Annotated in this window: 49 protein-coding genes, 1 pseudogene and 1 riboswitch (1 of these 51 only partly in view); of the genes and pseudogenes, 38 read left to right on the top strand and 12 right to left on the bottom strand. The window is 72.1% G+C overall.

The features are described from left to right. On the top strand, window positions 1-477 hold the final stretch of the coding sequence (locus ACIQRW_RS06880; protein WP_403755496.1) for a cytochrome P450. Its footprint begins 696 nt before the window's first position; 477 of the gene's 1,173 nt are visible here — the last part of the coding sequence; the start codon falls outside the window, past its left edge; it ends in the stop codon at window positions 475-477. A gap of 87 nt (window positions 478-564) precedes the next feature. Continuing rightward, window positions 565-1,761, top strand: a complete 1,197-nt coding sequence (locus ACIQRW_RS06875) for a cytochrome P450 (RefSeq protein ID WP_403755493.1) — start codon at window positions 565-567, stop codon at window positions 1,759-1,761. A gap of 20 nt (window positions 1,762-1,781) precedes the next feature. On the opposite strand, the gene ACIQRW_RS06870 is transcribed toward ACIQRW_RS06875, so the two are convergent. Continuing rightward, window positions 1,782-2,801, bottom strand: coding sequence for a Gfo/Idh/MocA family oxidoreductase (locus ACIQRW_RS06870; protein WP_403755490.1), 1,020 nt, complete (start codon window positions 2,799-2,801; stop codon window positions 1,782-1,784). A 131-nt stretch (window positions 2,802-2,932) separates the two neighbouring features. On the opposite strand from ACIQRW_RS06870, the gene ACIQRW_RS06865 reads away from it, so the two are divergent. The 10 genes from ACIQRW_RS06865 (at window position 2,933) to ACIQRW_RS06820 (ending at window position 13,150) form a co-directional block, all read left to right on the top strand. After that, window positions 2,933-3,691: a GntR family transcriptional regulator gene (locus ACIQRW_RS06865; RefSeq protein ID WP_403755487.1), complete on the top strand. Its 759-nt coding sequence runs from the start codon at window positions 2,933-2,935 to the stop codon at window positions 3,689-3,691. Between the two features lie 434 nt (window positions 3,692-4,125). Continuing rightward, on the top strand, window positions 4,126-5,106 hold the full coding sequence (locus tag ACIQRW_RS06860; protein ID WP_403755484.1) for a sugar ABC transporter substrate-binding protein: 981 nt from the start codon (window positions 4,126-4,128) through the stop codon (window positions 5,104-5,106). Next, entirely contained in the window at window positions 5,103-6,158 is a 1,056-nt protein-coding gene (locus ACIQRW_RS06855; protein WP_403755481.1) for an ABC transporter permease, read from the top strand. The genes ACIQRW_RS06860 and ACIQRW_RS06855 overlap by 4 nt, the downstream gene beginning before the upstream one ends. After that, window positions 6,155-7,012, top strand: coding sequence for an ATP-binding cassette domain-containing protein (locus tag ACIQRW_RS06850; RefSeq protein ID WP_403755478.1), 858 nt, complete (start codon window positions 6,155-6,157; stop codon window positions 7,010-7,012). Before ACIQRW_RS06855 ends, ACIQRW_RS06850 begins: the two co-directional genes overlap by 4 nt. A 133-nt stretch (window positions 7,013-7,145) precedes the next feature. Beyond that, window positions 7,146-8,312 carry an ROK family glucokinase gene (locus tag ACIQRW_RS06845; protein ID WP_403755475.1) on the top strand — a complete coding sequence of 389 codons (1,167 nt, stop codon included), beginning with the start codon at window positions 7,146-7,148 and terminating at the stop codon, window positions 8,310-8,312. 71 nt (window positions 8,313-8,383) lie between these two features. After that, a complete protein-coding gene (locus ACIQRW_RS06840; protein WP_403755472.1) occupies window positions 8,384-8,980 on the top strand; it encodes a hypothetical protein in 597 nt (198 codons plus the stop codon). A gap of 633 nt (window positions 8,981-9,613) precedes the next feature. Further along, on the top strand, window positions 9,614-10,843 hold the full coding sequence (locus tag ACIQRW_RS06835; protein ID WP_403756392.1) for an alpha/beta fold hydrolase: 1,230 nt from the start codon (window positions 9,614-9,616) through the stop codon (window positions 10,841-10,843). Between the two features lie 12 nt (window positions 10,844-10,855). Beyond that, a complete protein-coding gene (locus ACIQRW_RS06830) occupies window positions 10,856-11,509 on the top strand; it encodes an MBL fold metallo-hydrolase (protein WP_403755469.1) in 654 nt (217 codons plus the stop codon). A 42-nt stretch (window positions 11,510-11,551) separates the two neighbouring features. Next, entirely contained in the window at window positions 11,552-12,331 is a 780-nt protein-coding gene (locus tag ACIQRW_RS06825) for an exodeoxyribonuclease III (protein WP_403755466.1), read from the top strand. An 81-nt stretch (window positions 12,332-12,412) separates the two neighbouring features. Next, the gene (locus ACIQRW_RS06820) at window positions 12,413-13,150 is read left to right on the top strand and encodes a Clp protease N-terminal domain-containing protein (protein WP_403755463.1); all 738 of its coding nucleotides are present in this window, start codon (window positions 12,413-12,415) and stop codon (window positions 13,148-13,150) included. Window positions 13,151-13,236: 86 nt separating this feature from the next. On the opposite strand, the gene ACIQRW_RS06815 is transcribed toward ACIQRW_RS06820, so the two are convergent. After that, window positions 13,237-14,016, bottom strand: coding sequence for an SDR family NAD(P)-dependent oxidoreductase (locus tag ACIQRW_RS06815; protein ID WP_403755460.1), 780 nt, complete (start codon window positions 14,014-14,016; stop codon window positions 13,237-13,239). Between the two features lie 109 nt (window positions 14,017-14,125). Between ACIQRW_RS06815 and ACIQRW_RS06810 the strand changes: the two genes are divergently transcribed. From ACIQRW_RS06810 to ACIQRW_RS06790, 5 genes are all read left to right on the top strand, one after another. After that, window positions 14,126-14,566, top strand: coding sequence for a DUF6278 family protein (locus tag ACIQRW_RS06810; RefSeq protein WP_047179583.1), 441 nt, complete (start codon window positions 14,126-14,128; stop codon window positions 14,564-14,566). A 147-nt stretch (window positions 14,567-14,713) separates the two neighbouring features. Beyond that, window positions 14,714-15,457: an amino acid ABC transporter ATP-binding protein gene (locus ACIQRW_RS06805; RefSeq protein ID WP_403755456.1), complete on the top strand. Its 744-nt coding sequence runs from the start codon at window positions 14,714-14,716 to the stop codon at window positions 15,455-15,457. A gap of 11 nt (window positions 15,458-15,468) precedes the next feature. After that, complete coding sequence (locus ACIQRW_RS06800) at window positions 15,469-16,398, top strand: glutamate ABC transporter substrate-binding protein (protein WP_403755453.1); 930 nt, start codon at window positions 15,469-15,471, stop codon at window positions 16,396-16,398. 16 nt (window positions 16,399-16,414) lie between these two features. Further along, the gene (locus ACIQRW_RS06795; protein WP_007454866.1) at window positions 16,415-17,059 is read left to right on the top strand and encodes an amino acid ABC transporter permease; all 645 of its coding nucleotides are present in this window, start codon (window positions 16,415-16,417) and stop codon (window positions 17,057-17,059) included. Further along, entirely contained in the window at window positions 17,056-17,943 is an 888-nt protein-coding gene (locus ACIQRW_RS06790) for an amino acid ABC transporter permease (RefSeq protein ID WP_403755450.1), read from the top strand. The genes ACIQRW_RS06795 and ACIQRW_RS06790 overlap by 4 nt, the downstream gene beginning before the upstream one ends. A 32-nt stretch (window positions 17,944-17,975) precedes the next feature. Here ACIQRW_RS06790 and ACIQRW_RS06785 read toward each other — a convergent pair whose 3' ends face one another. Together ACIQRW_RS06785 and ACIQRW_RS06780 are read right to left on the bottom strand one after the other, a co-directional pair. After that, window positions 17,976-19,571, bottom strand: coding sequence for a CocE/NonD family hydrolase (locus ACIQRW_RS06785; protein ID WP_403755447.1), 1,596 nt, complete (start codon window positions 19,569-19,571; stop codon window positions 17,976-17,978). Window positions 19,572-19,719: 148 nt separating this feature from the next. Continuing rightward, window positions 19,720-20,928, bottom strand: a complete 1,209-nt coding sequence (locus tag ACIQRW_RS06780) for an Ig-like domain-containing protein (RefSeq protein ID WP_403755444.1) — start codon at window positions 20,926-20,928, stop codon at window positions 19,720-19,722. A 46-nt stretch (window positions 20,929-20,974) separates the two neighbouring features. Between ACIQRW_RS06780 and ACIQRW_RS06775 the strand changes: the two are divergent. Beyond that, window positions 20,975-21,836, top strand: a pseudogene (locus ACIQRW_RS06775) (lipid II flippase MurJ); the annotation flags it as partial. 12 nt (window positions 21,837-21,848) lie between these two features. Here the strand turns inward: ACIQRW_RS06775 and ACIQRW_RS06770 are convergent. Next, a complete protein-coding gene (locus tag ACIQRW_RS06770; protein ID WP_403755441.1) occupies window positions 21,849-22,592 on the bottom strand; it encodes a hypothetical protein in 744 nt (247 codons plus the stop codon). A gap of 106 nt (window positions 22,593-22,698) precedes the next feature. Here ACIQRW_RS06770 and ggt point away from each other — a divergent pair, with 106 nt between their 5' ends. Both ggt and ACIQRW_RS06760 read left to right on the top strand, forming a co-directional pair. Continuing rightward, window positions 22,699-24,516 carry a gamma-glutamyltransferase gene (ggt, locus tag ACIQRW_RS06765; protein ID WP_403755438.1) on the top strand — a complete coding sequence of 606 codons (1,818 nt, stop codon included), beginning with the start codon at window positions 22,699-22,701 and terminating at the stop codon, window positions 24,514-24,516. Between the two features lie 135 nt (window positions 24,517-24,651). After that, the gene (locus ACIQRW_RS06760; RefSeq protein ID WP_403755436.1) at window positions 24,652-25,389 is read left to right on the top strand and encodes a glycoside hydrolase family 75 protein; all 738 of its coding nucleotides are present in this window, start codon (window positions 24,652-24,654) and stop codon (window positions 25,387-25,389) included. A gap of 21 nt (window positions 25,390-25,410) precedes the next feature. Here ACIQRW_RS06760 and map read toward each other — a convergent pair whose 3' ends face one another. Beyond that, window positions 25,411-26,178 carry a type I methionyl aminopeptidase gene (gene map, locus ACIQRW_RS06755; protein ID WP_403755433.1) on the bottom strand — a complete coding sequence of 256 codons (768 nt, stop codon included), beginning with the start codon at window positions 26,176-26,178 and terminating at the stop codon, window positions 25,411-25,413. Between the two features lie 73 nt (window positions 26,179-26,251). Here map and ACIQRW_RS06750 point away from each other — a divergent pair, with 73 nt between their 5' ends. The 8 genes from ACIQRW_RS06750 (at window position 26,252) to ACIQRW_RS06715 (ending at window position 35,434) form a co-directional block, all read left to right on the top strand. Beyond that, the gene (locus ACIQRW_RS06750; protein WP_018961443.1) at window positions 26,252-26,521 is read left to right on the top strand and encodes a helix-turn-helix domain-containing protein; all 270 of its coding nucleotides are present in this window, start codon (window positions 26,252-26,254) and stop codon (window positions 26,519-26,521) included. 54 nt (window positions 26,522-26,575) lie between these two features. Further along, window positions 26,576-26,956 carry a PPOX class F420-dependent oxidoreductase gene (locus tag ACIQRW_RS06745; RefSeq protein WP_403755430.1) on the top strand — a complete coding sequence of 127 codons (381 nt, stop codon included), beginning with the start codon at window positions 26,576-26,578 and terminating at the stop codon, window positions 26,954-26,956. Between the two features lie 157 nt (window positions 26,957-27,113). Continuing rightward, complete coding sequence (locus ACIQRW_RS06740; RefSeq protein WP_403755427.1) at window positions 27,114-28,916, top strand: hypothetical protein; 1,803 nt, start codon at window positions 27,114-27,116, stop codon at window positions 28,914-28,916. Between the two features lie 251 nt (window positions 28,917-29,167). Further along, window positions 29,168-30,010, top strand: coding sequence for a nitrilase-related carbon-nitrogen hydrolase (locus tag ACIQRW_RS06735; protein WP_403755424.1), 843 nt, complete (start codon window positions 29,168-29,170; stop codon window positions 30,008-30,010). Then, entirely contained in the window at window positions 30,007-31,290 is a 1,284-nt protein-coding gene (locus ACIQRW_RS06730; protein WP_403755421.1) for an aspartate aminotransferase family protein, read from the top strand. The genes ACIQRW_RS06735 and ACIQRW_RS06730 overlap by 4 nt, the downstream gene beginning before the upstream one ends. Before the next feature lie 100 nt (window positions 31,291-31,390). Further along, on the top strand, window positions 31,391-32,791 hold the full coding sequence (gene hydA / locus ACIQRW_RS06725) for a dihydropyrimidinase (protein WP_403755418.1): 1,401 nt from the start codon (window positions 31,391-31,393) through the stop codon (window positions 32,789-32,791). Window positions 32,792-32,802: 11 nt separating this feature from the next. Continuing rightward, the gene (locus ACIQRW_RS06720; RefSeq protein WP_403755416.1) at window positions 32,803-33,804 is read left to right on the top strand and encodes a TIGR03842 family LLM class F420-dependent oxidoreductase; all 1,002 of its coding nucleotides are present in this window, start codon (window positions 32,803-32,805) and stop codon (window positions 33,802-33,804) included. Window positions 33,805-33,892: 88 nt separating this feature from the next. Further along, window positions 33,893-35,434 (top strand): NCS1 family nucleobase:cation symporter-1, encoded by a 1,542-nt coding sequence (locus ACIQRW_RS06715; RefSeq protein WP_403755413.1) that lies wholly within the window; start codon window positions 33,893-33,895, stop codon window positions 35,432-35,434. A 14-nt stretch (window positions 35,435-35,448) separates the two neighbouring features. Here the strand turns inward: ACIQRW_RS06715 and ACIQRW_RS06710 are convergent, their stop codons facing one another. Then, window positions 35,449-36,210: a hypothetical protein gene (locus ACIQRW_RS06710; protein WP_403755410.1), complete on the bottom strand. Its 762-nt coding sequence runs from the start codon at window positions 36,208-36,210 to the stop codon at window positions 35,449-35,451. Window positions 36,211-36,421: 211 nt separating this feature from the next. On the opposite strand from ACIQRW_RS06710, the gene ACIQRW_RS06705 reads away from it, so the two are divergent. Beyond that, a complete protein-coding gene (locus ACIQRW_RS06705; RefSeq protein WP_403755407.1) occupies window positions 36,422-36,799 on the top strand; it encodes a hypothetical protein in 378 nt (125 codons plus the stop codon). A gap of 165 nt (window positions 36,800-36,964) precedes the next feature. Continuing rightward, window positions 36,965-38,449: an amidase gene (locus ACIQRW_RS06700; protein ID WP_403755405.1), complete on the top strand. Its 1,485-nt coding sequence runs from the start codon at window positions 36,965-36,967 to the stop codon at window positions 38,447-38,449. Window positions 38,450-38,537: 88 nt separating this feature from the next. Here the strand turns inward: ACIQRW_RS06700 and ACIQRW_RS06695 are convergent, their stop codons facing one another. Beyond that, window positions 38,538-39,509, bottom strand: coding sequence for a carboxymuconolactone decarboxylase family protein (locus ACIQRW_RS06695; protein WP_403755402.1), 972 nt, complete (start codon window positions 39,507-39,509; stop codon window positions 38,538-38,540). Window positions 39,510-39,677: 168 nt separating this feature from the next. Between ACIQRW_RS06695 and ACIQRW_RS06690 the strand changes: the two genes are divergently transcribed. From ACIQRW_RS06690 to ACIQRW_RS06675, 4 genes are all read left to right on the top strand, one after another. Continuing rightward, the gene (locus ACIQRW_RS06690; RefSeq protein WP_403755399.1) at window positions 39,678-40,841 is read left to right on the top strand and encodes a sensor histidine kinase; all 1,164 of its coding nucleotides are present in this window, start codon (window positions 39,678-39,680) and stop codon (window positions 40,839-40,841) included. After that, entirely contained in the window at window positions 40,838-41,560 is a 723-nt protein-coding gene (locus ACIQRW_RS06685; RefSeq protein WP_403755396.1) for a response regulator, read from the top strand. Before ACIQRW_RS06690 ends, ACIQRW_RS06685 begins: the two co-directional genes overlap by 4 nt. Before the next feature lie 86 nt (window positions 41,561-41,646). Next, window positions 41,647-43,869 carry an NADP-dependent isocitrate dehydrogenase gene (locus ACIQRW_RS06680; RefSeq protein WP_403755393.1) on the top strand — a complete coding sequence of 741 codons (2,223 nt, stop codon included), beginning with the start codon at window positions 41,647-41,649 and terminating at the stop codon, window positions 43,867-43,869. 123 nt (window positions 43,870-43,992) lie between these two features. Further along, window positions 43,993-45,630, top strand: a complete 1,638-nt coding sequence (locus ACIQRW_RS06675; protein ID WP_403755390.1) for a molybdopterin-dependent oxidoreductase — start codon at window positions 43,993-43,995, stop codon at window positions 45,628-45,630. 42 nt (window positions 45,631-45,672) lie between these two features. Here ACIQRW_RS06675 and ACIQRW_RS06670 read toward each other — a convergent pair whose 3' ends face one another. The 3 genes from ACIQRW_RS06670 to ACIQRW_RS06660 form a co-directional block, all read right to left on the bottom strand. Further along, the gene (locus tag ACIQRW_RS06670) at window positions 45,673-47,319 is read right to left on the bottom strand and encodes an FAD-dependent monooxygenase (protein ID WP_403755387.1); all 1,647 of its coding nucleotides are present in this window, start codon (window positions 47,317-47,319) and stop codon (window positions 45,673-45,675) included. Between the two features lie 80 nt (window positions 47,320-47,399). Continuing rightward, a complete protein-coding gene (locus tag ACIQRW_RS06665; protein WP_403755385.1) occupies window positions 47,400-48,275 on the bottom strand; it encodes an oxygenase MpaB family protein in 876 nt (291 codons plus the stop codon). Between the two features lie 44 nt (window positions 48,276-48,319). Next, entirely contained in the window at window positions 48,320-49,384 is a 1,065-nt protein-coding gene (locus ACIQRW_RS06660) for a biotin/lipoate A/B protein ligase family protein (protein ID WP_403756390.1), read from the bottom strand. Between the two features lie 109 nt (window positions 49,385-49,493). Between ACIQRW_RS06660 and cobF the strand changes: the two genes are divergently transcribed. Next, window positions 49,494-50,282, top strand: coding sequence for a precorrin-6A synthase (deacetylating) (cobF, locus tag ACIQRW_RS06655; RefSeq protein ID WP_403755382.1), 789 nt, complete (start codon window positions 49,494-49,496; stop codon window positions 50,280-50,282). Between the two features lie 87 nt (window positions 50,283-50,369). Here the strand turns inward: cobF and ACIQRW_RS06650 are convergent, their stop codons facing one another. Then, complete coding sequence (locus ACIQRW_RS06650) at window positions 50,370-50,567, bottom strand: hypothetical protein (protein WP_398069365.1); 198 nt, start codon at window positions 50,565-50,567, stop codon at window positions 50,370-50,372. A 327-nt stretch (window positions 50,568-50,894) separates the two neighbouring features. After that, a riboswitch (cobalamin riboswitch) is annotated at window positions 50,895-51,110 on the top strand. 164 nt (window positions 51,111-51,274) lie between these two features. On the opposite strand from ACIQRW_RS06650, the gene metE reads away from it, so the two are divergent. From metE to ACIQRW_RS06635, 3 genes are all read left to right on the top strand, one after another. After that, on the top strand, window positions 51,275-53,599 hold the full coding sequence (gene metE, locus ACIQRW_RS06645; RefSeq protein ID WP_403755379.1) for a 5-methyltetrahydropteroyltriglutamate--homocysteine S-methyltransferase: 2,325 nt from the start codon (window positions 51,275-51,277) through the stop codon (window positions 53,597-53,599). A 411-nt stretch (window positions 53,600-54,010) separates the two neighbouring features. Beyond that, window positions 54,011-55,534 (top strand): pyridoxal phosphate-dependent decarboxylase family protein, encoded by a 1,524-nt coding sequence (locus tag ACIQRW_RS06640; RefSeq protein ID WP_403755376.1) that lies wholly within the window; start codon window positions 54,011-54,013, stop codon window positions 55,532-55,534. 70 nt (window positions 55,535-55,604) lie between these two features. Continuing rightward, complete coding sequence (locus ACIQRW_RS06635; protein ID WP_403755373.1) at window positions 55,605-56,996, top strand: lysine N(6)-hydroxylase/L-ornithine N(5)-oxygenase family protein; 1,392 nt, start codon at window positions 55,605-55,607, stop codon at window positions 56,994-56,996. Window positions 56,997-57,099: the final 103 nt, after the last annotated feature.

Below are 57,099 nucleotides of genomic sequence, written 5' to 3'. Positions count from 1 at the left end.
ACCGTCAATCTCATCGCCAACGGCGTCCGTGCCCTGCTCGACCACCCCGACCAGCTCGCCCTGCTGCGCGCCGACCCCGGGCTGCTCGACAACGCCGTCGAGGAGATGCTGCGCTACGACGGGCCGGTGGAGACCGCCACCATGCGCTTCACCCGGGAGCCGGTCACGATCGGCGACACCGTGATACCGCGCGACGAGCCGGTCCTCGTCGCCCTGGCCTCCGCCGACCGTGACCCCGTCCGCTTCTCCGACCCGGACACCTTCGACATCCGCCGCGAGCCCCAGGGCCACCTCGGCTTCGGCCACGGCGCGCACTACTGCCTGGGCGCGCCGCTCGCCCGGATGGAGGCCCGCATCGCGATCGGCGCCCTGCTGGAACGCTTCCCCGACCTCGCCCGCGACCCGTCCGGCGGCGAGCTGGACTGGCTGCCCGGTCTGCTGATGCGCGGAGCGCGGGGGCTGCCGGTGCGCTGGTGAGGCCCGGACCCACCCCACCCCACTCCCCACCTCCACCCCACCCCCACCGCTCCTTCCGCACAGCGACTCAATCCGAAGGGAACCGTGTTGACCACCGAACCCCTGGTCGATCTCGCCGCGCTCGGCGAGCAGTTCACCCGTGACCCCTACCCCGCCTACGCCGCCCTGCGGGCGAAGGGCCCGGTCCACCGGGTGCGGATCCCCGAGGGCGCGGACGCCTGGCTCGTCGTCGGATACGAGGCGGGCCGCGCTCTCCTGGCCGACCAGCGGCTCTCCAAGCACTGGAGCCGCGCCTCGCCGTCGCTCGGCGTCAGCAAGGTGTCCGCGGGCTCCTCGATGCTCGGCTCCGACGCCCCCGACCACACCCGGATGCGCAAACTGGTCGCCCGCGAGTTCACCCCACGGCGGATGGAGCAACTGGCCCCGCGTGTGCAGGAGATGACCGACGCGCTGCTGGACTCGATGCTCGCGGCCCCGGACCGTACGGCGGACCTGGTCGAGGCGCTGTCCTTCCCGCTGCCCATGGCGGTGATCTGCGAGCTGCTCGGCGTCCCGTCCCTGGACCGCGAGGCCTTCCGTACCTGGTCCGGCCAGGCGGTCTCCTCCGTCGATCCGTCCCTGCGCGCCTCCTCCACGCAGGCGATGACCGCGTATATCGCGGGACTGCTCGCCGACAAGCGCGAGAAGCCGGGCGAGGACCTGCTGAGCGCGCTGATCCACACCTCCGACGAGGACGGCGACCGTCTCTCCGGTGACGAACTCATCGGTATGGCCTGGCTGCTGCTGGTCGCCGGACACGAGACCACCGTCAACCTCATCACCAACGGCGTGCACAACCTCCTCGCCCACCCCGATCAACTTGCCGCCCTGCGCGCCGACTTCACGCTGATCGACAACGCGGTCGAGGAGATCCTGCGCTTCGAGGGGCCGGTGGAGACCCCCACCTACCGCTTCACGACCGATCCGATCGAGGTCGGCGGAACGGTGATCCCCGGCGGCGGCGAGCTCGTCCTCGTCGCGATGTCGGACGCCAACCGGGACCCCGTCCGCTATCCCGACGGATCCCGCTTCGACATCACCCGCGACGCCCGGGGTCACATCGCCTTCGGGCACGGCATCCACTACTGCCTGGGCGCGCCGCTGGCCCGCATCGAGGCGAGGATCGCCATCCGGTCGTTGCTGGAGCGCTGCCCGGAGCTGCGGCTGACCGCCGACCCGGCGACGCTCGCCTGGCGCACCGGGATGCTGATGAGGGGGCCGCTGAGCCTCCCGGTCGGCTGGTAGCGGCCGGCCCGGGGGCCGGTTCAGCCGCCGGGGATCTCCGTCATCGCCACCGGCCGGCGTTCGCGGCGGGAGACCTCGCACGCCTCGGCGATCCGCAGGGCGTGCAGGGCCTCCCGGCCGTCGCACGGATTGGCCAGTTCGCCGCGGGCCACCCGCAGGAACGCGTCCAGTTCCGCCTCGTACGCCGGGGCGAACCGTTCCAGGAACCCCGGCCAGGGCTTCGCCGGTGCGCCGGGACCGCCGGGCTCGGCCGAGGTCAGCGGCGTACGGTCGTCCAGGCCGACGGCGATCTGGTCCAGTTCGCCGGCCAGCTCCATCCGTACGTCGTACCCGGCGCCGTTGCACCGGGTCGCGGTGGCGGTGGCGAGCGTCCCGTCGTCGAGGGTGAGGAGGGCGGCGGCCGTGTCCACGTCCCCGGCCTCCCGGAACATCGCGGGTCCGGCGTCCGAGCCGGTGGCGTACACCTCGCTCACCTCACGGCCCGTCACCCAGCGCAGGATGTCGAAGTCGTGGACCAGGCAGTCGCGGTACAGCCCGCCCGAGAGCGGGAGGTAGGCGGCGGGCGGCGGGGCCGGGTCGGAGGTGACCGCGCGCACGGTGTGCAGCCGGCCGAGCCTTCCCTCCCGTACGGCGGCCCTGGCCTCGCCGTACCCGGCGTCGAAACGCCGCATGAAGCCCAGCTGGAGCACGCTGCCCGCCGCCTCGACCTCCGCGAGCGCGGCGAGCGTGCCCGGCAGGTCCAGGGCGATCGGCTTCTCGCAGAAGACGGGCAACCCGGCGCGTGCGGCCCGTGCGATGAGCCCGGCATGGGCCGAGGTCGCCGAACAGATCACCACGGCGTCGGGCGGGCCCCCGGCGGCGTCCTCCCCGGCGAACAGACCGTCCACCGGGACCGCTGTCGCCCCTGTCCGCGCCGCGGCTCCGGCCGCCCGCTCCGGGTCCGCGTCCGCCAGCAACAGGGCGTCCACGGCGGGGTGACGGCTCAGCACCTCCGCATGGAATGTGCCGATCCGTCCCGTTCCGATCAGTCCGATGCGCATGGGCCCCAAGGTGACGTTCGCCCGGTCGTCATGTCAAGCGTTTGTCCTGACAAATGGCGGCCGCACCGATCGGCGGCTCCCCGCCCCGGTACGCCATGGCTTTGTCCGGACAAGCGAACTACGCTCGCCCCGTGACCGCACATGGATCCGACCGGCCGCTGCCGCTGAGCGTGGACCGCACCAGCCCGGTGCCGCTCTACTTCCAGCTGGCACAGCAGCTGGAGGCCGCCGTGGAGCAGGGCCGGCTGGCTCCCGGCGCCCTGCTCGGGAACGAGATCGACCTCGCCGCCCGCCTCGGCCTGTCCCGGCCGACCGTCCGCCAGGCCATCCAGTCGCTCGTCGACAAGGGCCTGATGGTCCGCCGCCGGGGAGTCGGCACCCAGGTCGTCCACAGCAAGGTCCGCCGCCCGCTGGAGCTCAGCTCGCTCTACGACGACCTGGAGGCGGCCGGCCAGCGCCCCGCCACCGGCGTCCTGCGCAACACCACCGAACCGGCCACCGCCGAGGTCGCCGCCGCGCTCGGCGTCGCCGAGGGCAGCGAGGTCCACCTCGTGGAGCGGCTGCGCAGCGCCCACGGCGAACCGATGGCCCTCCTGCGCAACCACCTGCCCCCCGGGCTGCTGCCCCTGATCACCGAGGAACTGGAGGCCACCGGCCTCTACCGGCTGATGCGGGCTTCCGGTGTCACCCTGCACAGTGCCCGCCAGACCGTCGGCGCGCGCGCCGCGGACGACCGGCAGGCGCGGGTGCTGGCGGAGCCCGTGGGCGCGCCGTTGCTGACGATGGAGCGCACGACGTACGACGACACCGGCCGGGTGGTCGAGTTCGGCTCGCACGTCTACCGGGCGGAGCGGTACGCCTTCGAGTTCCAGCTCCTGGTGCGCGCCTGAGCCACCCGACCCGTGGGGCGCGCCGAACCGCCCGTCGACGGCGGCCATCCCAGCCCGTCCGGCGTTTGAGGACGGAACCGCCGACGTGGGCGAGGCCGCACCCGCTGGCTACCGTTACCCAGGGTCCCTCTGTCGGCGGACCCACCCAGGCAGGGTTCCGTCCTCAAACGCCGGACGGGCTGAAATGGTGCGGGCACACGGGTTGCGCTCGACAGCCCCCGTGCCCCAGGCTCCGTGTCCGTCGGGTCCGCCCACGCAAGGGGCCCGTCCTCAAACGCCGGACGGGCTGGGGGTGCGGGCACCGAGCGGCGGGGCTCGGGGATACTTGGGCAGCCGGGCCGGGACCGTACACTCCCCGGCCCCGTCAAGCAGCACAGCGAGCAGCAGTAGAAGGGCACGGCGTCGTGGCAAGGGTTCGGACAGGGGTACGCGCGATGGGCGCCGTGCTGGCAGTGGTGCTGGGCGCCTCCCTCACGGGATGCAGCAGCACCGGCGGCAAGCGCGCCGAGGAGCGCGCGGCCGCCGCGGCCGAGGGACGGGCCGCGGTGAACACACCGCGCTGGACCTTCGCCATGGTCACCCACTCGGGCGACGGCGACACCTTCTGGGACATCGTCCAGAAGGGCGCCGAGCAGGCGGCCCTCAAGGACAACATCAACTTCCTCTACTCGCACAACGACGAGGCCAACCAGCAGGCCCAGCTCGTCCAGACCGCGATCGACAAGAAGGTCGACGGGCTGATCGTCTCGCTGGCCAAGCCGGACGCCATGAAGGCCGTGGTCGCCAAGGCCGTCAAGGCGGGCATCCCGGTCGTCACCGTGAACTCCGGCTCCGCGGAGTCCAAGGAGTTCGGCGCGCTCACCCACATCGGCCAGGACGAGTCGATCGCCGGCGAGGCCGTCGGCGACGAGCTGAACAGCCGGGACCGCAAGAAGGCCCTCTGCGTCCTGCACGAGCAGGGCAACGTGGGCCACGAGCAGCGCTGCGCCGGTGCGAAGAAGACCTTCGACGGCACGATGCAGAACCTGTACGTCGACGGCACCAACATGCCCGACGTCACCGCGTCCATCGAGGCCAAGCTCCAGTCCGACAAGAGTATCGACGCGGTCGTCACCCTCGGGGCCCCCTTCGCCGACGCGGCCGTCCAGGCCAAGCAGACGGCGGGCAGCAAGGCCGAGGTCGACACCTTCGACCTCAACGCGAAGGTCGCCACCGGCCTCCAGAGCGACAAGCTCGGCTTCGCCGTCGACCAGCAGCCCTACCTCCAGGGCTACGAGGCCGTCGATCTGCTCTGGCTCTACCGCTACAACCGCAACGTCCTCGGCGGCGGTCTGCCCGTCCTCACCGGCCCGCAGATCATCACCAAGGACGACGCCGACGCCCTGGCCGACTACACCAAGCGGGGAACCCGATGAGCGGCTCCACCGCCGCGCCCCAGACGCCGGCGAAGGTGGACGAGCGGCTGGTACGCACCTCACCGTTGCGCAAGCTGCTCGGCCGCCCCGAGCTCGGCTCGGTCGTCGGCGCGGCGGCCGTCTTCCTCTTCTTCGCGATCGTCGCCGACAGCTTCCTCCAGGCCTCCAGCCTCGGCACCGTGCTGTACGCGGCCTCCGTCCTCGGCATCATGGCCGCGCCGGTCGCGCTGCTGATGATCGGCGGCGAGTTCGACCTCTCCGCCGGGGTCATGGTGACCAGCTCCGCGCTGATCTCCACGATGTTCAGCTACCAGATGACGGCCAACGTCTGGGTCGGCGTCTTCGTGTCGCTGCTGGTCACGCTCGCCATCGGCGCGTTCAACGGCTTCATGCTGACCCGCACCAAACTGCCGAGTTTCATCATCACGCTCGGCACGTTCCTGATGCTGACCGGTCTGAACCTCGGCTTCACCAAGCTCATCAGCGGCACCGTCTCCACCAAGGCCATCGGCGACATGGAGGGCTTCGACTCGGCCCGCGCGCTGTTCGCCTCGACGCTGACCCTCGGCGGCGTCGAGTTCAAGGTGACGATCCTGTGGTGGGCGGCGCTCGTCGCCGTCGCCACCTGGATCCTCCTCCGTACCCGCTTCGGCAACTGGATCTTCGCCGTCGGCGGCGAGGCCGACGCGGCCCGCGCGGTCGGCGTCCCGGTCATCCGCACCAAGATCGGGCTCTATCTGGGCGTCGCCTTCGCCGCCTGGGTCTCCGGCCAGCACCTGCTGTTCAGCTACGACGTCGTCCAGTCCGGCGAGGGCGTCGGCAACGAGCTGACGTACATCATCGCCGCCGTCATCGGCGGCTGCCTGATCACCGGCGGCTACGGCTCCGCGATCGGCTCGGCCGTCGGCGCCTTCATCTTCGGTATGACCAGCAAGGGCATCGTGTACGCCGAGTGGAACCCGGACTGGTTCAAATTCTTCCTGGGAGCGATGCTGCTCCTGGCCACCCTGCTCAACGCGTGGGTGCGTAAGCGCGCGGAGGCGACGGCATGACGGCCACCCCTGAAGACCCCGCTGGAGCGACCGCGGGACCGCTGGTCGAGCTGGACGACGTATCCAAGTTCTACGGCAACATCAAGGCTCTGGAGCACGTCTCGCTGGAGGTCCACGCGGGCGAGATCACCTGCGTCCTCGGGGACAACGGCGCCGGCAAGTCCACCCTCATCAAGATCATCGCGGGGCTGCACCGGCACGACGCCGGACGCTTCCTGATCGAGGGGGAGGAGACCACCCTCGCCAACCCGCGCGACGCCCTCGACCGGGGCATCGCCACCGTCTACCAGGACCTCGCCGTCGTCCCCCTGATGCCGGTCTGGCGGAACTTCTTCCTCGGCTCCGAGCCCACCGTCGGCGTCGGCCCCCTCAAGCGCCTCGACGTCCGGCGGATGCGCGAGAGCACCCGTACCGAACTGCTGCGCATGGGCATCGACCTGCGCGACGTCGACCAGCCCATCGGCACCCTGTCCGGCGGCGAGCGCCAGTGCGTGGCCATCGCCCGCGCCGTCTACTTCGGCGCGAAGGTCCTGGTCCTGGACGAGCCGACCGCCGCCCTCGGCGTCAAGCAGTCCGGCGTGGTCCTCAAGTACGTGGCGGCCGCCCGCGACGCCGGCCTCGGCGTGGTCCTCATCACGCACAACCCGCACCACGCCCACCTCGTCGGCGACCGCTTCATCCTCCTCAAGCGCGGCGCCATGTCCGGCAGCCACACCAAGGACGACGTCACGCTGGACGAGCTGACGCGGCAGATGGCGGGCGGCAGCGAGCTGGAGGAGCTCAGCCACGAGCTGGAACGCACCCCGACCCCCACCCTCCCGGGCGCCCACGGCGTGAAGGACGAGACTCCCTGAGCGGCGACCGGCCCGGCGCGGCCGAACCCGCCCACCGGCCCGCCGGGGCCGGGCAGTGGCAGAATCGAGCCCGGCGGGCGCCGTCCGCCGCCGACCGCGACAGCGGTCCGGCCCCCCAGACCCCGCAGGGACGATGAGCACGTACCGCGACTTCGCACACCGCGGCTCCGCCCGCGCCACCGTCCTCAAGACCGTCGGCACCAAGGAACGCCGCTCCCACCTCACCGCCCCCCGGGTCCCCACGGTCGGGATCGACATCGGCGGCACCAAGGTGATGGCGGGCGTCGTCGACGCCGACGGCAACATCCTGGAACAGCTCCGCACCGAGACGCCCGACAAGTCCAAGAGCCCCAAGGTCGTCGAGGACACCATCGTCGAACTGGTCCTGGACCTCTCCGACCGCCACGACGTCCACGCGGTGGGCATCGGCGCGGCGGGCTGGGTGGACGCCGACCGCTCCAAGGTCCTTTTCGCCCCGCACCTCGCCTGGCGCGACGAACCCCTGCGCGACGCGATCGCGTCCCGCCTGGTCGTCCCCGTCATGGTCGACAACGACGCCAACACCGCCGCCTGGGCGGAATGGCGCTTCGGAGCGGGCCGCGGCGAGGACCACCTCGTCATGATCACGCTCGGTACGGGCATCGGCGGCGCGATCCTGGAGGACGGCCAGGTCAAGCGCGGCAAGTACGGCGTGGCCGGTGAGTTCGGCCACATGCAGGTCGTGCCCTCGGGCCACCGCTGCCCCTGCGGCAACCGCGGCTGCTGGGAGCAGTACAGCTCCGGCAACGCCCTGGTCCGCGAGGCCAGGGAGCTGGCCGCCGCCGACTCACCGGTCGCGCACTATCTGCTGGACCGGGTGAAGGGGAACATCCCCGACATCACCGGGCCGCTCATCACCGAACTGGCCCGCGAGGGCGACGCGATGTGCATCGAGCTGCTCCAGGACATCGGCCAGTGGCTCGGCATCGGCATCGCCAATCTGGCCGCCGCGCTGGACCCCTCCTGCTTCGTCATCGGAGGCGGCGTCAGCGCCGCCGACGACCTGTTGATCAACCCTGCCAGGGAGGCCTTCAAGCGTCACCTCACCGGCCGCGGCTACCGCCCCGAGGCCCGGATCGCGAAGGCGCAGCTCGGCCCCGAGGCGGGTATGGTCGGCGCCGCGGACCTGGCCCGGCTGGTCGCCCGCCGATTCCGCCGGGCCAACCGGCGGCGCGTCGAGCGGTACGAGCGGTACGCCCAGATCTACGACCAGGCGGCGAGCACCATCCGCAGCACGCGGTCCACCCGTACCGCTGACTGAACCGCAGTCGCCCTTTCCGGCGTCCCCCCTTCAGTACGCCGTCACCGCAGCACCTTGAGGACCACCTGATCATGATCGCAGCCGAGCACCCCGTGGTGCCGCACCAGTCGGAGTCTCCGGGCGACGGCGAGGGCAAGCCGCCCGAGGACCGGCGGCATGTGTTCAAGCGGCGTTTCATCACCGCGACGATCATCGTGCTGCTGATCGGCATCCCGGCCGGCTACCTGCTGATCTCGGCAGGTCAGAGCCGCCGCTCGGGCCAGGACAAGGAGGCCGAGGCGGCCGCCGTGGGCCTCCGGGAGGGCTGGCCCTCCAAGATGCAGCGCCGGATCTTCGAGATCCCGATCCCCGGCAATGGTCAGGGCGTCCAGTACTACGAGACGAACAACTGGAAAGCCAGCCGGATGTACGCGAAGTTCCGGACGACCTCCGCCGGTCTCGACCGCTTCCTGTCCGGGGTGGGCACCGGACGCGCGGCGCTGGAGCCGGACACGATCGACATCAGCCCCCGGGACATCAAAATCACCGGCTGGTCCTTCGGCCCGGGCGAGGAGTGGGCCAGCACCACGCACAGCAACAAGAAGCCGCGCCCCACCCAGAACATCACGGTCAATATGACCGATCCGGCCAGCCCTGTCGTGTATGTCGTATCGGCAGCGACCCCCTGACCGGGGGCCGGAGGGGCGCTCAGTAACCTGGAGCGAGTGAGCGAAGTGAGCGAGACGACCCCGCAGCCCGTGCAGGCCCCCCACCCTGGTGGGCCCGCCCCGCACCCCGGAGCGCCTCACCAGGCGGTTCCGGCCCCCCACCAGGGACCGGACGCCGTGCCCCTGTCGGCGGCCCCCGCGCCCTTCCCGGGGCACTACCCGGCCCCCGGTGGCAGCGGGACGCCCGGATTCCCGCAGGCCCCGGTGACCGCACAGTCGGCCCTGACCCCGCTTGCCCCGCAGGCCACCCACGTACCGCAGGCCACCCACGTACCGCAGGCCACCCACGTACCGCAGGCCACCCACGTACCGCAGGCCACCCACGTACCGCAGGCCACCGCTGTACCCCAGGCCGAACTTGCCGCGCAGGCCGGTTCCGTACCCCAGGCCGTGCAGGCCGCCCCGGGGCCGGGGGCGGCTGCCGCCCCGCAGGGCGCCCCCGTACCGCCGTCCGCGCCCGCCCCGCAGGCCACCCCCGGTCCGGGGGCCGGCCCTGCTCCTGCTCCTGCCTCTCAGGAGGCGCGAGGAGCGCGGGGGCCGGCCGATGCCCCGCGGACGCTTCAGTACCGCTTCGACGGCCCCGAGGACGCCCCGATCCTGGTCATCGGGCCCTCGCTGGGCACGACGTGGCACATGTGGGATCGCCAGATACCGGAGCTGTCCCAGCACTGGCGGGTCTTCCGCTACGACCTTCCCGGCCACGGCGGCGCGCCCGCGCACGCCACCGCCTCCGTCGCCGATCTGGCCGACCGGCTGCTCGCGACGCTGGACGGACTCGGCGTCCAGCGCTTCGGCTACGCGGGCTGCTCGATCGGCGGGGCGGTCGGCGCCGACCTGGCGCTGCGCCACCCGCACCGGGTCGCCTCGCTGGCGCTCGTCGCCTCCTCGCCCCGGTTCGGCACGGCCGACGAATTCCGCCAGCGCGGCGTGATCGTCCGCACCAACGGCCTGGAGCCGATGGCCCGCACCGCGCCGGAGCGCTGGTTCACCCCCGGCTTCGCCGCCGCGCAGCCCGCCATCGTCGAATGGGCCGTGCAGATGGTCCGCACCACCGATCCCGGTTGCTACATCGCCGCCTGCGAGGCGCTCGCGGCGTTCGACATCCGCGGCGCCCTGGGCCGGATCGGGGTTCCCACCCTGGTGCTGGTCGGGGCGGAGGACCAGGTCACCGGGCCCGCCGAGGCCCGCACGCTGGTCGCGGGGATACCGGACGCGCGCCTGGCGCTCGTCCCCGGGGCCTCGCACCTCGCGCCGGTCGAGCAGCCCGCCGCCGTCAGCGACCTGCTGCTGATGCACTTCTCCACCGCCTGGCAGCAGGACACCTCGGCGGCGATCCCCGTGCTGCCGCTCGTCCCTGGGCCCGCGACGCCCGCCGCCCCGTTCGCCCCGGTGGCCGAGATCGCCCCGGCCGCCGCGACGCCCGAGGCCTCCGCGCCGACGCCGGACGACCGGCACGAGCAGGGCACGAAGGTACGCCGAGAGGTGCTGGGGGACGCCCATGTCGACGCGGTGAACGCCTCGGCCGACGGCTTCACCGAGGACTTCCAGGAGCTGGTCACCCGGTACGCCTGGGGCGAGGTCTGGAGCCGTGACGGCCTCGACCGCCGCACCCGTAGCTGCATCACGCTCACCGCGCTCGTCGCCTCCGGCCACCTGGAGGGCCTGGCCGCGCACACCCGCGCCGCCCTGCGCAACGGTCTGACGCCCGCCGAGATCAAGGAAGTTCTTCTCCAGACCGCCGTCTACTGCGGACTCCCGGCCGCCGGAGCCGCGTTCGCCGTCGCGCAGAAGGTGATCCAGGAGGAAACCACGCCGCCCGCGTAGCAGGATGGAGCCATGAACGCATCGTCTCGGGCACTCACCCTCACCAAGAAGACCCACTCCTGCGTCCGCATCGAGAAGGAGGGGCGGGTCCTGGTCATCGACCCCGGCGGCTTCTCCGAGGACGACGCGGCGCTCGGCGCCGATGTCGTCCTGGTGACGCACGAGCACCCGGACCACTTCAACGAGGCGCGGCTGCGGACGGGCCTGGAGGCGAATCCGGCGGCCGAGATCTGGACGCTGCGCAGCGTGGCCGAGCAGCTCTCGGCCGCGTTCCCCGGGCGGGTGCACACCGTGGGCGACGGGGACGCCTTCTCCGCCGCCGGATTCGACGTCACCGTGCACGGCGAGCTGCACGCGGTGATCCACCCGGACATCCCGAGGGTCACCAACGTCGGCTTCCTCGTCGACGGTTCGGTCTTCCACCCCGGCGACGCGCTCACCGTTCCCGACCGCCCCGTCGACACCCTCCTGCTGCCGGTCATGGCCCCCTGGAACAAGATCTCCGAGGTCATCGACTACGTGCGCGAGGTCAAGCCGCGACGGGCCATCGACGTCCACGACGCCCTGCTGACCGATCTGGCGCGGCCGATCTACGACAACCAGATCGGGGCCCTGGGCGGCGCGGACCACGGGCGGCTGGCGCCGGGCGGGGTCACCGAGCTGTGAGCCCCCCGGCGGCTGTCAGTGGGAGCCGCTAGGTTGGCTGCCATGCGCATCGCCACCTATAACGTCAATTCGATCACCGCCCGGCTGCCGAGGCTTCTGGCCTGGCTGGAGAGCAGCGGCACCGATGTGCTGTGCATCCAGGAGACCAAGTGCACGGCGGAGCAGTTCCCCACCGCCGCGCTCGCCGAGCTGGGCTATGAGTCCGCGGTCAACGCCACCGGCCGGTGGAACGGGGTCGCGCTGCTCTCCCGCGTCGGCCTCACCGACGTCGTCACCGGGCTGCCCGGCGGCCCGGATTACGAAGGCGTGCAGGAGCCCCGCGCGATCTCGGCGACCTGCGGCCCGCTGCGCCTCTGGTCGGTGTACGTGCCGAACGGCCGCCAGGTCGAGCACGAGCACTACGCGTACAAGCTGCGCTGGCTGGAGGCCCTGCGGAAGGCCGCGGCGGCGGACGCCGCGGGGCCCCTGCCGTTCGCGGTCCTCGGCGACTTCAATGTGGCCCCGACCGACGAGGACGTCTGGGACCCGGCGCTGTTCGCCGGCGCCACGCATGTGACGCCCGCCGAGCGCGCCGCCCTCGCGGCCCTGGAGGCGGAGGGTCTGAGCGAGGTCCTGCCCCGCCCCCTCAAGTACGACCGCGCCTACACCTTCTGGGACTACCGCGAGCTGAGGTTCCCCAAGAACAAGGGCATGCGGATCGACCTCACCTTCGGCAACGCCCAGTTCACCGCCGCCGTCAAGGACAGCTACGTCGACCGCGAGGAGCGCAAGGGCAAGGGCGCGTCGGACCACGCTCCGGTGGTCGTCGACCTCGACCTCTGAGCCGGGATTTACGGGGCGGAGGCCGCGTCGTACTGACAACTCAAGGTTGACACCATCTGGGTGTCAACCTACGGTTGTCACATGACGCAGCCTCTTCCTGTCACCCCTTCCGTACGCCTCGACGACCTGATCGAGGCCATCAAGCAGACCAACGACGACGCCCTGGAGCAGCTCTCCGGAGCGGTGCTCGCCGCCGACCACCTCGGAGACGTGGCCGACCATCTCATCGGCCACTTCGTGGACCAGGCCCGGCGCTCCGGTGCCTCCTGGACCGACATCGGCCGGAGCATGGGGGTCACCCGCCAGGCCGCCCAGAAGCGCTTCGTGCCCAAGAAGGGCGGCGGTTCCTCGGACCTGGACCCGAACGAGGGCTTCAACCGCTTCACCCCGCGCGCCCGCAACGTGGTGGTCGCCTCCCACAACGAGGCCCAGGCCGCCCGGCACGCCGAGATCGTCCCCGCCCACCTGATCCTCGGCCTGCTCGCCGAGCCCGAGGCCATCGCCGCCCGTGTCCTCACCGGGCAGGGCGTGACGACGGACGCGCTGCGGGCGGCGGCGACCGCTGTGCTGCCCGCCGCCGTGGACGAGGCGCCGGAGTTGATCCCGTACGACGGGGACTCCAAGAAGGTCCTGGAGCTGACCTTCCGCGAGGCGCTCCGGCTCGGCCACAACTACGTGGGCACCGAGCACATCCTGCTGGCCCTGCTGGAGTTCGAGGACGGCTCCGGCGTGCTCACCGGCCTCGGTCTGGACAAGGAGGCCGTCTCCGCGGCGGTGGAGCGGGCGGTGGGCGAGGCGGCACAGGCCCTCCGGCAGTAGAAGCCCCGAGGCCCCTCACGACGGGCGGCGGGCCCGGCGCACCGACGGTCGGTCACCGAGAGCCCGCCGCCCGGGCGCACCGGTCCTCAGTGCACCGAGAACCCGCCGTCCACGAACACCGACTGCCCCGTGACGTACGCCGAGGAGCGCCCCGCCAGGAACACCGCGGCCCCCGCGAAGTCCTCCGCGAGGCCGTTGCGGCCGACCAGGGTCCGCGCGGCGAGCGACGCCACCTTCTGCGGGTCCGAGGCGAGGCTCTGGTTCAGCGGCGTCAGCACGAACCCGGGCACCAGGGTGTTCACGGTGACGCCGTGCGGGGACCACGCCTCGGCCTGGGAGCGGGCCAGGGACTCCAGACCGCCCTTGGACACCCCGTACGCGCCGCTGTCCACGAAGGCCCGGTGAGCCTGCTGCGAGGTGACGTGGATGATCCGTCCGTAGCCGCGCTCGGCCATGCCGGGCCCGAAGCGCTGCCCCAGCAGGAACGGCGCCTTCAGGTTCACCGCCATCGTGGTGTCCCAGACGTCCTCGCCCAGCTCGCTCATCGGCGGCCGCAGATTGATCCCGGCGCAGTTCACCAGGATGTCCGGCTCCCCGAACGCCCGCACGGCCTCGTCCGCCCCCGCGCGCACCCCCTCGGTGGTGCTCAGGTCCGCGCTCACCCAGGCGGCCCGGCAGCCCTCGGCGGTCAGCTCGTCCACGGTCGCGCTCAGCTCGGCCTCCCGGCGGGCCACCACGACGACGCCGGCGCCCGCCCGGGCCAGGGCGCCGGTGATCCCCCGGCCGATGCCGGAGCTGCCACCGGTGACCACCGCCACCCGGCCTTCCAGCGAGAACAGTTCCGAAACGTAAGCGTGTGCACTCATGTGCGTACTTTAGATATCTGCTCGGATCCCCGGCCGGGGCGGGGTGGGGGATCGGTGAACGCCGCGCGCCCTGTGGTGCGGAACCTGGCCGGGATGGGACCCTAGTGGTATGAACATCCCTTTCTTGGACAACTGGCGTAAGCGTCAGGGGGGTACGCGTTCAGGCGCACTCGCCGCCGCCGTCGAGGCAGACCCCGACGGTGTGGCCGAACTGCTCGCCGAATGCGAACTGCTGCGCGTCAGGGCGGGGCAGCACGGACTCGAACTCGACGACACACCCGCCTCGTTGGCCGCGCTCGACCAGCTGCCGCCCCGCTGGCGCGACGACCCCGAGGAGCTTCCCTGGCTCGGCAACGACGCCGGTCTCTACCTCGGCACCGTGATCGTGCGGACCGTCCCGGGTGCGGCGTGGGACGTCTGGCCGAGCGGCCAGCCCGTGGTGCGGCTGGAGTCCGGGCGGGAGATCGACGTCGTCGCGGCCGGACTCGACTGGGCGATGGCGGGCAGCCCCGAGCTCTCCCAGGTGTACGCGGAGTCCGCCGAGAACTGAGCCGGCTGCCGGCCGGGGTCCCGCTCTCCTCACCTAATCCAGTTAAAAAGCCTTTTGCGCCATTTACGCGTGTCGGGTGCGAAGTCCCTTTTCGCGATGGATAGTTTGCGCTGACCTCGACACAGCGACAAGTGGGTAGGGCAGCGCATGGCCGTCGATCCGTTGATCGAACTGAGGGACGTCAACAAACACTTCGGAGAGTTGCACGTACTTCAGGACATCAATCTCACCGTCGGCCGCGGGGAGGTGGTGGTGGTCATCGGCCCCTCCGGCTCAGGGAAATCCACTCTGTGCCGGGCGATCAACCGGCTGGAGACGATCGAGTCCGGCAGCATCAGGATCGACGGCAGACCCCTCCCCGAGGAGGGCAAGGGCCTGGCCCAGCTCCGTGCCGAAGTCGGCATGGTCTTCCAGTCGTTCAACCTCTTCGCCCACAAGACCGTGCTGGACAATGTCTCGCTGGCCCAGCTCAAGGTCCGCAAGCGCAAGAAGGACGAGGCCGACCGGCGGTCCCGAGAACTCCTGGAGCGCGTCGGCCTGGCCGCCCACGCCGACAAGTTCCCCGCCCAGCTCTCCGGTGGCCAGCAGCAGCGCGTGGCCATCGCCCGCGCCCTGGCCATGGACCCCAAGGCGCTCCTCTTCGACGAGCCCACCTCGGCGCTCGACCCGGAGATGATCAACGAGGTGCTGGAGGTCATGCAGCAGCTGGCCCGGGACGGCATGACCATGGTCGTGGTCACCCACGAGATGGGCTTCGCCCGCTCCGCGGCCAACCGCGTCGTGTTCATGTCCGACGGCTGCGTCGTCGAGGACCGCACCCCGGAGGACTTCTTCACCAACCCTTCGAGCGACCGCGCCAAGGACTTCCTGTCCAAGATCCTCAAGCACTGAGGGGGGCTTCCATGTTGCGCACGAGGAACACGCGTACGGGCAGGACCGCCGCCCTCGTGGCCGGTCTCCTGCTCGCCGCACTCGCCGCGGGCTGCGGCAAGGACGGCAGCCCGCCGGTCAAGGGGCCGAAGGCCGAGGCACTGCCGGTGTACCAGGTCGACACCGGCTTCGAACTGCCCGACTCCCGCACCTGGACCAAGGCGAGGAAGCGCGGCTATCTGGTGGTCGGCGCCAAGGAGGACCAGCCGTACCTGGGGGAGAAGGACCCGGCGAGCGGGATCTACTCCGGGTTCGACATCGAGATCGCCCGCATGATGTCGGCCTCGCTCGGCTTCGACCCGAAGACGATCCGCTTCCGCACGATCGCCTCCGCCAACCGCGAGACGGCCCTGCAGAACGGCCAGATCGACTACTACGTCGGCACCTACACCATCAACGACATGCGCAAGAAGCTCGTCGGCTTCGCCGGCCCGTACTACATGGCGGGCCAGGGCCTGCTGGTGCGTACCGACGAGAACGACATCAACGGGCCGCAGGACCTGGCGGGCAAGACGGTCTGCTCGGCGGCCGGCTCCACGCCGTACCAGCGCATCGCCGCCGACTACCCCGAGGCGACGCTCGTCGCGTACGACACGTACTCGATCTGCGTCGACAACCTCCTCACCTTCCAGGTCGACGCCGTCACCACCGACGACGCGATCCTGCTGGGCTTCGCGGCCAAGGCGCCCGACGAGATGAAGGTCGTCGGCAAGCCCTTCTCCGAGGAGCCGTACGGCATCGGCGTACCGCGCGACGACAACGCGCTGCGCAACGCGCTCAACGACGCGCTGGAGGCCAACGAGAAGGACGGCAACTGGAAGAAGGCGTACGAAGCGACGCTGGGGCTCTCCGGTGCCCCCGCGCCGACCCCGCCGCCCATCGACCGCTACCCGGCGAACTGAGGGGACGGCCCCACCCATGGATGTACTGACAGAGAACTTCTCCCTCTACGGCAAGGGCTTCCTCGGCACCGTCGAGCTGACCGTCTACGCCTCCGCGCTGGCGCTCGTCCTCGGCTTCCTGATGGCGTCCTTCCGGGTCGCGCCCGTCGGCTCCTTCCGGGTGCTGGGCACGGTCTGGGTCACCGTGCTCCGCAACACCCCGCTGACCCTGCTGTTCTTCGCGGTCCTGCTCGGCCTGCCCCGCTTCGGGCTCGTCCTGCCGTTCCAGGTCTTCGCGGTGCTGGCGCTCGGCTGCTACACCTCGGCCTTCATCTGCGAGGTGCTCCGCTCCGGCATCAACACCGTGCCCAAGGGCCAGGGCGAGGCCGCCCGTAGCCTCGGCATGAACTTCGGCCAGACCCTGAGCACCGTTGTGCTGCCGCAGGCGTTCCGGTCGGTGATCCCGCCGGTCGGATCGACACTCATCGCGCTGGCGAAGAACTCCGCGATCGCCGGGGCGTTCAGCGTCACCGAACTCCTCGGCACCTACAAGACGCTCAACGAGCTGGGCTACAGCATCATCTGGTCCTTCATCTGGATCGCCGTCGGCTACCTGATCATCACCCTGACCATCAGCGCGGTGTTCAACGTGATGGAGAAGCGCTGGGGAGTGGCACGATGACCAAGACCCTCACCCGCAGGCCCACACTGCCGGCGGCCACCGCGCTCTACGACATCCCGGGGCCGGTGACCCGTAAACGGCACCTGATGTACGGGATCGCCTCGACGCTGGTGATCCTGGCGCTGTTCGGCTGGATCGTCTATCTGCTCTTCGACACCGACCAGTTCACCGCCGAGAAGTGGACGCCCTTCGAGTACAAGGGCATCCAGGAACTGCTGCTGCGCGGCCTCGGCAACACCCTCAAGGCGTTCGCGTACGCCGCGGTCCTCTCGCTCGTCCTCGGCGCGGTCCTCGCGGTCGGCCGGCTCTCCGAACACCGGGTGCTGCGCTGGATCTCCACGCTGCTCGTCGAGTTCTTCCGGGCCATGCCGGTGCTGGTGATGATCTTCTTCATCTTCGTGGCGCTGAAGGTCCAGCCGCTGCCCGCCCTGGTCGCCGGGCTGACGCTCTACAACGGCTCCGTCCTCGCGGAGGTGTTCCGGACCGGGATCAACTCCGTGGACCGGGGCCAGCGCGAGGCGGCGTACGCGCTCGGTATGCGCAAGACACAGGTCACCACGTTCGTCCTGGCTCCCCAGGCCGTGCGCGCGATGCTGCCGACCATCATCAGTCAGCTGGTGGTCGCGCTCAAGGACACCTCACTGGGCTATCTGATCACCTACGAGGAATTCCTCCACGCCGGAAAGCTGATCGCGTCGAACCTCGACTACGATCTTCCCTTCATCCCCGTCGTGATGGTGATCTCTCCGATCTACATCGGGATGTGCATGCTGCTCTCGTGGTTCGCCACCTGGGTGGCCCGTCGTCAGCGGCGCAATCCGAAGACGGAGGCGGTGGGGGTGGCCCCGGCCGAACCGGGGACGCTGCTGCCGGGAGGACAGTAGCCGGGCCCTGCCCGCCCGGCAGCAGTCGGTGATCACTTCTCGCGCAGCGGGACCGAGAGATGACTCGGGTCCGTGGAGGGCGAGGAGAAGGTCAGCTGCGCGCCGGTCGGGTTGTGCTCGATGTACAACGGATCGACGGTGTCGATCACCAGGGCGAGCCGGTGACCGGCCGGGACGTCGTAGGCCGTGGAGTACAGCTCCAGGTCGACGGGGAACGGCCGGCCCGGCGTCTGCCCGTGAAAGGTGTACGGAGCGTTGCTGACCAGTCTGCCGATGCCGAGCGGCCCCACGTCGTAGAGATACGCGACGAGGGTGCCGCTCGGCTTCGTAGCGGTGACCGTGGTGTGCAGCGCGGAGGTGCCCCGGATCCGCTGCTCAGTGGCGTACCGCTCCGACTGCCACACGCTCGCGAAGGTACGCGGCAGCAGGGGCACGGAGACCGTCGGTGGCAGCTTCAGGAACTGGTCCAGCGCGTTGGACAGGATCGCTGTGCCGCCGTTGGCGCCGGAGTCGACGCCTGCCCACACCTTCTTGGTGCCGTCCAGCGGGATCCGGTTCTTCAGCGCGCCGACGGACTTCCAGTCCGGGTAGCCCTCGTACCCCTTGTCCGTACGGGACTTGAGCTGGACCGGCAGCTCGGTGTCGATGCCGTTGCGCTCGCCCTTGAGATAGCGGTCGAACCAGCGGCGGGTGCTTGTCCAGGTGTCGTTCGGCAGCCCGAGCAGGCCGGTGGCCTCGGCGGTGGCGTGGTCGCCGGGGCGGAACTCCAGCCGCTTGGGGCCGGTGAGCTTGTCGTAGAACGAGGCGTACTGGTTGGGCGGGAAGATGGTGTCGCCCCAGGCGTTGCCCATCATGATCGCCGCGCCGTTGGCGTTGATCCGGTCCAGATAGGTCGCGGGGGAGCGCTTCTTCCCCCAGGCGATCATCTCCGGCTCCTTGTCCAGGTTGGAGCCGAGGAAGTCCTTGAGCGTCCGCGTCAGTTCGTCGCTGGGGCGGCCGGTGACCAGGCCCGCGCCGCCGAGCAGGGCGGCGGCCTGGAAGTGCTGGGTGCGGCCGCTGTAGATCGAGTCGATCAGATCGGCCCAGCCGCTGAGCGCGGCGACCGCCTTGACGCGCGGGTCGTGCCCGGCCGCCAGCAGGCTGATGCCCGCGCCGTAGGAGACTCCGCCCATGCCGATGCGGTCCGGGTCGGCGGAGGTGTGTTTCAGCGCCCAGTCGATGACGGCGGAGGCGTCCGCGATGTCCGGCGGGCCCGCCACCTCGATCCTCCCGCCCGAGAGCCAGAAGCCGCGCGAGGTGTAACTCACCACGACGTAACCGGAGTCGGCGAGCTTCTGGGCCTGGGCCAGATACTCGATCTGCGGCATGGCCCAGCTCGTCGGGAAGACGATCAGTGGATGCTTCGTCCCGGCCGCCGCCCCGGCGGGCGTGAAGACGTTGCCCTTCAGGGTGATGCCCCCGGACCCGGGGATGTCGTGGAACGTCAGGCCCTGGGCGGTCGTGACCGCGGGCACGGTGCCGGGGGCCGCCGTCGCGGCCGGGGCGGCGGCGAGCGCGGCCCCGGCGAGCAGGACGACGGCGGTGGTGATCGAAGCGGTGGTGCGCAATGCCGGTTTCGGACGTGCCACGGGGTCACTCCTCACGCGTGTCAGTGCAAAGTGACCCGACGGTAACCCTGGTTGTTTACCGCTGGTAACTACCGGTGCGTTGCGTGAAGGTAACGATTGTTGGACGTGGCGTCAGTAGTGGTCCGGGGTCGGAACGGGCGCTACCGGGTCACCTCAGGGCACTCTTCGCCGCCCAGTCCTCCCACGAGAGGTTCCACGCGCCGTACCCGTTGCCCTCGGCGACCGTGCCCTTGGCCTGCGCGCCGGTCATCTCGAACGGGTCGCCCACCCGCACCTGCCCGTACAGCGCCGCGGCGTCCGCGTCGCTCATCCCGACGCAGCCCGAACTCCGGTTGGCCTGACCGAAATAGCCCGCGTTCCACGGGGCCGCGTGCGCGTACATCCCGGACCAGGTCAGCCGCATCGAATGGTCGACCATCTTGTCGTAGGCGTCGCCGAGGCCCACCGTCTCGGAGCGCATGTTGATCGTGCCCTCCTTCGACATCAGGACCGCGGTGCCCCGCCAGGAGGCCTTCTCGCCACCCGGGGTGCCCGCCGACATCGGGATGTCCAGGACCTGCTCCCCGTCCCGGTGCAGGGCGAGCCGGGACCGGTCGAGGTCGACCTTGACCACCTGGGCCGCGCCGACCGTGAACGTCGTCGTGTAGTCGCGGACGAACCAGCCGCCGTCCGCACCCGTGTCGACCCCGTTCAGCTGTGCGTCCAGGGTGACCTTCGTGCCGGGCTTCCAGTACTCCTTGGGCCGCCAGTCGACGCGGTCCTTGCCCGAGTAGTCCTGGAGCCAGCCCCAGGAGCCCTCGGTGTCGTTGGACGTGGAGACCTCCAGGGCCTTCTCGATGGCCGCCTTGTCCTTCACGGGGTGGTCGAAGACGACGGAGAGCGGCTGGGCGATGCCCACGGTCGTGTTCTTCCCCGGTGCGAGGGCAAGCTTGTTGACCTTCTCGGCCTCGGCGGTGGCGAATGTGGCCCGGTCGCTGCCGCCGTCCGCGTCCTTCGCCTCGACCGTGTACGCGGTGCCGGGCGCGGCGACCCGATCGGATGTCCAGGTCCGGCCGTCGGCGGATATCCTCCCGTCCAGCACGCCGTCCTTGCCCGCCGTCACCGACACCGCCTTCAGCCTTCCGTGAGCCAGCGTCACCTTCACCGGCCCGCCCGGGGCCGCCGCCCTGCCCTTGAGGTTCACCGAGACGCTGGTGTCGGGCGTCTTGTCGTCCCCGCCCACCTCGGCGGAGCCCGAGGGGCTGCCCGAGCACGCGGTGAGCACGGCGGCGAGCAGGGCCGCGGGCCCGGTCAGGGCGAGCCGGGCCCTCCGGCCGGCCGGGGCGGAACGACGGATGGGCGGACGTGCGGGACTCAACGTAAAAACCTCCAGGACAGGGGTGCTCACCGGGGGAGAGTCATTTCCCCCATGTCGGGTTCCTTCCTTTCCCTGGAGAAACCTCACTCCTCGGCTCGGAGTACGCCGCGCGGCCGGCTGGCTGGTGCTGCTGGTTCTCACCAAGCACGCCTATCAACTCTGGGTCTTCCCAGGGGATCATCACGGTCTCGCTGGTCACCGCGCTGATGCCCCGGATGAGCCGGGCCGCGGCCGACGGCGACCTCGCCGGGGTGCGCCGCGACGTCGCGTACGCCCTGCGCACCAGCGCCGCCGTCGTCGTGCCCGCCGCCACCGTGCTGCTGGTGCTCGCGCCCTGGGTGATCGGCTCCGTCTTCGGGTACGGGCGCGCCACCGACGCCGGCATCACGGTGATGGCCGGGATGATGGCGGCGTTCGCCCCCGGGCTGGTCGCCTTCTCCGGGCAGTACGTCCTCTCCCGCGGCTTCTACGCGATGAGCGACACGCGCACCCCGTTCCTCCTCAACCTGGTGATCGCCGCCGTCCAGGCGGGCCTCTCGGCCGTCGCGTACCTCCTGCTGCCGGCGCGCTGGGCGGTGACCGGGATGGCCGGGGCGAGCACGGTGGCCTTCTGTGCCGGGTTCGCCGTCACCGGTTACGTCCTGTCCCGGCGGCTCTCGGGCCCCGGTGCCGGCTCCCCGCTGCGGTCGCCGACCCTCGGCGCGCACGCCCGCCTCATCGCCGCCTGCCTGCCCGCCGGCGCGCTGGCGTACGGTGCGGCGCGTGCGGCGGAGGGCGCGGGTGACATGGCCGCCGCCGGGGCCGGGACGCTCACGCTGCTGCTCGTGGTGGTGCTGCTGGCCCGGCCGTTCGGGATCGGCGAGATCACCGGGATGGTGGCGACCGGCCGGGCGCGGCTGCGCCGCTGACATCGGGCCCGGTCAGCCGCCGGCCCGGTGGGATGCGGGCGTGCTGGGCACGGGGGCCTGGGCCTCGCGCGTCACATCGCCGACCAGCTCGACCACATCGGGGCCGTACGCGCCGGAGTTGACGACCCTCAACAGCAGGCAGAACGACTTGGCGCCGTGCTTGCGGCGCAGCTTCTCGTGGTTGCGCGCGACATAGCGGGTCGCCGCCTGGTTGGTGATGGCCCGCTGACCGCAGAACAGGAAGACGGGACGGGCCTCCTGACCGCCCGTCAAACGAGCCAGCAGGACGTACTCGGAGGTCCCCGGCTCCAGCCGGTAGCGCTCCGAGCCGATCTGGAACGCCACCCGGTCCGGGCCCGGGTCCTGCTCGACATTGATCCGCACTCCGGGGAGCAGGGTCCGCAGATGCGCGGCCATCCGCTGGTTGGACGTCGGGCCGCCGACGCAGAACTCCGTGCGCTCCCCGAACCCCTGCTGGGCCGTGTCGTGCGTGACGATCTGCGCGTGTGCCGCACAGTCCTTGATGAGGGCGGAGAGTTCGAGCAGGGCGAACGCGTCGTGACGGTGCACCGACCCTTCGGCGCCCGCGTAGCGGTTGACGACGAGCAGGCATTCGGAGTTCGCCGGCAGCCCGAAGAAGGCCTGCTTGCGGCGGAGCCCCCGCCGCCAGAGGTAGGTCCGGGCGAGCCAGCCCAGCGAGGCACTGATCCCGGCGGCTATCACGCCCAGCACGATGTTGCGCACGTCGTCCGTCATGGGCGCGCATGGTATCGGTCATTCGGGTAACCGTTCGAGGCGGTCCTGACGATGCGGCTCCCCCGGGGCTACCCTGCGGCGGGAGATCCGTTGACTGGAGGTACGTATGCGCCGTTCCGTCGGCCGGAACACGTCGCTGTTGGCCGTCCTCGCCGTGGTCGCGTCGGTGGGAGCCGCCGCCCCGGTGGCCTCGGCGCCGTCCGCCGCCCCGCGTCCCGCGCCACCCAAGTCCCCGGTGGCGGTGGGTTACGGGGGAGCGGTGGCGAGCGTCGACCCGGACGCGTCGGCCGCCGGGATCGAGGTGCTGCGCAAGGGCGGCAACGCGGTGGACGCGGCCGTGGCCACGGCCGCCGCGCTCGGCGTGACCGAGCCGTACTCGGCGGGCATCGGCGGCGGTGGCTACTTCGTCCACTACGACGCGAAGAAGCGCACCGTGCGGACCATCGACGGCCGCGAGACCGCGCCCCGCAGCGCGGACGCCTCCCTCTTCCTGGAGAACGGCAAGCCGATCCCCTTCGAGGAGGGGATGACCAGCGGCCTCGGCGTCGGCACCCCCGGCACCCCGGCCACCTGGGAGCGGGCCCTGGACGCGTGGGGCAGCAAGTCCCTGCGTACGCTGCTGAAACCGGCCGAACGCCTGGCCAGGGACGGCTTCGTCGTGGACGGCACCTTCCGCTCGCAGACGGCCTCCAACCAGGCCCGGTTCGCCGACTTCCCGGCCTCCGCCGAGCTGTTCCTGCCGGGCGGCGAACTCCCCGCCGTCGGCTCCGTGTTCAAGAACCCCGACCTGGCCCGTACGTACGAGAAGCTCGGCCGCGAGGGCGTCGGGGAGCTGTACCGGGGCGAGTTGGCCGACGACATCGTCCGTACGGTGCGCAAGCCTCCCGTCGACCCGGACGCCACCCGAGTGGTGCGGCCCGGCGATCTGACCCGTGAGGACCTCGCCGCCTACCGGAGCCTGCGCAAGGACCCGACGAAGGTGAACTACCGGGGCCTGGACGTCTACGGCATGGCCCCCTCCTCGTCCGGCGGCACCAGCGTCGGTGAGGCCCTCAACATCCTGGAGTCCACCGACCTTTCGCGCGCCGACCGGGTGCAGTACCTCCACCGCCTGATCGAGGCGAGCCGGATCGCGTTCGCCGACCGGGGACGCTGGGTCGGCGACCCCGCGTTCGAGGACGTCCCCACGAAGGAACTGCTGAGTCAGCGGTTCGCCGACGCGCGGGAGTGCCTGATCCGGGACGACAAGGCGCTGACCAGCCCGCTGGCGCCGGGCGACCCGCGCGACCCCGTGCGGTGCGGCAGCGGCGGCACGGCCGCGCCCACCACGTTCGAGGGCGAGAACACCACCCACCTGACGACGGCCGACAAGTGGGGCAACGTCGTCGCCTACACCCTGACCATCGAGTCCACCGGGGGCAGCGCCATCACCGTGCCCGGCCGGGGCTTCCTGCTCAACAACGAACTGACCGACTTCTCCTTCGCGCCCGCCAATCCGGCGGTGCACGACCCGAACCTCCCGGGGCCGGGCAAGCGGCCGCGCTCGTCGATCTCCCCGACCATCGTGCTGAAGCACGGCAAGCCGGTGCTCGCCCTCGGCTCGCCGGGCGGGGCCACGATCATCACGACCGTGCTCCAGTCGCTCACCGGACACCTGGACCGGGGACTCCCGCTGGTCGACGCGATCGCCGCGCCGCGCGCCAGCCAGCGCAACGCTCCGACGACGGAGATCGAGCCGGGCCTGTGGAACAGCCCGGTCCGCGCGGAGTTGGAGAAGCTCGGCCACGCCTTCAGGCAGAACCCGGAGATCGGGGCCGCCACCGGGGTGCAGCGACTGCCCGACGGCCGCTGGCTGGCGGCGGCGGAAAAGGTGCGCCGCGGCGGCGGCTCGGCCATGGTGGTGCATCCGGGCGGCGGTCACTGAGCCGGCCGGACGCAGCAGGGGCCCGGGGCCGGTATCACGCGAAACAGCGCGCGGTGCCGGCCCCGCGGCCTTGGCGTGCCGGCAAGAGGACCCGTACGGGGGTCCCTCGGTCTACGGAAAGGGTCCTTCCGCACCATGCGCACCCGCATGCTCGCCCTGACATCCGCCGCCTGCGGCGCCGCGCTCCTCGGAGCGGCGGCCCTGCCCGCGTCCGCCACCGGCCCCGGGGCCGGTGGCGGCCAGGAGCCGGAAGCGGCCGGGACGACCGCTGTCGAAGGGAACACGACCGCCGCGACCGCCGCCGAACTGCTGGCCGAGGTCCGCGCCTGCACCCGGATCTCGAAGGGCGCCTACCGCACGGACAGCGGCAGCCCCAAGGCGACGGTGCCCGTCTGCGGCACGAAGGACGCCGTCTTCTGGAAGGCGGACATGGACATCGACTGCGACGGCCGGAAGACGAAGGCCTGCAACCGGAAGACCGATCCGTACTTCCTGCCGGAGACCGCGTTCCAGAGCTCCCGCGGCGAACCCCTGGACTCGGCCGCGCTCCCCCATGTGGTCGTACCGGGCCCGAGCAAGGTGTGGGACTACCGGAGGTCGGGGCTCACCGGCGGCAGCGTCGTGGCGGTCGTGTACCGGGACCGGGTGCGGTACGGCGTGATCGGCGACACCGGCCCCACGGGCATCATCGGGGAGGCGTCGTACGCCATGGCGAAGACCCTGGGCATCGATCCCGACCCGTCGACCGGAGGCGCCGAGTCCGGAGTCACCTACATCGTGTTCAAGAACTCCCGTATCTCCCCGATCGAGAGCCGCGCACGGGCGCGGAGCCGGGGAGCGGAACTGGCCCGGGAGTTCGTCGGGCGTTCATAGGAGGGCGGTCCGTACGGGTGCTCACAGCGCGGTCAGGATGCGCGGGCCGTCGTTCGTGATCGCCACCGTGTGCTCGGCGTGCGAGGCACGGCTGCCGTCGGTGGTCCGTAGCGTCCAGCCGTCCTCGTCGTGGCGGAACTCGTCGCCGCCACCGGCGATCAGCATGGGCTCGATCGCCAGGACCATGCCGTGCCGCAGCGGCATGCCGCGCCCCGGCCGTCCCTCGTTCGGCACGGACGGGTCCTCGTGCATGGTCCGGCCGATCCCGTGGCCGCCGTACCCCTCCAGAATGCCGTAACCCGCCTTCCGGCAGACCGTGCCGATCGCGTGGGCGATGTCCCCGATCCGGTTGCCGACCACGGCCGCGCCGATCCCGGCGGCCAGGGCCTCGTTCGCCGTGTCGATGAGCCGGGTGTCGGCGGGGCGGGCCTCGCCCACGGTGAAGCTGATCGCCGAGTCACCGGCCCAGCCGCCCAGGAGGGCTCCCGCGTCCACGCTGACCAGGTCCCCGTCGCGCAGTGGATCGGCCGAGGGGATGCCGTGTACGACCGCGTCGTTGACCGAGACGCAGATGACGGCCGGGAACGGGGTGGGCGCGAAGTGCGGCTTGTAGTTCAGGAAGGGCGAGGAGGCCCCGGCCTCGCTCAGTACCTCGCGGGCCGCCTCGTCCAGTTGGCGGGGGGTCACGCCGACCGCCGCCACCTCCCGCGCCTTGGTCAGGATCTGCGCGACGACCCGGCCGGCCTCGCGCATCGCTGCGATGTGTGTGTCCGTCTTGATGTGCACCATGCCCATTACTATACCGGTCGAACCGGTATAGTAATGACGGTATAGAAATGGCATTCCGTAGTACGATGGGCGCATGGTTCGCACCCCTCTGACACCCGAAGAGCGCCTGCGCGGCGAACGGCTCGGCGCGCTGCTCCGCGCGGCGCGCGGGGAGCGCAGCATGGCCGCCGTCGCCGCGAGCGCCGGAATCTCCGCGGAGACCCTCCGGAAGATCGAGACCGGCCGCGCACCCACGCCCGCCTTCTTCACCGTGGCCGCCCTCGCCGGTGCGCTGGGCCTCTCCATGGACGAGATCCTCGGCCGCTGCGCGCCGGAACCGGCCGCCGTTCCGCTGATCGCGTAGTCCGGGCCGGGCCCTGACCGGCGGGTCGCCCCTCGGGGCGCGTAGGGTCGCGCCGTGACTCTCCAGGACTTCGCGCGCAGCGAGTACGTCAGCCTGACCACGTACCGGAAGAACGGCACACCCGTCGCCACGCCCGTCTGGGCCGCCGCCGAGGGCGATGTGCTGTACGTCTGGACCCGCTCCGACTCGTGGAAGGTCAAGCGGCTGCGCAACAACGGCAAAGTCGTCGTCACCGTCTGTGACGTGCGCGGCAGGATCGCCGAAGGGGCCCCCAGCGCGGAGGGCGCGGCGATCCTCCTCGACGAGGGCGGCACCCGCGCGGCGCGCAAACTGCTGGCGCGCAAGTACACCTGGAAGTTCTGGCTCGTCGACTGGCCCGCGACGGTCGCCCGGCTCGGCAAGCGTCCGCACACCGGGATCGCCATCACCTTCTGAGTCCGGCCGCCGTCGCCGGAGCGCGAAGGGGGGCACGGCCGGGCGGTCCGCTCCCGCCGCATCGTGCCCGAAAGCTGCGCGTAGCAGCCCCGTAACACGCCTGCGGTCGAATGCCTCCGGACTGGAAGGCTCCAGTCGACGGTCGGCGAGGGCGACGATGACGGTGCATCAGCAGGCGTACGAAGTAGGGGCGTTCGCGCAGTACCTGCGGGAACTGGTGGCACGACTGGATCCCGGACGCGGCTGGTACGGGGTCTTCGCCCGACGCGACCCGGTCGGCATGCGGTCCTGCCTGGACGGGGTGGAGATCCCGCCCTGGGACGTGGTGGAGTCGCTGCTCGCGGACCTCGCCGCCCTGCACGGCGCCCGGTTCGCCGAGCAGGTCTCGGTCCGGGCCGCCGCGCTCTACTCAGCGTCCGCGGCCACCCACGACCGGCGGCCCGGCGGACGTCAGGAGCTCGTCCACCGGCTGGAGTTGATGGTCCGCGAGCAGCACCGGGCGGCGGAACGCCTGCGCGGCGCCGGGCCCGGCGGCCCGGACCCGGCCGAACCGGAAGCGCTGGCCTGGGCCCGCGACGACCACGAACGCGCCACCGCCCGCTGCGCCGAGCTGCGGGGGCGGCTGGCGGCCGTGACGGTCCCCGAGGGCTGGTTCCGGGCGGAGGACTCCGGCGAGCGGGGGGCGGGGGCCGTCGCCGCTTCCGGGCCGGCCGGGTCCGTCGAGCCGCCCGCCGTGGATGCCGGGGCGCCCGCCTGGGTCGCTGGGCCTGCGGGATCTGCGGGATCTGCGGGACCTGCGGGACCTGCGGGACCTGCGGGGTCCCTGGAGCCCCCGGGACCTGCGGCGTCCCCCGGGTCCCCGGAGTCCCCGAGGCCTGCGGGGTTCCTGGGGTCTACCGGAACCGCTGAGCCGCTCGCCGGGACCGCCGGGCATGCCGCGCCGCCCGCCGGGCCCGTCAAGCCGCCCGCCGGGACTGCCGGGCATGCCGCGCCGCCCGCCGGGCCCGTCAAGCCGCCCGCCGGGACTGCCGGGCCGCCCGTCGCGCCCGCCGAGTCGCCCGCCGGGCCTGCCTGGTCCGTCAGGGTCCCCCAGCCGCGTGCCGAGGCTCCGACCACGGCGGCCGGGCACCCGCGTCCCGGAGGGGCCGGGAACGGCGACGGACCCCGGGCCGACGCTCCCGCTCCTGCTCCCGCTCCCGCTCCCGCCCCCCGGCGCAGGAAGCCGCGCGGGGCCCGGTTCGCCGGCCTGGAGGTCGATGAGGAGGAGGCCGGCTACGCCCCCTCGCCGCTGCCCGGCCCGCCCGCGCCCTCGCGCTCGGGCCCGCCCGCCCCGCGCGGCGCCCGCTTCGGCGGTGGCGCGGGGGAGGAGGGGCGCGAGGGCCGGGGCGCGGCCGGGCGGGACCGTGCGCCGGACGCCCTGCCGGACCCGGTCGCCGGGCAGGCCGTCGCCGGGGCCGTCGCCCAGCTGACCCGGCTGCGCGCCGAGGGCCGCAGCGGTGAGGCGCACGTGGTGCTCTGCGAGGTCGCGGCCTGGCCCGCGCCCCGGCTGCCGGTGCTCGCGGTGGCCCTGTACCGGGCCGGGCTCGCCGCCGACTGGACGACCCTGCTCTGGGAGGTGTCCTCGCTGCCGCCCGCCGGATTCGCCGCCGCGGCCGGCGCGCTGGCCGCCGCCGGGCGCGAGGCGGACTGCGGGCTCCTGCTGCGGCAGGGCGTCGCCCGGTCCGCCGCCGAGGTGGCCGAGGCGGTGCTCGCCCTGGACGGCGCCGGCCGGGAGCGGGAGGCACGGGACCTGCTCGGCGCCTTCGTCCGCGTACGCACTCCGCAGGAGGCCGCCGAGCTGGCCGGGACCGGCGGGACCCGGCTGCTGCCCCTGCTCCTGGCGGCGGCGCGCGAGGTGTCGGCGGAACGGGAGTGGGATCTGGTGCACGCGCTGCGGGTGGCGGGCGTGCCGGGCGTCTGAGGTTCCCAGGCGTGTGTCGACGCTCGCCCGCGGGCGTCTTGAACACCACCGGAGATCGGGACCGTGTGCGTTGTAGATCGGGACCGTGCGCGTTGTGGACCGGTCGGGTGCGAAACATGATCGACTCCGCCGGTTCACGGCGATGGTCTTGCCCCGCCGGACGGAGGGGCTTACGTTCTCCATCCATGCACCGATCTACGTGCGTAGAGAACGCGTGCAGGCTCTCTGACGCCGCGTCGAAGGAGCAGCTCATGTCCCACGTCGTACGCGCCGCACTCGTCCAGGCGACCTGGACCGGCGACACCGAATCCATGCTTGCCAAGCACGAGGAACACGCGCGCGAGGCCGCCCGGCAGGGGGCGAAGATCATCGGCTTCCAGGAGGTGTTCAACGCCCCCTACTTCTGCCAGGTCCAGGAGCCCGAGCACTACCGCTGGGCCGAGCCGGTCCCCGACGGCCCGACCGTCCGGCGCATGCAGGACCTGGCCCGCGAGACCGGCATGGTGATCGTCGTCCCGGTCTTCGAGATCGAGCAGTCCGGCTTCTACTACAACACCGCGGCCGTGATCGACGCCGACGGCTCGTATCTCGGCAAGTACCGCAAGCACCACATCCCGCAGGTCAAGGGATTCTGGGAGAAGTACTACTTCAAGCCCGGCAACGCCGGCTGGCCGGTCTTCGACACCGCCGTCGGCAAGGTCGGCGTGTACATCTGCTACGACCGGCACTTCCCCGAGGGCTGGCGGCAACTGGGACTCGGCGGAGCCCAGTTGGTGTACAACCCGTCGGCCACCTCACGCGGACTCTCCAGCCACCTCTGGCAGCTGGAGCAGCCGGCCTCCGCCGTCGCCAACGAGTACTTCGTCGCCGCGATCAACCGGGTCGGCCAGGAGGAGTACGGCGACAACGACTTCTACGGCACCAGCTACTTCGTCGACCCGCGCGGTCAGTTCGTCGGGGACGTGGCCAGCGACAAGGAGGAGGAACTCCTCGTCCGTGACCTGGACTTCGACCTGATCGAGGAAGTCCGCCAGCAGTGGGCGTTCTACCGGGACCGACGGCCCGACGCCTACGACGGGCTGGTGGAGCCGTGAGCGGACTGCACGAGCGCCACCTCGCCGTCAGCCCCGAGTGGCTGGCCCTCTACTACCGTCACCCCCTCGAACTCACCCACGGGGAGGGCCGCCACGTCTGGGACGCGGACGGCAACCGCTACCTGGACTTCTTCGGCGGCATCCTCACCACGATGACCGCCCACGCCCTGCCCGAGGTGACCAAGGCCGTCGCCGAACAGGCCGGGCGGATCATCCACTCGTCCACCCTCTACCTCAACCGCCCCATGGTGGAGATGGCCGAGCGGATCGCCACCCTCTCCGGAATCCCCGACGCCCGGGTCTTCTTCACCACCTCCGGCACCGAGGCCAACGACACCGCCCTCCTGCTCGCCACCGCGTACCGCCGCTCCAACCAGATCCTCGCGATGCGCAACAGCTACCACGGCCGGTCGTTCTCCACGGTCTCCATCACCGGCAACCAGGCCTGGTCGCCCACGAGTCTGTCCCCGCTCCAGACCCTGTACGTCCACGGCGGAGTCCGCAGCCGCGGCCCGTACGCCGAGCTGAGCGACGAGCGGTTCATCCAGGCGTGCGTCGCCGACCTGGAGGACCTCCTCGGGCACACCCGCCGGCCCGCGGCCCTGATCGCCGAACCCATCCAGGGCGTCGGCGGCTTCACCTCCCCGCCCGACGGCCTGTTCGCCGCGTTCCGGGAGGTCCTGGACCGGCACGGGGTGCTGTGGATCTCGGACGAGGTGCAGACCGGCTGGGGCCGTACCGGTGACCACTTCTGGGGCTGGCAGGCGCACGCCGAGCACGGACCGCCGGACATCCTCACCTTCGCCAAGGGCATCGGCAACGGCATGTCGGTCGGGGGAGTGGTGGCCCGCGCCGAGGTGATGAACAGCCTCGACGCCAACTCCATCTCCACCTTCGGCGGTTCACCGATCACCATGGCCGCCTCGCTCGCCAACCTCTCGTACGTCCTGGAGCACGACCTCCAGGGCAACGCGCGGCGCGTCGGCGGGCTCCTCATCGAACGGCTGCGGGGCATCGCCGCCGCATCGCCCGCCGTGCGCGAGGTGCGCGGCCGGGGCCTGATGATCGGCATCGAGCTGGTGAAGCCCGGCACCGACGAGGCCGACCCGGAGGCCGCGGCGGCCGTCCTCGAAGCGGCCCGCGCGGGCGGGCTCCTCATCGGCAAGGGCGGCGGCCACAGCACCAGCGTCCTCAGGATCGCCCCGCCGCTGACCCTGACCGTCGCCGAGGCCGAGGAAGGCGCGGCGATCCTCGCGGACGCCCTGCACGCGGCGGGCTGACCCCCGCCCGGCGGGGCCCGTACGTATACGAACCGCGCGGGGCGCCCCCGGCCGTACGCCCAGAGGGCCGGCGGGGGCGCCCCGAGTTAAGGAGACAGCCATGAGCCGCACCGTCATCCACGGTGGCCTGGTCATCACCGCGTCCGACGAGATCCACGCCGACGTGCTCGTCGAGGGCGGCCGGATCGCCGCCCTCGCCGCCCACGGAACCGACGCCGCCGAGAGCTGGAGCGCCGACCGGCGGATCGACGCGACGGGCAAGTACGTCATCCCGGGCGGCGTCGACGGGCACACCCACATGGAGATGCCGTTCGGCGGGACGTACGCCGCCGACACCTTCGAGACCGGCACCCGGGCCGCCGCCTGGGGCGGCACCACCACCATCGTCGACTTCGCGATCCAGAGCGTGGGCCGCTCCCTGCGCGAAGGGCTCGACGCCTGGTACGCCAAGGCCGACGGCAACTGCGCCATCGACTACGCCTTCCACATGATCCTCGCGGACGTGAACCCCTCCTCGCTCAAGGAGATGGACCTCCTCGTCTCCGAAGGGGTCACCTCCTTCAAGCTGTTCATGGCCTACCCCGGCGTCTTCTACAGCGACGACGGCCAGATCCTGCGCGCCATGCAGAGGGCCTCCGGCAACGGCGGACTGATCATGATGCACGCCGAGAACGGCATCGCCATCGACGTCCTCGTCGAGCAGGCCCTCGCCGCCGGCCACACCGACCCCCGCTACCACGGGGACGTCCGCAAGGTCGCCCTGGAGGCCGAAGCCACCCACCGCGCCGTCCAGCTCGCCCGGGTCGCAGGATCCCCCCTCTACGTCGTCCACGTCTCCGCCGACGAGGCCGTCGCCGAGATCGCCGCCGCCCGCCACAAGGGCCTCCCCGTCTTCGGCGAGACCTGCCCGCAGTATCTGTTCCTCTCCACCGACAACCTCGCCGAGCCCGACTTCGAGGGCGCCAAGTACGTCTGCTCCACCCCTCTGCGTCCCAAGGAACACCAGGAAGCCCTGTGGCGGGGCCTGCGGAACAACGAGCTCCAGGTCGTCTCCACCGACCACTGCCCGTTCTGCTTCTCGGGGCAGAAGGAGATGGGCCGCGGCGACTTCTCCAAGATCCCCAACGGCATGCCGGGCGTCGAGCACCGCATGGACCTGCTGCACCAGGCCGTCGTGGACGGGCACATCACCCGCCGCCGCTGGATCGAGATCGCCTGCGCCTCCCCGGCCCGGATGTTCGGCCTCTACCCGAAGAAGGGCACCATCGCCCCGGGCGCCGACGCCGACATCGTCATCTACGACCCGGCCGCCGAACAGACCCTCTCCGCCGAGACCCACCACATGAACGTCGACTACTCGGCGTACGAGGGCAAACGCATCACCGGACAGGTCGAGACCGTGCTCTCGCGCGGCGAACTCGTCATCGAAGAACGGAAGTTCACCGGCCGCGCCGGACACGGCATGTACAACCCCCGCGCCACCTGTCAGTACCTGGACTAGGAGATCCCGCCATGGACTTCGGACTCGTCCTCCAGACGGACCCGCCCGCCTCCGCCGTCGTCGGCCTGATGCGCCGCGCCGAGCGCAACGGCTTCCGCTACGGCTGGACCTTCGACTCGGCGGTGCTCTGGCAGGAGCCGTTCGTCATCTACAGCCGCATCCTGGAGCACACGGAGAAGCTGACCGTGGGCCCGATGGTCACCAACCCCGGCACCCGCACCTGGGAGGTCACCGCCTCCACCTTCGCCACCCTCAACGACATGTACGGCAACCGCACGGTTTGCGGCATCGGGCGAGGCGACTCCGCGATGCGCGTCGCGGGCCGCAGGCCCAACACCCTGGCCCGGCTCGGCGAGGCCATCGACGTCATCCGGGACCTCGCGGAGGGCCGGGAGGCGACGGTCGACGGGCAGCCGCTCCGGATCCCCTGGGTGAAGGACGGGAAGCTGCCGGTGTGGATGGCGGCGTACGGGCCCAAGGCCCTTGCCCTGGCCGGGCAGAAGGCCGACGGCTTCATCCTCCAGCTCGCCGACCCCTTCCTCACCGAGTGGATGATCAAGGCGGTACGGGACGCGGCCTCCGACGCCGGACGGGACCCGGACTCCGTCACCATCTGCGTCGCCGCCCCCGCCTACGTCGGCGACGACCTCGACCACGCCCGGGAGCAGTGCCGCTGGTTCGGCGGGATGGTCGGCAACCACGTGGCGGACCTGGTCGCCCGCTACGGCGAGCACTCCGGCCTGGTGCCGGAAGCGCTCACCGCGTACATCGCCGGACGCTCCGGCTACGACTACAGCCACCACGGCCGCACCGGCAACCCGGACACCGCCTTCGTCCCGGACGAGATCGTCGACCGGTTCTGTCTGCTCGGTCCCGCCGAGGCGCACATCGAGAAGCTCCAGGCGCTGCGGGACATGGGCGTCGACCAGTTCGCGCTGTACAACATGCACGACGCCCGGGAGGCGACCATCGACGCCTACGGGGCCGAGATCATCCCGGCCCTCACCGCGTGACCGCCTGACCTACCCCCTCGCCGTCCGCACCCCGCACCACCCGCACCGCCCCGCACGGCACCGCTCCCGAGCGAAGGGCCCGTCCGCCATGACCGCCACCGTCCCACCCACCCCACCGACCCCACCGTCCTCCCCGAGCGACGCGATACCCGGCCCGGCCGCCTCGGGCCGGGTCGAACTCGCCCACGGATACGTCCCCGACGACCCCCGCTTCGCCAACGACGACCTGCTGCCCGTGCCCGTCGAGCGCCGCACCTGGACGACGTACAACTTCGCGGCCCTGTGGATCGGAATGGCCCACAACATCCCGTCCTTGCTGCTCGCCTCCGGTCTGGTGGCGCTCGGCATGGACTGGAAACAGGCCGTGTTCACCATCGCGCTCGCCAATGTGATCGTGCTGGCCCCGATGCTGCTCACCGGGCACGCCGGGCCCAAGTACGGCATTCCCTTCCCGGTCCTGGCCCGAGCCTCCTTCGGGCTGCGCGGCGCCAATCTGCCCGCCCTGATCCGGGCCGCCGTCGCCTGCGCGTGGTTCGGCATCCAGACCTGGATCGGCGGCGTCGGCATCTTCACGCTGCTCGGCAAGCTCTTCGGCGGCTGGGCCGGCGCGGCGGAGGTCGGCGGGCAGCCGTGGACCCTCTGGCTCTGCTTCGCCCTCTTCTGGGTCCTCGAACTGGCCATCATCTACCGGGGGATGGACACCCTGCGCCGCTTCGAGAACTGGGCGGCGCCCTTCGTCCTGGTCGGTGCTGTCGTCCTGCTCGTCTGGGTCGCGGTCAAGGCGGGCGGCTTCGGCCCGCTGCTGGACCAGCCGTCCGCGCTCGGCTGGGGCGCCGACTTCTGGCCGGTCTTCTTCCCCTCACTGATGGGCATGATCGCCTTCTGGTCGACGCTCTCCCTCAACATCCCCGACTTCACCCGCTTCGGCGCGGGCCAACGCGCCCAGATCCGGGGGCAGTCGCTCGGGTTGCCGACCACCATGACGTTCTTCGCCCTGCTCTCGGTCTTCGTCACCTCCGGATCGCAGGCGGTGTACGGGGTGGCCATCTGGGACCCGGTCCAGCTCGTGGCCCGTACCGACAACGTCTTCGGGCTGGTCTTCGGCCTGGTCACCGTGCTGATCGCGACGATTTCGGTGAACATCGCGGCGAACGTGGTCTCACCGGCGTACGACCTGGCGAACCTCGCGCCGAAGTTCATCAGCTTCCGGACCGGGGCGCTGATCACGGGTGTGCTCGGGGTCGTGATCATGCCGTGGAAGCTCACCGAGACGCCCGAGCTGTACATCTTCACCTGGCTGGGCCTGGTCGGCGGACTGCTCGGCACCGTCGCGGGCATCCTGATCGCCGACTACTGGATCGTCCGCCGCACCGTCCTCGACCTGGCCGACCTCTACCGGCCCGGCGGCAGGTACTGGTACCGGAGCGGCTGGAACTGGCGGGCGGTGGTCGCCTTCGCGGTCGGCGGCGTCCTCGCGGTGGGCGGCTCGCATTCGGCTCCCGGCAAGGGACCCTTCCCCGCCGACGGACTGATCCCGTTCCTGAAACCGCTGGCCGACTACGGCTGGGCGGTCGGGCTGGCCTCCTCGCTGCTCCTTTACGTGGCGCTGACCCGCCGGGCCTCTCCATAGCTCTGGGCGGGATCTCAGACAGGTTTGACGCTGCGGCCCAGCAGGGCCGTGACATCCACCGTCTCGTCCGCCGAGGGAGTGGCCGTGGGAACGGGCCGGTCGAATCCGGAGAAGTCCACGGTCCCTTCCTCGTCGGCGTTGCGCACGGTGATCCGCACCGGGTACGGCGTGCCCTCGGCGGCCACGTAGGCCGTCAGGCGCTCGTTGCCCTCGGCGCGGGTCACCGGAACGACGGGCGCACCGTTCACCTCGGTCCTCTCGCCCTTCGTCAGGGTGCCCCGGTCGGCGGTGTCGGCGTTGTCCGTGATCAGCTCGCGGAAGGTATCGAGATCGCAGACCTCGGTCACGCTCAGCAGCCGGGGGTCGTCGGCCTCGGCCTTCATGTAGCGGCCGTCGAGGATCGCGTCGAAGGTGGAGCCGCCGATCGGAACCTGGTTCTTCCAGAAGGCGGCATCCGGCTTCAGCCAGACGTCGTCGCCCCGCTTGACGATCTCCACCGAACCGTCGTCGCCCATGTCGACCCCGCCCGCGCAGTTCCCCTCGCGGTCCAGCGTGAGGTCCAGGCTCACATCCGGCCCGGCCCCGTCGATACTGCCGCGCGCGCTCAGATGCAGGGAGTCCACGTCGAGCAGGGCGTCGCGCGAGCGGTCGGCGATCTCCTCGGCGCCGAGCGAGTCGATGTCGTCGTCAGCCTGCGCGACAACACCACTCGTCAGGGTGAGGGCAACGGTCGCGGCCCCTGCCGCCGCACGTGCGGCCCAACGGTGTGCGCTCACATCGCCTCCTCGAAAACGCCCCGGTCAGGGGGTGCGCTCCATGAGAACCGGCACATTCGAGCGTACGCCGCGAGCGGGGGAGCCGCCCGGCGCACACACGGAGCGTGAGAGGTGAACGCGTTTCTCGTTACGGAGGGTGGGCAGAGCTGCGGTGATCCCGCCCGGGATCACCGTAAGGACGCACCACGTCACGCACCACGTAAGGAGAACCATGAAGCTGTTCACGGGGAAGAGGCCGTTCACGGGGAGCGACCGGTTCCGGTCGGCCCGGCGGGCCGTCGCCGCAGCCTCCATGGCGGCAGCGCTGGCGGTCCCGGTCACCGCGTCGACCGCGACCGCCGCCCCGGCCGCGATCCCGCCCGGCCTCTCCTGCGACACCGGCAAGCACGCCATCGACGACTACACGGGCTTCGCGCTCTGTCGCAACAACGGCAGCCAGACGCAGACCTTCTGGGTCCATCTGGTCTGCGGCTGGGCCCCGGACGTCGACGGCAACCACGTCACCCTGAGGCCCGGCGAGTCCGGCCAGTCCACCGCCCACTGCGGGAAGATCGGCACCGGAATCGGCGAGATCCACGTCCGCCCGTGACGCCGGGGCCGTAGCGCCGTAGCGTCCCACGGCCGCCGCAGCCCGAACGGCCGGAACCGTCGCACCGGTTGAGCGTGCCGCCTCCTCTCGTTACCCTCCAGTAAGTACGTGTGGGCGCAGCCGGGACGACCGGTCGGCCCGCGCCACGAGGGAGGCGGCACGCCCATGTCCTCAGCGGAGCCCACCGAGCAGACCGGCCCGGCCGTACGGGAACCCGGACGCGGCCCCCGCCCCACCGCCCCCGTTCCGCCGCCGGGGCCGGGGCCCGGACTCGCGGAGAGCGCCCGCCGCCTCGCCGACGCCGCCACCAGCTCCACCGCACTCGTGGCCCACGCCCTGGCCCGCATCGAGGCCACGCAGCCCACCCTCAACGCCTTCCGCCACCTGCGCACCGAAGCGGCCCTCGCCGAAGCCGCGGAGGCTGACCGGCGGCTCGCGGCGGGGGAGCGGCTGCCGCTCCTCGGCGTGCCGGTCGCCGTCAAGGACGACACCGATGTGGCGGGCCTGCCCACCCACTTCGGCTGCGACGGAGAGCGCGCCCCGGCCGCCTCCGACAGCGAGGCGGTCCGCCGGCTGCGCGCCGCCGGAGCCGTCGTCGTCGGCAAGACCAACTCCTGCGAACTGGGCCAGTGGCCCTTCACCGAAGGTCCCGCCTTCGGCGCCACCCGCAACCCCTGGAACACCGCGCACACCCCGGGCGGCTCCTCCGGCGGATCGGCGGCGGCCGTCGCCGCCGGACTCGTCCCCGCCGCCCTCGGCTCGGACGGCGCCGGATCCGTGCGCATCCCCGCCGCGTGGACGCACCTCGTCGGCATCAAACCGCAGCGCGGGCGCATCTCGGTCCACCCGCACAGCGACGCCTTCCAGGGGCTCACCGTGAACGGCACCCTCGCCCGTACGGTCGCCGACGCGGCGCTGCTCCTGGACGCCGTCGCCGGAGCGCACCCCGAGGACTTCCACCGCCCGCCCGCCGTGCGCGCCGCCGACGCCGCCCGCCGCGACCCGGGACGGCTGCGCATCGCCCTCGCCTGGCGTCCCCCGCTCACGCTCACCGGCGCCGGACCGGACCCGGAGGTGCGCCGGGCCGTCGCCGCGCTCGCCGAGACCCTCGCCCGGCTCGGCCACCACGTCGAGGAGGCCCGCCCCCGGTACGGGCTGATCGGCCTCGCCTTCGTGCCCCGCGCCACCGCGGGCATCGCCGAATTCGCCGCACGCCACCCCGAACCGGCCCTGCTCGACCCGCGCACCCGCAGCGCCCTGCGGACCGGGACACGGCTGGGCGGGCGGGTGGTCCGGGCCGCCCGCGCCCGCGAAGTACGTCAGCACCGCAGGATCGGCGCTCTCTTCGACGCCTCCGGCTTCGACGTGCTGCTCACCCCGACCACGGCCGCGCCGCCGCCCCGGATCGGCGCCTTCGACCGCCTCAGCGCCTGGCGCACCGACCTCACGATGGCGGCCGCCTGCCCGTACGCCTGGCCGTGGAACGTCCTCGGCTGGCCCGGCGTGAACGTCCCGGCCGGCTTCACGCGCTCCGGCCTCCCGGTCGGCGCCCAGCTCCTGGGCCCCTCCCGCAGCGAGGAGCGGCTGATCGCGCTCGCCGCCCAACTGGAGGACGACCTGCGCTGGTACGAGCACCGGCCGCCGGCCTGACGGCCAGGGCTCATCCCCAGGCGGTCGGCTTCCGCCGGACGGCGACGGCTCACCCCCAGGCGGTCGGCTTCGGCCGGACGGCCACGGCTCACCCTCGGGCGGTCAGACCCGCCTCCACCCGTTCCACGGCCAGCATCGCGCCGAACGCGACCAGGTGGACCAGACAGTGATCGGTGAGCGGCGGCACCCGCCAGGCCTTCACGTCCTCGGACGTGATCCGGTACGGGGCCCGCGCCGCGAGCAGCGCCAGCCGGGCCCCCGGCCGCTCCGACCGGTCCGGCAGCCCGTCGCCGGTCAGCGGCAGCGGCGTGAACCCGTCCCAGGCCGCCACCGATTCCCGTACGAACGCGGCGTCCCGCTCGTCCAGCAGAGCGGCGCCCGCGTGGGCCGCCGACCGCAGGGCGCCGAAGGCCGCACCCACGGGGGTGCCCGCGGCCCAGGGCGGCCGCGGGCCCTCGGTCCGCAGCAGCGGAAGGCTCAGCCCCGGCTCCGGCCGGCCGCGCACCGCGCGGACCAGAACCTGCCCCGCCTCGCTGTCCAACAGCTCGGCCGGGTCCGCGCCACCGGACGCCGCCTCCTCGTCGATGAGGGCGGAGACGATCCGGTTGATGAAGTGGAACGCCAGGGCGGAGCCCACGAACTCCGGTGCGTCGGCTGCGGCGAAGGGCTGCGAACCCCTCATGTCCTGCCCCCAGGACAGCAGTCGCGCGTGGACCGGATCGGCCGGGCGCTCACCCCTGGCCAGCGATCCGGCCAGGTCCCGGTCGACACCCGCGTACAGCAGCAGGGTGTGCGCGCCCACGCAGAACGGGCAGCGGTTGGCCAGCGACACCCCGTACGTCACCAACTCCTTCTCCGTACGGGAGGCGTGGCCCGACAGCAGGGACTCCCGCATCAGGGCCCAGGCTCCCGCCATCAGATCGGGCGCGGCGGACAGAGCGACGAAGGGCAGAGCGCCTTCGATGCCGAAATCGCGGGTCACCTGGGCGTGGACGGCGGCGGCCGTTCCCGTCGTCCCGCCGGCGGGTTCGGGTGAGGTGAAGCGGAAAGGTGAGGTCATGCCCCGGATACTGGCGGTCGCGAGCGCTCCGGGGCATCGTACGGGGGGAGGCAGTCGGGACTGTTCCGCACCGACCGGCCGGACGCGCGGCTACTTCCCCGGGCGTAGTCCCCGGCCCCTCTCCGAGGAGGACGCGGCAGCCGCCGTACCGGCGTTAGGCTGCCGCACATGCAGGGGGACAGGGCACGACGGGCGTATCTGCTGGACGGGGCGCTCGCCGCCACCATCGCCGCGGCAGTCACCACGGCGGCCTGGGCGGCCTCCTCACCGAGCCCCCTCGACCTGCTGCTCATCGGGGCCGGTTCGCTCGCCCTGGCCGGACACCGCCGTGCCCCGCGGGCGGTCCTCGCGGTGACGACCCTGTGCCTCCTCGGGTACGTCGTCCCTGCCCAGCCCGGCAGTTGGGCGGCCTTGCCGGTCGTCGTCGCCGTCCACGCGGCGGCCCGCAGCGGGCACCGGGCGTACGCCATCGCGGCCGGGGCGCTCTTTCTGGGCGGGTACCTCGGTGTCCTGCTCGTCGCCGGGCCCGGCGCGGGGGAGACCGTCGAGCGGTCGCTGCTGCTGCTCGGCTGGTTCCTCTGCGCCTCAGTCACCGGACTGATCGACAAGAACTGGCAGGCCTATCTGCACCAGACGGAGCAGCGGGCGCTGGACGCCGAACGCACCAGGGAGGAGACGGCGTTGCGTCGGGCCGGCGAGGAACGCCTGCGCATCGCACGCGAGTTGCACGACTCGCTCACCCATTCCATCTCGATCGTGAAGCTCCAGGCGGGTGTCGCCGTCCACCTCGCCCACAAGCGCGGCGCCGCGGTCGACCCCGCCCTGCTCGCCATCCAGGAGGCGGGCGGAGAGGCCATGCGCGAACTGCGCGCCACACTGGAGGTCCTGCGCACGGACGGGCCGGAGGAGCCCTCGTCCCCGGGCGCGGGCCTGGCGCGCATCGGCGAGCTGACCGAACGCGCCCGGGCCGCGGGGATCACGCTGTCCGTCCGTACCGACGGCGACGCGCGCACCCTGCCCGAGGACGTCGACCGCACCGCGTACCGCATCGTCCAGGAGGCCCTGACCAACGTCGCCCGGCACGCGGGCCGGGCGAGCACCACCGTGCGGATCGGCTACACGGACCGGATCCTCACCGTCGCGGTCCTCGACGAGGGCCCGTGCGCGCCCGGCTCCACCATCACCCCGGGCACCGGACTCACCGGCATGCGCGAACGCGTCGCGGCCCTCGGCGGCACCCTGGTCGCGGCCCCTCGACCGGACGGCGGATTCGCCGTCCACGCGGAACTGCCGCTCACCCTTCCGCTGCCCCGCGCCGTGGGCGCCCGGTGAGCGCGCTCGGCCCCCTGCGCGTCGCGATCATCGACGACCAGGCACTGATGCGCGCCGGATTCCGGGCCCTGCTGGACGCCGAGGAAGACATCGAGGTCGTCGGAGAGGCCGCGGACGGCCGAGCCGGACTCGACCTCGTCCGTGAGCAGACGCCCGACGTGGTGCTCCTGGACATCACCATGCCCGTGATGACCGGGATCGAGGCCACCCGCGCGATCACCGCCGACCCCCTCCTGGCCCCCGTGCGCGTCGTCATCCTCACCAACTACGGACTCGACGCCTACGTCTTCGAGGCGCTGCGCGCCGGGGCCGCGGGTTTCCTCCTGAAGGACACCGAGCCGGCCGAGCTGCTCCGGGCGATCAGGGTCGCCGCCGCCGGCGACGCCCTCCTCTCGCCCGCGATCACCCGTCGGCTGATCGGCGAGTTCGTCGCCCGGCCTCCCGACCGCTCCACCGCACCCGGACTGGAGTCCCTCACCCGACGTGAGCGGGAGGTCACCGCGTTGGCCGCCCGCGGTCTCAGCAACGACGAGATAGCCGTCCACATGGTGGTCAGTCCCTTCACCGCCAAAACCCATGTGAGCCGCGCGATGATCAAGCTCGGCGCCCGCGACCGGGCCCAGCTCGTCGTCTTCGCCTATGAGTCCGGGCTGGTCGAGCCCCGGTCGCGGACCGGCGGGGGCCCGGCCCCGGCACACCGACGTGCCCACGGTGTGTGAAGCCGTGCGGGGGCCTTGTGGAGCCTGGCACGGTGAAGAGATATCTTGATGTCAAGCAATGTTGCAGACGTGGAGCGGAGCACCCGGTGACTGACTCGACCATCATCTATACGCACACCGACGAGGCCCCTGCCCTGGCGACCTACTCGTTCCTGCCCGTCGTCGAGGCCTACGCCTCGACCGCAGGCGTCACGGTCGAGCGCCGTGACATCTCCCTCGCGGGCCGGATCATCGCCAGTTTCCCGGAGCACCTCAAGGCCGAGCAGCGTATCGATGACGCTCTCGCCGAGCTCGGCGAGCTGGCCAGGACGCCCGGCGCGAACATCATCAAGCTGCCGAACATCTCGGCGTCGATCCCGCAGCTCAAGGCCGCCATCGCCGAGCTCCAGGAGCAGGGCTACGCGCTTCCGGACTACCCGGACGACCCGGGGACCGACGAGGCCAAGGACGTTCGCGCCCGGTACGACAAGGTCAAGGGCAGCGCCGTGAACCCGGTGCTGCGCGAGGGCAACTCCGACCGCCGCGCCCCCGCGTCCGTCAAGAACTACGCCAAGGCCCACCCGCACCGCATGGGCGCCTGGAGCGCCGACTCGAAGACGAACGTCGCCACGATGGGCGTCGACGACTTCCGCTCCACCGAGAAGTCCGCGGTTATCACCGAGGACGGCTCGCTCCGCATCGAGCTCCACGGCGACGACGGCACCACCACCGTGCTCCGCGAGTCCGTACCCGTCCTCAAGGGCGAGGTCGTCGACGCGGCCGTCATGCGCGTCGCCGCACTGCGCGAGTTCTTCACCGCGCAGGTCGCCCGCGCCAAGGCCGAGGGCGTGCTGTTCTCCGTGCACCTCAAGGCCACCATGATGAAGGTCTCCGACCCGATCATCTTCGGCCACGCGGTCCGCGCCTTCTTCCCGAACACCTTCGCCAAGTACGGCGACCAGCTCGCCGCGGCGGGCCTCACCCCGAACGACGGCCTGGGCGGCATCCTCAAGGGCCTGGACTCGCTGCCGGGCGTCGGCGCCGAGATCCAGGCGTCCTTCGAGGCCGAGCTCGCCGAGGGCCCCGCCCTCGCGATGGTCGACTCCGACAAGGGCATCACCAACCTGCACGTCCCCAGCGACGTCATCGTCGACGCCTCCATGCCCGCCATGATCCGCACCTCGGGTCACATGTGGGGCCCGGACGGCGACGAGGCCGACACCATCGCCGTCCTCCCGGACAGCAGCTACGCCGGTGTCTACCAGGTCGTCATCGACGACTGCCGCGCCAACGGCGCCTTCGACCCGGCCACCATGGGCTCCGTGCCCAACGTCGGGCTGATGGCGCAGAAGGCCGAGGAGTACGGCAGCCACGACAAGACCTTCGAGATCCCCGCCACCGGCACCGTGCGCGTCGTCGACGCGAGCGGCGCGGTCGTGCTGGAGCAGGCTGTCGGCGCCGGCGACATCTTCCGGATGTGCCAGACCAAGGACCTGCCGATCCAGGACTGGGTCAAGCTCGCCGTCACCCGCGCCCGCGCCACCGGCAACCCGGCCGTGTTCTGGCTGGACGAGACCCGCGCGCACGACGCCAACCTGATCGCCAAGGTCACCACGTACCTCGCCGACCACGACACCGACGGCCTGGACATCTCCATCAAGTCCCCGGTCGAGGCCACCGCCTTCTCCCTGGAGCGCATCCGCCGCGGCGAGGACACCATCTCCGTTACCGGCAACGTGCTCCGCGACTACCTCACCGACCTCTTCCCGATCCTGGAGCTCGGCACCAGCGCGAAGATGCTCTCCGTCGTCCCGCTGATGAACGGCGGCGGCCTCTTCGAGACCGGCGCGGGCGGCTCGGCCCCCAAGCACGTCCAGCAGCTCGTCAAGGAGAACTACCTCCGCTGGGACAGCCTGGGTGAGTTCCTGGCCCTCGCGGTCAGCTTCGAGCACCTGGCGACCACCACGGACAACGCGCGGGCGCAGGTCCTGGCCGACACCCTGGACCGGGCGACGGGCACCTTCCTCAACGAGGACAAGTCCCCGAGCCGTCGCCTCGGCGGTATCGACAACCGCGGCAGCCACTTCTACCTGGCTCTGTACTGGGCCCAGGAGCTGGCGCGGCAGACCGACGACGCGAAGCTCGCCGAGGCGTTCGCGCCGCTCGCCAAGACGCTGGCCGAGCAGGAGGAGACCATCGTCGCCGAGCTGATCGCGGTGCAGGGCTCCCCGGCCGAGATCGGCGGCTACTTCCAGCCCGACCCGGCCAAGGCCGAGGCGATCATGCGCCCGTCCGCCACGTTCAACCAGGCCATCGCGTCCCTCGCCTGACCTGAAGCGAGGCGGATCCGTCCGCCTCACCGTCCCGCCCCGGCAGGCCCCGTGCCTGCCGGGGCGGGGCGCGTTCGGAGCCCGTACGGGTGAAGGACCAATCCGCCGGGGCCGGGGCTCCGAATGACGACCGTGAGTATCACCCGGAAAGCCCTGACCCGCGGCGCGCTCGCCGCCCTGAGTGGACTGCTCGCGGGATTCGCCTCGCTGGCCGTCGCCGAGCTCGTCTCGGCGGCCGTCAGGCCCGAGGCGAGTCCGGTGACGGCGGTCGGCGGAGCGGCCATCGACCGGACGCCCGCCGGCGTGAAGGACTGGGCGATCCGGAACTTCGGCGAGGACGACAAGCTCGTCCTGCAACTCGGCATCGTCGTCACGCTCGCCCTCTTCGCCCTGGCCGTCGGCCTGTTGGCCCTGCGGCACCGGCGGGCCGGCTCCGCAGCCGTCCTGCTCTTCGGTGTGGTCGGCGCGGCGGCCGCCGTCAGCAGGCCGGACTCCACCGGCCTCGTGGACGGTCTGCCGTCCCTGCTGGGGGCGATCATCGGAGCCGCGCTGCTGTACGTCCTCATCGGCCGGCTCACCCGCCCGCACCGGAACACCGGCCATGAGCAGGAGCGCGCGCCGGACGACGAGCAGGACAGCGAACGGACCAACGAGCCTGAGCACGAGGCCGGTTGGGACCGGCGGGGCTTCGTGATCGCCGCCACCGCCGCGGCCGCCGCGTCCACGGCGGCCGGCGTCGTCGGCCGCGCGCTGAACAGCCGCAGCAGCCAGAACGCCGTCGCCTCCCGCGAGGCCGTGACGCTGCCGAAGCCGGCCTCGCCCGCGCAACCGATCCCGGCGGGCGCACAGCTCAGGGTCCGCGGCATCAGCCCCTTCACCACCCCCAACGAGTCCTTCTACCGGGTGGACACCGCCCTCGTGGTTCCCAAGGTCGACGCGAACTCCTGGCGGCTGCGCATCCACGGCAAGGGCGTACGCCGGGACCTGGAGTTCACCTACCAGGACCTGCTGGCGCGCCCCTTGATCGAACGCGAGATCACGCTCTGCTGCGTCTCCAACGAGGTCGGCGGACCCTACATCGGTCACGCGAAGTGGATCGGCGTGCGCCTGGCCGACCTGCTCAAGGAGGCGGGCGTCAAGCCGCCGTCCCGAGGCGGCGAGGCCGACCAGATCATCGCCCGCTCGGTGGACGGCATGACGCTCGGCACCCCCGTCGAGGACGTCATGGACGGCCGGGACGCGATGCTCGCCGTCGGCATGAACGGCGAACCGCTGCCCTTCGTCAACGGGTTCCCCGTCCGGATGCTCGTCCCCGGCCTGTACGGGTACGTCTCCGCCTGCAAGTGGATCGAGGACATCGAGCTCACCACGTTCGACGACTACGACGCCTACTGGGTGAAGCGCACGTGGGCGCGCGAGGCCCCGATCAAGACCCAGTCCCGGATCGACACTCCCAAGCCCTTCGGACGCCCGGAGGCCGGCACGGTGATGGTGGCCGGAGTGGCCTGGGCCCAGCACCGCGGCATCGAGAAGGTCGAGATCCGGGTGGACGACGGTCCCTGGCGGCCGGCGCAACTCGCCGAACAGGGCACCGTCGACACCTGGCGCCAGTGGTCCTACCCGTGGAAAGCGACCCCCGGTGGTCACACCCTGACCGTCCGTGCCACCGACGGCACCGGCGAGCTCCAGACCGAGGAGCGCACCAAGACCGTCCCCGACGGTGCGAGCGGCTGGCACTCCGTCGTGGTGACCGTCGAGTGACCGGCCGTCAGGGCCCTTCCGTGGTCGGGCCTTCGCTCTGCCTCACCGGCCGAAGACCCTCCCGAGCGCCGACGACAACCCCCCAACCGTCGGCGGAGACAGCCGGGCGCCCAGATACCCGTCCGGCCGCACCACGAACGCCGTCCCCTCCCCGGCCCCGTACTGACGCGCGAACTCACCGAGACCGTCCCGGTGGAAGGGGACCGGCGCCCCGGGGGCGGTCACGTCGGCGGGCAGAATCCAGCGTGTCTCCATCAGCCCGTGCGACAACTCCCTTGCCGCGGCGGCGAGATCGGATACCGTGTCGCCGGCCGGGTGGGTCCCGTACACCAACAGGACGTGCCCGCTCCCGCGCAGGACGTCGAACAGGCGCATCGGATACGCGGCGATGTCGCCCGTGAGGCCGCCGCAGTCCGGGGCCCGGTCCCCGGGGTACGGCACGCTCCGGTCGTCCGGGGGTTGCGGCGTCACCAGCGGGCTGTCCCGGTAGTCGATGAGCAACTGGGCCTCGCGCAGCAGCAGAGTCGCGGGGTCCCCCGGATCGGCCTGTACGCCCTCGGCGGCGTGCCGGACGGTCCGCCCGACGACCTCCTCGCCGACCGGACGGCGCTCGGCGTCGTAACCGGTGAGCACGTTCGGCCCCGCGGTGTTCCCGACCGCCAGTGCCAGCTTCCACGCCAGGTCGCAGGCGTCCTGGATCCCGGTGTTCATGCCCTGGGCGCCGGTCGGCGGGTGGATGTGCGCCGCGTCCCCGGCGACGAACACCCGGCCCAGGCCGTAGCGGTCCACCAGTCGGTGGCTGATCCGGAACACCGACGACCAGCGGAGCGCGGACGCCGTGACCGGTTCCGGGGCCAGCCGGTCCAGGACCTTCTGGATGTCGGCGAGGGTCGGCGCGGTGCCGCCCTCCAGCCCGTGGGCCACCCCGTCGCCGCCCGCCGCCCCGGACGCCTCCGCCTGCCGTGCGGCGGACAGCTCCGGCGGTACCAGCATCGACATCCGGTAGCGGCCCGTCCCCGGCAACGGGATGCAGACCAGGAGATCGTCGATCGCACCGTCGGCGCCCCGGTGCATGGAGCGCACCCCGTACCCGGGCGGCAGGCCCCAGCCCACCTCCACATCGGCGAGCATGTACTCCTCCGGGAACGCGCCGCCCTCGAAGGAGAGCCCGAGCCCCTTGCGGACCAGGCTGTGCGCCCCGTCGCACCCCACCAGGAACCGGGACCGGACCTCCTCCTCACCCCCGGACGACGTGGTCAGCCGGCTCGTCACCCCGCCGACGTCCTGGGCGAACGCCATCAGCTCGGTGGCACGCTCGATCACGGTGCCGAAACGCCCCAGGAACTCCTCCAGGACGCGTTCGGTCTCGTACTGCGGCAGCGCGGCGAAACCGTACGGCACCTCGGGTGGGAGGACCAGCTCGATCCGCCCCTCCGCCACGCGGTTCAGGTACGTCAGCTGTCCGCGCATCGGGACCGCCGCGTCCAGCACGTCCCGCACCAGGCCCATCCGGTCGAAGAGCTCCAGGGTCCGCGGCTGGACGCCCACCGCCTTGGCGTACGGCAACCGGGCCGGGAGGCGGTCCACGATGCGGCAGGAGACTCCCGATCGCCGCAGCTCGGCGGCGAGCGTCAGCCCGACCGGGCCGGCGCCCGCCACGAGTACGTCGGTCGATTCGCTGCGTGCCACCGGGGCCTCCCGCCGTGGGCCCCCCTGATTGCGCTTCCCTCCATCGTCCTGCCATCGGCCATCTCCGGCACCCGGGGCCCTCACGCCTCCGCGGGCGCGGGCGGCGGGGCCATCGCCCACCGGATCGTTTTGGTCAGGGCCCTCCCGGCGGGCCGTACACAGACCCTCTCGACCCTCGGCATCCGGGGCAGCCGGAGCTGTTCCCCGGCCCACGGCGGCAGGGCGGCCACGGCGTTGGCGGCGAGCACGGCGTACGGGGGACGGGCCGGCCAGGGCAGCGGTGGGTGTAGAAGAATGAAGCGGGCCGCGTCCAGGGCCTCCTGGGTGGCGCGCAGCTCGGGGCGGTAGGCGGCGATGCGTGTCGCCAGCTCCGCCCGGTCGCGGGGCGGGTCGGGGACGCCGAGGGCCTGGGCCACCGTCGCCATGTCGTCGATGTACCCGTCGCACCCGGCGCCGTCCAACGGCCTTGCCCCGTACCGCTGGTGGGCGCGCAGGAAGCTGTCCACCTCGGCGATGTGCACCCAGCACAACAGGTGCGGGTCGGCCGCGTGGTACGGCTCACCGGAGGACGCGACTCCGCGCACCCCCTCGTGCACGGACCGTACGCGGTCGACCGCCTCCTGGGCGTGCTCCGCCGTACCGAACGTGGTCACCGCCAGGAACGTGCTGGTCCGCTGGAGCCGCCCCCACGGGTCGCCCCGGAACCCCGAGTGGCCCGCGACGGCGGCCATGGCGAGGGGGTGCAGCGACTGGAGGAGCAGGGCCCGCAGCCCGCCGATGAACATGGACGCGTCCCCGTGCACCCGGCGCACCGGCCGGTCCGGGCCGAACCAGCGGGGGCCCGGGGTGCCATGGATCCGGGCCCGGTTCTCCGGTCCGGAGGGGCCCGCGACCCGGGCGAACAGGCTCCTGCCGAGCCGTTCCCGTACCCCGGATCCTGGCGCCGCCCTGTCCATGGGTCCCAGTATGCCGCGCGGACGTCTCGCGGGTCCGGGCTTCGCTACGGCACCCTGGCAGTCCACTCCGGCGTAGCGAACTTCGTCCGTACGAGCTCCTCCGCGCGCGCCAGCTCGTCGTCCGTCACGCTGCCCGCGGTGAGCCCGTGACGCCTGCGGAACGATTCGATCATGTGCTCGATGACGGTCTGGCGGGGGAGCCCGGTCTGCCGTCGCAGCGGGTCGACGCGCTTCTTCGCGGACCGGGTGCCCTTGTCGGACATCTTCTCCTTGCCGATCCGCAGCACCTCCAGCATCTTGTCGGCGTCGATGTCGTACGCCATGGTCACGTGGTGCAGCACGGCTCCCGGCCCGCCGTCCGGCCCGACCATCCGCTTCTGTGCGGCCCCGGCGATCTTGCCGACCTCGGTGGCGATGTCGTTGAGCGGCTGGTACCAGGCCTTGATGCCCATGTCCGCGAGGGCTTCGAGGACCCAGTCGTCCAGATAGGCGTAGCTGTCGGCGAACGACAGCCCGGAGACCAGTGACTGGGGGACGGCCAGCGAGTAGGTGATGGTGGAGCTGGGCTCGGCGAACATCGCGCCGCCGCCGGAGATCCGGCGTACGACGTTCACGCCGTGCCGTTCGACGCCCGCCGGGTCCACCTCGTTGCGCAGCGACTGGAAGCTGCCGATGATCACGGCGGGGGAGTCCCACTCCCAGACCCGCAGCGTCGGCGGCCGCAGGCCCGCCGCGACCTCGGCGGTGATGACCTCGTCCAGCGCCATGTGCAGCGCGGGCGACTGCGGGGCCTCGTGAATCAGCTGCCAGTCGTAGTCGCTCCACTCCGTGGCCTGCGCGAGCGCCCGGCGTACGGCGACGGCGACGCCCTCCGCGCTCAGCCCGAGCATCACCGTGGAGTCGGGCAGCGCCGCCTCGATCCGGGCGGCGAGCCCGGCCGTGTCGGTGTGGGCCGGGGCGCCCTCCAGTGCCGCGTCGATCGCCAGGATCGCCTCGTCGGGTTCGAGGAAGAAGTCTCCGGCGACGCGGACGTTCCGCAACGCCCCGCCCGCCACCTCCAGGTCCACCACGACCAGCTTCCCGCCGGGAACCTTGTACTCACCGTGCACAGCCATGCCTCCGCCCTCGGGTCCCGGCCCGTTGTGAGCCGGACACAAACGTCCATAACGCATGCTCGGGACCGGTTCATCCCGCCCACCCCTGGCATGATCGGCCGACATGAGCGACGCACCCCGCCACATCCTCGTCATCGGCATGGGCGCCGGCGACCCCGACCACCTGACGCTCGCCGCGGTGAAGGCCATGCGCCGGGCCGACGTCTTCTTCGTGCTGGGAAAGGGCAAGGAGAAGGACGCGCTGACCCGGCTGCGGCGGGACATCCTCGACGAACACCTCACCGGCCCCTACCGCGTCGTCGAGGCCGAGGACCCGTGGCGGGACCGCACCCAGCAGGACGCCGGGCGCTACACCTCGGCGGTGCACGACTGGCGCCACCGCCGCGCCGACATCTGCGAACGCCTGATCGTCGAGGAGCTCGCACCGGGACAGTGTGGAGCCTTCCTGGTGTGGGGCGACCCGTCCCTGTACGACAGCACCCTCGCGATCCTCGACGACATCCGAGGCCGCGGCACGGTGGAATTCGGCCACGAGGTGATCCCCGGCATCAGCAGCGTCTCCGCCCTCGCCGCCCGGCACCGCGTCACTCTGAACCGGGTCGGCCGCCCCATCCACATCACCCCCGGACGACGTCTCGCCCAGGGATTCCCCGAGGACTGCGACCTCGTCGTGATGCTCGACGGCCATGAGAGCTTCACGCATCTGACGGGCAGGGGGTGGTGGATCCACTGGGGCGCCTACATCGGGACCCCGGACGAGATCCTGGTCTCCGGCCCGCTCGACGAGGTGGCCGGCCGGATCAGCGGGCTGCGCGCGGAGGCCCGCGAACGGCACGGCTGGATCATGGACACCTATCTGCTGAGCCGAACGCCCGGCGCGGGCGGCGACTGACGGTCGATGACCGACGGGTCCACGTCGAGGCGCGGGCGGCGAGGGCCTCCGCACCTCGTCGTCGGACCGACAGGGGTGTCAGGGGTGTCAGCGCCGGGTCTCGTGCGCTCTGATCATGCCGAGCCCGTGCCCCAGGCTCGGGCATTCGGCGGTGAGGTCGTCGCCCCGCACCAGATAGTTGTGCACCCGGCCGTCGGCCGGTCGTTCGATCGCGCGATACAGCGTGCCGTTCACGGTGATCGTCCAGTCGTCGCCGTCCTGGGCCCACCCGACTGTCTTCTTCATCTGGCGTTTTCCGTTTCCTCGGTCGGCCTCGCCGCGGGTCGGCGGCCGTGTAGTGGGAAGAAGAACGGCTTGTGACGCTCGGTGGTTCCGCAGTCCCTACGCCATTCGGTTACATCTGTGTCACTGTCACGTCCAGTGGACGCGTCCGACCTGACTGGCGGTCAGCACGCGGCTGACGAACGGCCGAACGAGCGGAGAACGTGCGTGGCTCGGCGCGGTGTCCTGCCGCGACGGAGTCGACCCGGAGTCGGGGGGAGTACGCCGACCCGTGTCTCACGTCACCGTCCGAAGTGTGCACAACGGTGTGCGCGGGCCGGGCGTCCGCTTAGGCTGATCGGCGCAGCTGGTTCGCCCTGTCCGCCAGGCAGGGTGTCGTAAGAGGGAACCCGGTGGGAATCCGGGACTGCCCCGCAGCGGTGAGTGGGAACGACCGCCGTCATACGCACTGGGCCCGGCCGGGTCTGGGAAGCGACGGCCATTAGGTGTCTGCCCCGGCAGACGTGCCCGCGAGTCCGAAGACCTGCCCGTTGCCCGCACGCGACTGTTCGCGTGCGGAGATCTCGGTGACCTCGTGGGCGGGTCGGCGTAACCATCCGGCGGACGGACACGGTTCCCCGTGTCCCGGTCTCCGCCCGATGCGTCACCCCTTCGCGTCCGCGTCCCGTCCCGGGATCTGTCCCGCAGACACGCTCGCGAAGGAGAGTCACGTGACAGCGAAGCCCGCAGCCGCGGCAGCACGGGCCACCGTGTACGGCTACCCCCGCCAGGGTCGCAACCGTGAACTGAAGAAGGCCATCGAGGGCTACTGGAAGGGCCGCGTCGACGCTGACGCCCTCCGGGAGACCGCCGCCGAGCTCCGCAGGGGAACCTGGCAGCAGCTCGCCGAGGCCGGAGTCCACGAGGTGCCGACCGGTGATTTCTCGTACTACGACCACGTCCTGGACACCAGCGTCATGGTCGGTGCCGTCCCCGAGCGGCACCGTGAAGCCGTCGACGCCGACGCCCTCGACGGCTACTTCGCCATGGCCCGCGGTACGCAGGACGTCGCCCCGCTGGAGATGACGAAGTGGTTCGACACCAACTACCACTATCTGGTGGCTGAGTTGGGGCCCGACACGGTGTTCACCGCCGACTCCGCCAAGCAGGTCGCGGAGTTCCAGGAGGCACTCGCCCTCGGTCTGACGCCCCGGCCGGTGCTGGTCGGACCCATCACCTACCTCCTGCTCGCCAAGGCGGCCCCCGGGGTGGCGGCGGACTTCGAGCCGCTGACCCTGCTGGACCGGCTGCTGCCCGTGTACGCCGAGGTCCTCGCCGACCTGCGCGCGGCGGGCGCCACATGGGTGCAGCTCGACGAACCCGCACTCGTCCAGGACCGCACCCCGGGCGAGCTGAACGCCGCCGCCCGCGCCTACCGCGAGCTCGGCGGACTCGCCGACCGGCCCCAACTGCTGGTCGCCTCCTACTTCGGGCGGCTCGGCGAAGCGCTCGCGGTCCTGGCCAAGGCCCCCGTCGACGGGCTGGCCCTGGACTTCACCGAGTCCGGCGCGGGGAACCTCGACGACCTCGCGGCGGCCGGCGGACTGCCCGGCAAGCGCCTGGTCGCCGGTGTCGTGAACGGCCGCAACGTCTGGATCAACGACTACGAGAAGTCACTCGCCACCCTCGGCACCCTCCTCGGCCTCGCCGACCGGGTCGACGTCTCCGCCTCCTGCTCGCTGCTGCACGTCCCGCTGGACGCGGACGCCGAGCACGGAATCGACCCGGGGATCGCCCGCTGGCTCGCCTTCGCCCGGCAGAAGACCGAGGAGATCGTCGTCCTGGCCCGCGGACTGGGCGGCGGCACGGACACCATCGCGGCCGAACTCGCCGTCAACCGAGCCGATCTGGCCTCCCGCACCGACGCCGCGCTCACCCGCGACCCGGCCGTCCGCGCCCGCACGGCGGCCGTCACCGACGCGGACGGCCGCCGTTCCCAGCCGTACCCGGAACGTGCCGCCGCCCAACGCGCCCACCTCGGGCTGCCGCTGCTGCCGACGACCACCATCGGCTCGTTCCCGCAGACCACCGAAGTGCGCACCGCGCGCGCCGACCTGCGGGCGGGGCGGATCGACGAGGCCGGCTACGAGGAGCGCATCAAGGAGGAGATCCGCGAGGTCCTCTCCTTCCAGGAGAAGGCCGGATTGGACGTCCTGGTGCACGGCGAGCCCGAACGCAACGACATGGTCCAGTACTTCGCCGAGCAGCTCACCGGTTACCTCGCCACCCAGCACGGCTGGGTGCAGTCCTACGGCACCCGATACGTCCGGCCGCCGGTCCTCGCGGGCGACATCTCGCGCCCCGAGCCGATGACGGTGCGCTGGACGACGTACGCGCAGTCGCTGACCGCACGCCCCGTCAAGGGCATGCTCACCGGCCCGGTCACCATGCTCGCCTGGTCCTTCGTCCGCGACGACCAGCCGCTCGGCGACACCGCCCGCCAGGTGGCCCTCGCCCTGCGTGACGAGGTGAACGACCTGGAGGCGACCGGCACTTCGGTGATCCAGGTCGACGAGCCCGCGCTGCGCGAGACACTGCCGCTGCGGGCGGCCGGGCACGCCGCGTACCTGGAGTGGGCGACGGAGTCCTTCCGGCTCGCCACCTCCGGGGTGCGGCCGGACACCCAGATCCACACCCACATGTGCTACGCGGAGTTCGGCGACATCGTCCAGGCCATCGACGACCTCGACGCCGACGTCATCAGCCTGGAGGCGGCCCGCTCCCATATGCAGGTCGCCCGCGAACTGGCTGCCCACGGCTACCCCCGCGAGGCGGGACCCGGCGTCTACGACATCCACTCCCCGCGCGTCCCCAGCGCGGAGGAGGCGGCGGCCCTGTTGCGCAAGGGACTTGAGGCCATCCCCGCCGAGCGCCTGTGGGTGAACCCCGACTGCGGCCTGAAGACCCGCGGGTGGCCCGAGACCCGGGCCTCCCTGGAGAACCTGGTCGCCGCCGCGCGGGAGATCCGCGCGGAGCTGCCCACCGGAGCGGCGTGATCAAGGCCCGGTGCGGGAGCGGTCACCACCGCTCCCGCAGCGGGCCCTGCCCGTACGGCTCCGGAGAGGGCACCCTCGGCCGGGACCTGGCTCGACGTGGCTGCGCAGGCAGGCAGGGCGCCGCCGCACTCGCACCGGCATGGGCCGTCGGCTCCGTCCCGACTACGCTCGGGGGAACGGTAGTTCGGACGCCGGTGGATCGCCCCGTACGGCGGGAACGCATTCTTTGGCACGGCTGGAGTTAGGTTAGCCTAACCGGCGAATACCCGGTTGTGGATCTTTCCGTGACCGGTGCCGCCCCGCGCGCGGGGCGGCACACCCGCACGACCGCCGCGCACTCCGACCGAAGGACTTCGCCATGTTGCGTGCTCAGGGCCTGCCGTCCTGCGAACTCCCCGTGGAGCGTGGGGTGTGAGCGACGGTACGCAGCCGGCTCCCGGCCCGGTAGGTCCGCGGGAAGGTCTTGTCGCGGGCGGTGCGCACGGGCCAGGCCGGCTACGGGCCCTCACCGCGATCGTCCTGGACGCGCTGGAGAAGGCGGCCCCGGCCCGGGGCGGCCCGCTGCCCGCCGGAGGACCCGAGGCCGTGGCCCTGAACACCCTCGCCCTCTGCACCCCGGTCCTGCCGGAGGAGGGCATCGGACCCGAGGCCGCGCTCGGGGACCTGGTCCGCGCGGTCGCGGAAGGGGCCGCCGATCCGGCCGACCCCGTCTGCGTCGCCCATCTGCACTGCCCGCCGCTCGCCGTCGCCGTCGCGGCGGACCTGGCAGGGGCGGCCCTCAACCCCTCCATGGACTCCTGGGACCAGGCGCCCGCCGCCGGGGTGATCGAAGAGCTGACCACGTCCGCACTGGCCCGACTGGTCCACCCCTCGGCCCCCGCCCCCGACGCCCTCATCACCAGCGGCGGCACCGAGTCCAACCTGGTCGCCCTGCTCCTCGCCCGGGAGCGGGCAGCCCCCGGCACCCTCCGGGTGGTGACCGGTGCCAACGCCCACCACAGCGTCCACCGCGCCGCATGGATGCTCGGTCTGCCCGCCCCCGTGGTCGTGGCCTGCCGCGACGGCCGGATCGACCCGGCCGCCCTCGACGACGCCCTGGCCGCCCTCGCCGGAGCGCCGCTGCTGGTCGTCGCCACCGCGGGGACCACCGACGAGGGGCGCATCGACCCGCTGCCGGAGATCGCCCGCGTCGCCGAGCGGCACGCGGCCCAGCTCCACGTCGATGCCGCCTACGGCGGTCCGCTGCTGTTCAGCGAGCGGCTGGCCCCTCTGCTCGCGGGCCTGGAGCACGCCGCCTCCGTAACCTTCGACCTGCACAAACTCGGCTGGCAGCCGGTCGCCGCCGGAGTGCTGGCCGTCGCGGACACCACGATGCTCGCGCCGCTGTCCCTACGTGCCGACTACCTCAACGCCGACGACGACACCGAGGCTGGACTCCCGGATTTGCTGGGCCGCTCGATCCGCACCACCCGGCGCCCCGACGCCCTGAAGATGGCGGTCACCTTCCGGGCGCTCGGCCGCCGGGGGCTCGGCGAACTGGTGGAGCACTGCGTGCGTACGGCACAGGAGTTCGGCCGGGCCGTCGACGCCCGCCCCGCGTTGCGCCGCCGCCCCGGCGACATCGGGATCAGCACCGTACTGTTCCGCCCCGCGGTGGCCGACGCGCTGCCGGACGAGGCGGGCGACGCCGTGGTCGCCGCTGTCCGCCGTACCCTGCTCGCCGAGGGACGCGCCGTCCTCGGCCGTGCGGTGGCTGAAGACCGCGACGGCCGACGCCGCCTGTGGCTGAAGGCCACCCTGCTGCACCCGGACGCGGCGACCGCCGACCTGCTGCCCCTGCTCGACCTCGTCACGGCGGCGGCGGACCGTGCGGTGACCGAAGCCCGGCCGGCCGAAGATACCGATGCCCCCGGGGCGGAAAGGCTGTCGCCATGACGCTGACGACGCGCACGACGCGCCCGGGGCGGCCCCCCGCCGCCCCAGCGACCCCCGCCGGAGGAACCCGATGACGCCCGGACCGCGCACGCCTCCCCTCGACCTGCTGGGAGTGGGGGCAGGGCCCTTCAACCTCTCTCTCGCCGCGCTCGCCGACGGCGTCCCCGGGCTGCGCACCGTCTTCCACGAGCAGCGCGCCGCCTTCCACTGGCACCCCGGGCTGCTGATCGAGGGCGCAACGCTCCAAGTGCCCTTCCTGGCCGACCTGGTGAGCCTCGTCGAGCCCACCAGCCCCTGGTCCTACCTCAATTACCTCAAGATCCGCCGCAGGCTCTTCCCCTTCTACTTCGCCGAGCACTTTCACATCCACCGCTCCGAGTTCGACAACTATCTGCGCTGGGTGAGTACCGAGCTTCCCGCCACCCGCTTCGGCCACCGGGTCGACACGGTGGCCTGGGACCCCGGACAGGACGCGTTCGCCGTGGAGTTCACCCGGCTGGGACCCGACGGGGAGACGCTCACCACCGGGCTCGCCCATGCCCGCAACCTCGCCCTCGGCGTCGGCACGGCCCCCCACGTCCCCGAACCGCTGCGGGAGCTGGTCCGGGACCCGGCCGCGGTGGTGCTGCACTCCGCCGACTATCTCTCCCAGCGGAACCGGCTGCTGGCCGCCCACCACATCACCGTCGTCGGCTCGGGCCAGTCGGGCGCCGAGGTCCTGCTGGACCTGCTGCGGTCCCGGCCCGAGGGGGCGGAGGGGCTGACCTGGCTGGCCCGTACGCCGGCGTTCGCGCCCATGGAGTACAGCAAGATCGGCCTGGAGCAGTTCACCCCCGACTACACCCGCTACTTCCACGGGCTTCCGCAGGCGACCCGGGACCGGCTCCTGCCCCGTCAGTGGCAGCTGTACAAGGGTGTCAGCGGGGACACGCTCGGGGACATCCACGACGAGCTGTACCGGCGCAGCCTCGGCGGAAGCTGGCCCGACGTCACCCTCACCCCCGGCATCGAGGTCACCGGCGCTGCCGCCACCGGGGCGGGGCGCATCGAGCTGGGCGTCGAGCACCGGCAGCAGGAGGCGCGCGGCCGGCTCGTCACGGACGCCGTGGTCCTCGCCACCGGATACCGGGAGCGCCCCGTCGACACGCTGCTCGCCGCTCTCGACCCGTACATCGTCCGCGACGAGGCAGGGCGTCCACAGGTCGACGCGGCCCAACGGCTCGTTCTGGCACCGGAGACAACCGGTTCCGTCTTCGTGCAGAACGCCGAACGGCACACGCATGGCGTCGGCGCCCCGGACCTGGGCCTGGCCGCCTGGCGTTCGGCCGTCATCGTCAACGCGCTGACGGGCAAGGAGTTCTACCCGCTGCCCGAACGCACCGCCTTCACCACGTTCGGCCTCGGCGCGCAGGACCGTGACGACCGGGATCCCGCGTCACGTCCGGCCGAGGAACACCGGTGACGACGGTGCCGGAACGGCCGCGGGCCGCGCGGTGGGGTTCACCGTGCGGCCCGGGGCGGGGTGTTTGCCGGAGGGGTCAGCCCTTGCGGGTGTTGATCTCTTC

This window comes from Streptomyces sp. NPDC091287 (assembly GCF_044768525.1).
In the GTDB taxonomy this organism is placed as follows: Bacteria; Actinomycetota; Actinomycetes; order Streptomycetales; family Streptomycetaceae; genus Streptomyces.
This window is presented reverse-complemented; position numbering and strand designations above follow the sequence as displayed.

Excerpts from the sequence above, each read along its gene's own strand:
- map (WP_403755433.1), bottom strand. The coding sequence starts at position 26,178 with ATGGTGCACATCAAGACGGACACACACATCGCAGCGATGCGCGAGGCC.
- ACIQRW_RS06700 (WP_403755405.1), top strand. The coding sequence starts at position 36,965 with ATGTCCTCAGCGGAGCCCACCGAGCAGACCGGCCCGGCCGTACGGGAA.
- ACIQRW_RS06715 (WP_403755413.1), top strand. The coding sequence starts at position 33,893 with ATGACCGCCACCGTCCCACCCACCCCACCGACCCCACCGTCCTCCCCG.
- ggt (WP_403755438.1), top strand. The coding sequence starts at position 22,699 with ATGCGCCGTTCCGTCGGCCGGAACACGTCGCTGTTGGCCGTCCTCGCC.
- ACIQRW_RS06845 (WP_403755475.1), top strand. The coding sequence starts at position 7,146 with ATGAGCACGTACCGCGACTTCGCACACCGCGGCTCCGCCCGCGCCACC.
- ACIQRW_RS06650 (WP_398069365.1), bottom strand. The coding sequence starts at position 50,567 with ATGAAGAAGACAGTCGGGTGGGCCCAGGACGGCGACGACTGGACGATC.
- ACIQRW_RS06850 (WP_403755478.1), top strand. The coding sequence starts at position 6,155 with ATGACGGCCACCCCTGAAGACCCCGCTGGAGCGACCGCGGGACCGCTG.
- ACIQRW_RS06825 (WP_403755466.1), top strand. The coding sequence starts at position 11,552 with ATGCGCATCGCCACCTATAACGTCAATTCGATCACCGCCCGGCTGCCG.
- ACIQRW_RS06750 (WP_018961443.1), top strand. The coding sequence starts at position 26,252 with ATGGTTCGCACCCCTCTGACACCCGAAGAGCGCCTGCGCGGCGAACGG.
- ACIQRW_RS06810 (WP_047179583.1), top strand. The coding sequence starts at position 14,126 with ATGAACATCCCTTTCTTGGACAACTGGCGTAAGCGTCAGGGGGGTACG.
- ACIQRW_RS06720 (WP_403755416.1), top strand. The coding sequence starts at position 32,803 with ATGGACTTCGGACTCGTCCTCCAGACGGACCCGCCCGCCTCCGCCGTC.
- ACIQRW_RS06870 (WP_403755490.1), bottom strand. The coding sequence starts at position 2,801 with ATGCGCATCGGACTGATCGGAACGGGACGGATCGGCACATTCCATGCG.
- ACIQRW_RS06805 (WP_403755456.1), top strand. The coding sequence starts at position 14,714 with ATGGCCGTCGATCCGTTGATCGAACTGAGGGACGTCAACAAACACTTC.
- ACIQRW_RS06695 (WP_403755402.1), bottom strand. The coding sequence starts at position 39,509 with ATGACCTCACCTTTCCGCTTCACCTCACCCGAACCCGCCGGCGGGACG.
- ACIQRW_RS06760 (WP_403755436.1), top strand. The coding sequence starts at position 24,652 with ATGCGCACCCGCATGCTCGCCCTGACATCCGCCGCCTGCGGCGCCGCG.
- ACIQRW_RS06860 (WP_403755484.1), top strand. The coding sequence starts at position 4,126 with ATGGGCGCCGTGCTGGCAGTGGTGCTGGGCGCCTCCCTCACGGGATGC.
- hydA (WP_403755418.1), top strand. The coding sequence starts at position 31,391 with ATGAGCCGCACCGTCATCCACGGTGGCCTGGTCATCACCGCGTCCGAC.
- ACIQRW_RS06665 (WP_403755385.1), bottom strand. The coding sequence starts at position 48,275 with ATGGACAGGGCGGCGCCAGGATCCGGGGTACGGGAACGGCTCGGCAGG.
- ACIQRW_RS06855 (WP_403755481.1), top strand. The coding sequence starts at position 5,103 with ATGAGCGGCTCCACCGCCGCGCCCCAGACGCCGGCGAAGGTGGACGAG.
- ACIQRW_RS06705 (WP_403755407.1), top strand. The coding sequence starts at position 36,422 with ATGAAGCTGTTCACGGGGAAGAGGCCGTTCACGGGGAGCGACCGGTTC.
- ACIQRW_RS06840 (WP_403755472.1), top strand. The coding sequence starts at position 8,384 with ATGATCGCAGCCGAGCACCCCGTGGTGCCGCACCAGTCGGAGTCTCCG.
- ACIQRW_RS06795 (WP_007454866.1), top strand. The coding sequence starts at position 16,415 with ATGGATGTACTGACAGAGAACTTCTCCCTCTACGGCAAGGGCTTCCTC.
- cobF (WP_403755382.1), top strand. The coding sequence starts at position 49,494 with ATGAGCGACGCACCCCGCCACATCCTCGTCATCGGCATGGGCGCCGGC.
- ACIQRW_RS06820 (WP_403755463.1), top strand. The coding sequence starts at position 12,413 with ATGACGCAGCCTCTTCCTGTCACCCCTTCCGTACGCCTCGACGACCTG.
- ACIQRW_RS06740 (WP_403755427.1), top strand. The coding sequence starts at position 27,114 with ATGACGGTGCATCAGCAGGCGTACGAAGTAGGGGCGTTCGCGCAGTAC.
- ACIQRW_RS06790 (WP_403755450.1), top strand. The coding sequence starts at position 17,056 with ATGACCAAGACCCTCACCCGCAGGCCCACACTGCCGGCGGCCACCGCG.
- ACIQRW_RS06800 (WP_403755453.1), top strand. The coding sequence starts at position 15,469 with ATGTTGCGCACGAGGAACACGCGTACGGGCAGGACCGCCGCCCTCGTG.
- ACIQRW_RS06735 (WP_403755424.1), top strand. The coding sequence starts at position 29,168 with ATGTCCCACGTCGTACGCGCCGCACTCGTCCAGGCGACCTGGACCGGC.
- ACIQRW_RS06770 (WP_403755441.1), bottom strand. The coding sequence starts at position 22,592 with ATGACGGACGACGTGCGCAACATCGTGCTGGGCGTGATAGCCGCCGGG.
- ACIQRW_RS06635 (WP_403755373.1), top strand. The coding sequence starts at position 55,605 with ATGACGCCCGGACCGCGCACGCCTCCCCTCGACCTGCTGGGAGTGGGG.
- ACIQRW_RS06815 (WP_403755460.1), bottom strand. The coding sequence starts at position 14,016 with ATGAGTGCACACGCTTACGTTTCGGAACTGTTCTCGCTGGAAGGCCGG.
- ACIQRW_RS06830 (WP_403755469.1), top strand. The coding sequence starts at position 10,856 with ATGAACGCATCGTCTCGGGCACTCACCCTCACCAAGAAGACCCACTCC.
- ACIQRW_RS06675 (WP_403755390.1), top strand. The coding sequence starts at position 43,993 with ATGACGACCGTGAGTATCACCCGGAAAGCCCTGACCCGCGGCGCGCTC.
- ACIQRW_RS06690 (WP_403755399.1), top strand. The coding sequence starts at position 39,678 with ATGCAGGGGGACAGGGCACGACGGGCGTATCTGCTGGACGGGGCGCTC.